General features: G+C 72.2%; 58 protein-coding genes and 1 pseudogene (1 of these 59 cut by a window edge). 41 read left to right on the top strand and 18 right to left on the bottom strand.

The window, feature by feature from the left end:
* The 6 genes from BSB02_RS13930 to BSB02_RS40555 all read left to right on the top strand — a co-directional run.
* Positions 1-588, top strand: the 3' portion of a protein-coding gene (locus BSB02_RS13930; RefSeq protein ID WP_084959208.1) for a glycosyl hydrolase family 28-related protein. Its footprint begins 1389 nt before the window's first position; 588 of the gene's 1977 nt are visible here — the last part of the coding sequence; the start codon falls outside the window, past its left edge; its stop codon occupies positions 586-588.
* Positions 589-753: 165 nt separating this feature from the next.
* On the top strand, positions 754-1674 hold the full coding sequence (locus tag BSB02_RS13925; RefSeq protein ID WP_084959207.1) for an ABC transporter ATP-binding protein: 921 nt from the start codon (positions 754-756) through the stop codon (positions 1672-1674).
* A 13-nt stretch (positions 1675-1687) separates the two neighbouring features.
* Complete coding sequence (locus BSB02_RS13920; RefSeq protein ID WP_084959206.1) at positions 1688-2479, top strand: ABC transporter permease subunit; 792 nt, start codon at positions 1688-1690, stop codon at positions 2477-2479.
* Positions 2476-4008 carry an alpha/beta hydrolase gene (locus tag BSB02_RS13915; protein ID WP_084959205.1) on the top strand — a complete coding sequence of 511 codons (1533 nt, stop codon included), beginning with the start codon at positions 2476-2478 and terminating at the stop codon, positions 4006-4008. Before BSB02_RS13920 ends, BSB02_RS13915 begins: the two co-directional genes overlap by 4 nt.
* 29 nt (positions 4009-4037) lie before the next feature.
* The gene (locus BSB02_RS13910) at positions 4038-4628 is read left to right on the top strand and encodes an LURP-one-related family protein (RefSeq protein ID WP_084959204.1); all 591 of its coding nucleotides are present in this window, start codon (positions 4038-4040) and stop codon (positions 4626-4628) included.
* Positions 4629-4677: 49 nt separating this feature from the next.
* Positions 4678-4824 carry a hypothetical protein gene (locus BSB02_RS40555; protein ID WP_158088625.1) on the top strand — a complete coding sequence of 49 codons (147 nt, stop codon included), beginning with the start codon at positions 4678-4680 and terminating at the stop codon, positions 4822-4824.
* On the opposite strand, the gene BSB02_RS13905 is transcribed toward BSB02_RS40555, so the two are convergent.
* Positions 4821-5201, bottom strand: a complete 381-nt coding sequence (locus tag BSB02_RS13905; protein WP_158088624.1) for a VOC family protein — start codon at positions 5199-5201, stop codon at positions 4821-4823. The two genes, BSB02_RS40555 and BSB02_RS13905, sit on opposite strands and share 4 nt — an antisense overlap.
* Positions 5202-5305: 104 nt before the next feature.
* On the opposite strand from BSB02_RS13905, the gene BSB02_RS13900 reads away from it, so the two are divergent.
* On the top strand, positions 5306-7153 hold the full coding sequence (locus BSB02_RS13900; protein ID WP_084959276.1) for a propionyl-CoA synthetase: 1848 nt from the start codon (positions 5306-5308) through the stop codon (positions 7151-7153).
* On the opposite strand, the gene BSB02_RS13895 is transcribed toward BSB02_RS13900, so the two are convergent.
* Both BSB02_RS13895 and BSB02_RS13890 read right to left on the bottom strand, forming a co-directional pair.
* Entirely contained in the window at positions 7150-8316 is a 1167-nt protein-coding gene (locus BSB02_RS13895; protein WP_084959203.1) for a hypothetical protein, read from the bottom strand. The genes BSB02_RS13900 and BSB02_RS13895 overlap by 4 nt on opposite strands.
* 94 nt (positions 8317-8410) lie before the next feature.
* Positions 8411-11152, bottom strand: a complete 2742-nt coding sequence (locus BSB02_RS13890) for a GNAT family N-acetyltransferase (RefSeq protein ID WP_084959202.1) — start codon at positions 11150-11152, stop codon at positions 8411-8413.
* A 176-nt stretch (positions 11153-11328) separates the two neighbouring features.
* Between BSB02_RS13890 and BSB02_RS13885 the strand changes: the two genes are divergently transcribed.
* The 11 genes from BSB02_RS13885 to BSB02_RS13845 all read left to right on the top strand — a co-directional run bounded on the left by BSB02_RS13885 (position 11329) and on the right by BSB02_RS13845 (position 17992).
* Positions 11329-11718: a hypothetical protein gene (locus BSB02_RS13885; protein WP_084959201.1), complete on the top strand. Its 390-nt coding sequence runs from the start codon at positions 11329-11331 to the stop codon at positions 11716-11718.
* A 144-nt stretch (positions 11719-11862) separates the two neighbouring features.
* On the top strand, positions 11863-12360 hold the full coding sequence (locus BSB02_RS13880; RefSeq protein ID WP_084959200.1) for a DUF1269 domain-containing protein: 498 nt from the start codon (positions 11863-11865) through the stop codon (positions 12358-12360).
* An 87-nt stretch (positions 12361-12447) separates the two neighbouring features.
* Positions 12448-13257 (top strand): Na+/H+ antiporter NhaC family protein, encoded by an 810-nt coding sequence (locus BSB02_RS13875; RefSeq protein ID WP_206184679.1) that lies wholly within the window; start codon positions 12448-12450, stop codon positions 13255-13257.
* Positions 13185-13472 carry a Na+/H+ antiporter NhaC family protein gene (locus BSB02_RS41400; RefSeq protein ID WP_206184678.1) on the top strand — a complete coding sequence of 96 codons (288 nt, stop codon included), beginning with the start codon at positions 13185-13187 and terminating at the stop codon, positions 13470-13472. The genes BSB02_RS13875 and BSB02_RS41400 overlap by 73 nt, the downstream gene beginning before the upstream one ends.
* Before the next feature lie 57 nt (positions 13473-13529).
* Positions 13530-14330 (top strand): amino acid permease, encoded by an 801-nt coding sequence (locus BSB02_RS42975; RefSeq protein WP_276206325.1) that lies wholly within the window; start codon positions 13530-13532, stop codon positions 14328-14330.
* Positions 14276-14854, top strand: coding sequence for an amino acid permease (locus BSB02_RS42970; protein WP_276206324.1), 579 nt, complete (start codon positions 14276-14278; stop codon positions 14852-14854). The genes BSB02_RS42975 and BSB02_RS42970 overlap by 55 nt, the downstream gene beginning before the upstream one ends.
* A gap of 22 nt (positions 14855-14876) precedes the next feature.
* Complete coding sequence (locus BSB02_RS13865) at positions 14877-15698, top strand: arginine deiminase (protein WP_084959199.1); 822 nt, start codon at positions 14877-14879, stop codon at positions 15696-15698.
* A gap of 77 nt (positions 15699-15775) precedes the next feature.
* Positions 15776-16156, top strand: coding sequence for a bacteriocin fulvocin C-related protein (locus BSB02_RS13860; RefSeq protein WP_084959198.1), 381 nt, complete (start codon positions 15776-15778; stop codon positions 16154-16156).
* Between the two features lie 34 nt (positions 16157-16190).
* Positions 16191-16850: a class I SAM-dependent methyltransferase gene (locus BSB02_RS13855; protein WP_084959197.1), complete on the top strand. Its 660-nt coding sequence runs from the start codon at positions 16191-16193 to the stop codon at positions 16848-16850.
* A 365-nt stretch (positions 16851-17215) separates the two neighbouring features.
* A complete protein-coding gene (locus BSB02_RS13850; RefSeq protein ID WP_084959196.1) occupies positions 17216-17461 on the top strand; it encodes a cupin domain-containing protein in 246 nt (81 codons plus the stop codon).
* A 9-nt stretch (positions 17462-17470) separates the two neighbouring features.
* Entirely contained in the window at positions 17471-17992 is a 522-nt protein-coding gene (locus BSB02_RS13845; RefSeq protein WP_084959195.1) for a DoxX family protein, read from the top strand.
* A gap of 344 nt (positions 17993-18336) precedes the next feature.
* Here the strand turns inward: BSB02_RS13845 and BSB02_RS13840 are convergent, their stop codons facing one another.
* A complete protein-coding gene (locus BSB02_RS13840) occupies positions 18337-18639 on the bottom strand; it encodes a 4a-hydroxytetrahydrobiopterin dehydratase (protein ID WP_084959194.1) in 303 nt (100 codons plus the stop codon).
* Between the two features lie 146 nt (positions 18640-18785).
* Positions 18786-20957: a glycoside hydrolase family 43 protein gene (locus tag BSB02_RS13835; RefSeq protein WP_084959193.1), complete on the bottom strand. Its 2172-nt coding sequence runs from the start codon at positions 20955-20957 to the stop codon at positions 18786-18788.
* Between the two features lie 57 nt (positions 20958-21014).
* On the opposite strand from BSB02_RS13835, the gene BSB02_RS13830 reads away from it, so the two are divergent.
* From BSB02_RS13830 to BSB02_RS13810, 5 genes are all read left to right on the top strand, one after another.
* Positions 21015-21197, top strand: a complete 183-nt coding sequence (locus BSB02_RS13830; RefSeq protein ID WP_084959192.1) for a hypothetical protein — start codon at positions 21015-21017, stop codon at positions 21195-21197.
* A gap of 326 nt (positions 21198-21523) precedes the next feature.
* The gene (locus BSB02_RS13825; RefSeq protein WP_084959191.1) at positions 21524-22381 is read left to right on the top strand and encodes an MBL fold metallo-hydrolase; all 858 of its coding nucleotides are present in this window, start codon (positions 21524-21526) and stop codon (positions 22379-22381) included.
* 563 nt (positions 22382-22944) lie between these two features.
* Positions 22945-23373, top strand: a complete 429-nt coding sequence (locus BSB02_RS13820; protein ID WP_084959190.1) for a DUF2243 domain-containing protein — start codon at positions 22945-22947, stop codon at positions 23371-23373.
* A gap of 113 nt (positions 23374-23486) precedes the next feature.
* Positions 23487-23900, top strand: coding sequence for a hypothetical protein (locus tag BSB02_RS13815; RefSeq protein ID WP_084959189.1), 414 nt, complete (start codon positions 23487-23489; stop codon positions 23898-23900).
* The gene (locus BSB02_RS13810; protein WP_084959188.1) at positions 23897-25078 is read left to right on the top strand and encodes a zinc-dependent alcohol dehydrogenase; all 1182 of its coding nucleotides are present in this window, start codon (positions 23897-23899) and stop codon (positions 25076-25078) included. Before BSB02_RS13815 ends, BSB02_RS13810 begins: the two co-directional genes overlap by 4 nt.
* Positions 25079-25382: 304 nt before the next feature.
* On the opposite strand, the gene BSB02_RS13805 is transcribed toward BSB02_RS13810, so the two are convergent.
* The 6 genes from BSB02_RS13805 to BSB02_RS13780 form a co-directional block, all read right to left on the bottom strand.
* Positions 25383-26960, bottom strand: coding sequence for a hypothetical protein (locus BSB02_RS13805; RefSeq protein WP_143590626.1), 1578 nt, complete (start codon positions 26958-26960; stop codon positions 25383-25385).
* 69 nt (positions 26961-27029) lie between these two features.
* The gene (locus BSB02_RS13800; protein WP_084959186.1) at positions 27030-28910 is read right to left on the bottom strand and encodes a family 20 glycosylhydrolase; all 1881 of its coding nucleotides are present in this window, start codon (positions 28908-28910) and stop codon (positions 27030-27032) included.
* Positions 28907-30109, bottom strand: a complete 1203-nt coding sequence (locus BSB02_RS13795) for an enolase C-terminal domain-like protein (protein ID WP_143590622.1) — start codon at positions 30107-30109, stop codon at positions 28907-28909. Before BSB02_RS13795 ends, BSB02_RS13800 begins: the two co-directional genes overlap by 4 nt.
* Complete coding sequence (locus tag BSB02_RS13790; protein ID WP_084959184.1) at positions 30106-31011, bottom strand: Gfo/Idh/MocA family oxidoreductase; 906 nt, start codon at positions 31009-31011, stop codon at positions 30106-30108. Before BSB02_RS13790 ends, BSB02_RS13795 begins: the two co-directional genes overlap by 4 nt.
* On the bottom strand, positions 31011-31829 hold the full coding sequence (locus BSB02_RS13785; RefSeq protein WP_084959183.1) for a carbohydrate ABC transporter permease: 819 nt from the start codon (positions 31827-31829) through the stop codon (positions 31011-31013). Before BSB02_RS13785 ends, BSB02_RS13790 begins: the two co-directional genes overlap by 1 nt.
* The gene (locus BSB02_RS13780) at positions 31829-32767 is read right to left on the bottom strand and encodes a carbohydrate ABC transporter permease (protein ID WP_084959182.1); all 939 of its coding nucleotides are present in this window, start codon (positions 32765-32767) and stop codon (positions 31829-31831) included. Before BSB02_RS13780 ends, BSB02_RS13785 begins: the two co-directional genes overlap by 1 nt.
* A gap of 211 nt (positions 32768-32978) precedes the next feature.
* Here BSB02_RS13780 and BSB02_RS13775 point away from each other — a divergent pair, with 211 nt between their 5' ends.
* From BSB02_RS13775 to BSB02_RS13735, 9 genes are read left to right on the top strand one after another with little or no spacing between them, the layout of a single operon-like run.
* Positions 32979-34250 carry an ABC transporter substrate-binding protein gene (locus BSB02_RS13775; RefSeq protein ID WP_158088623.1) on the top strand — a complete coding sequence of 424 codons (1272 nt, stop codon included), beginning with the start codon at positions 32979-32981 and terminating at the stop codon, positions 34248-34250.
* A gap of 14 nt (positions 34251-34264) precedes the next feature.
* The gene (locus BSB02_RS13770; protein WP_084959180.1) at positions 34265-35284 is read left to right on the top strand and encodes a Gfo/Idh/MocA family protein; all 1020 of its coding nucleotides are present in this window, start codon (positions 34265-34267) and stop codon (positions 35282-35284) included.
* An 8-nt stretch (positions 35285-35292) separates the two neighbouring features.
* Positions 35293-37524, top strand: coding sequence for a heparinase II/III family protein (locus BSB02_RS13765; RefSeq protein ID WP_158088622.1), 2232 nt, complete (start codon positions 35293-35295; stop codon positions 37522-37524).
* Complete coding sequence (locus BSB02_RS13760; RefSeq protein ID WP_084959178.1) at positions 37525-38739, top strand: DegT/DnrJ/EryC1/StrS family aminotransferase; 1215 nt, start codon at positions 37525-37527, stop codon at positions 38737-38739. It begins immediately after the preceding gene.
* On the top strand, positions 38736-39476 hold the full coding sequence (locus tag BSB02_RS13755; protein WP_084959177.1) for an amidohydrolase family protein: 741 nt from the start codon (positions 38736-38738) through the stop codon (positions 39474-39476). The genes BSB02_RS13760 and BSB02_RS13755 overlap by 4 nt, the downstream gene beginning before the upstream one ends.
* Complete coding sequence (locus BSB02_RS13750; RefSeq protein WP_084959176.1) at positions 39473-40276, top strand: amidohydrolase family protein; 804 nt, start codon at positions 39473-39475, stop codon at positions 40274-40276. The genes BSB02_RS13755 and BSB02_RS13750 overlap by 4 nt, the downstream gene beginning before the upstream one ends.
* On the top strand, positions 40273-41190 hold the full coding sequence (locus tag BSB02_RS13745) for a fumarylacetoacetate hydrolase family protein (protein WP_084959175.1): 918 nt from the start codon (positions 40273-40275) through the stop codon (positions 41188-41190). Before BSB02_RS13750 ends, BSB02_RS13745 begins: the two co-directional genes overlap by 4 nt.
* On the top strand, positions 41190-42431 hold the full coding sequence (locus BSB02_RS13740; RefSeq protein WP_084959174.1) for a DegT/DnrJ/EryC1/StrS family aminotransferase: 1242 nt from the start codon (positions 41190-41192) through the stop codon (positions 42429-42431). The genes BSB02_RS13745 and BSB02_RS13740 overlap by 1 nt, the downstream gene beginning before the upstream one ends.
* A 54-nt stretch (positions 42432-42485) precedes the next feature.
* Complete coding sequence (locus BSB02_RS13735) at positions 42486-43784, top strand: transcriptional regulator (RefSeq protein WP_143590620.1); 1299 nt, start codon at positions 42486-42488, stop codon at positions 43782-43784.
* Positions 43785-44239: 455 nt separating this feature from the next.
* On the opposite strand, the gene BSB02_RS13725 is transcribed toward BSB02_RS13735, so the two are convergent.
* A complete protein-coding gene (locus BSB02_RS13725) occupies positions 44240-45067 on the bottom strand; it encodes an alpha/beta fold hydrolase (RefSeq protein WP_084959172.1) in 828 nt (275 codons plus the stop codon).
* A gap of 172 nt (positions 45068-45239) precedes the next feature.
* On the opposite strand from BSB02_RS13725, the gene BSB02_RS42965 reads away from it, so the two are divergent.
* Positions 45240-46193, top strand: coding sequence for a LysR family transcriptional regulator (locus tag BSB02_RS42965; protein WP_084959171.1), 954 nt, complete (start codon positions 45240-45242; stop codon positions 46191-46193).
* A 46-nt stretch (positions 46194-46239) separates the two neighbouring features.
* Here BSB02_RS42965 and BSB02_RS13715 read toward each other — a convergent pair whose 3' ends face one another.
* Positions 46240-47157: an alpha/beta hydrolase family protein gene (locus BSB02_RS13715; protein ID WP_084959170.1), complete on the bottom strand. Its 918-nt coding sequence runs from the start codon at positions 47155-47157 to the stop codon at positions 46240-46242.
* A 182-nt stretch (positions 47158-47339) separates the two neighbouring features.
* Between BSB02_RS13715 and BSB02_RS13710 the strand changes: the two genes are divergently transcribed.
* A complete protein-coding gene (locus BSB02_RS13710) occupies positions 47340-47930 on the top strand; it encodes a TetR/AcrR family transcriptional regulator (protein ID WP_084959169.1) in 591 nt (196 codons plus the stop codon).
* A gap of 35 nt (positions 47931-47965) precedes the next feature.
* On the opposite strand, the gene BSB02_RS13705 is transcribed toward BSB02_RS13710, so the two are convergent.
* The 3 genes from BSB02_RS13705 to BSB02_RS13695 form a co-directional block, all read right to left on the bottom strand.
* Entirely contained in the window at positions 47966-48208 is a 243-nt protein-coding gene (locus BSB02_RS13705) for a hypothetical protein (RefSeq protein WP_084959168.1), read from the bottom strand.
* Positions 48209-48377: 169 nt separating this feature from the next.
* Positions 48378-49238 carry an NmrA family NAD(P)-binding protein gene (locus tag BSB02_RS13700; RefSeq protein WP_084959167.1) on the bottom strand — a complete coding sequence of 287 codons (861 nt, stop codon included), beginning with the start codon at positions 49236-49238 and terminating at the stop codon, positions 48378-48380.
* Between the two features lie 91 nt (positions 49239-49329).
* Complete coding sequence (locus tag BSB02_RS13695; protein WP_084959166.1) at positions 49330-50541, bottom strand: PP2C family protein-serine/threonine phosphatase; 1212 nt, start codon at positions 50539-50541, stop codon at positions 49330-49332.
* A 134-nt stretch (positions 50542-50675) separates the two neighbouring features.
* On the opposite strand from BSB02_RS13695, the pseudogene BSB02_RS13690 reads away from it, so the two are divergent.
* The 4 genes and pseudogenes from BSB02_RS13690 to BSB02_RS13675 all read left to right on the top strand — a co-directional run.
* Positions 50676-50849 (top strand): annotated as a pseudogene (locus BSB02_RS13690) (LysR family transcriptional regulator); the annotation flags it as partial.
* A gap of 55 nt (positions 50850-50904) precedes the next feature.
* Positions 50905-51450: a LysR family substrate-binding domain-containing protein gene (locus tag BSB02_RS13685; RefSeq protein ID WP_084959165.1), complete on the top strand. Its 546-nt coding sequence runs from the start codon at positions 50905-50907 to the stop codon at positions 51448-51450.
* A 138-nt stretch (positions 51451-51588) separates the two neighbouring features.
* The gene (locus BSB02_RS13680; RefSeq protein WP_084959164.1) at positions 51589-52917 is read left to right on the top strand and encodes a DUF5994 family protein; all 1329 of its coding nucleotides are present in this window, start codon (positions 51589-51591) and stop codon (positions 52915-52917) included.
* A gap of 158 nt (positions 52918-53075) precedes the next feature.
* Positions 53076-53282, top strand: a complete 207-nt coding sequence (locus BSB02_RS13675) for a cold-shock protein (protein ID WP_084959163.1) — start codon at positions 53076-53078, stop codon at positions 53280-53282.
* Positions 53283-53351: 69 nt separating this feature from the next.
* Here the strand turns inward: BSB02_RS13675 and BSB02_RS13670 are convergent, their stop codons facing one another.
* Positions 53352-53612, bottom strand: coding sequence for a hypothetical protein (locus BSB02_RS13670; RefSeq protein WP_084959162.1), 261 nt, complete (start codon positions 53610-53612; stop codon positions 53352-53354).
* A gap of 77 nt (positions 53613-53689) precedes the next feature.
* On the opposite strand from BSB02_RS13670, the gene BSB02_RS13665 reads away from it, so the two are divergent.
* On the top strand, positions 53690-53938 hold the full coding sequence (locus tag BSB02_RS13665; protein ID WP_143590618.1) for a hypothetical protein: 249 nt from the start codon (positions 53690-53692) through the stop codon (positions 53936-53938).
* Positions 53939-54134: 196 nt separating this feature from the next.
* Here BSB02_RS13665 and BSB02_RS13660 read toward each other — a convergent pair whose 3' ends face one another.
* On the bottom strand, positions 54135-54347 hold the full coding sequence (locus BSB02_RS13660) for a hypothetical protein (RefSeq protein ID WP_206184677.1): 213 nt from the start codon (positions 54345-54347) through the stop codon (positions 54135-54137).
* Between the two features lie 3 nt (positions 54348-54350).
* Between BSB02_RS13660 and BSB02_RS13655 the strand changes: the two genes are divergently transcribed.
* Entirely contained in the window at positions 54351-54659 is a 309-nt protein-coding gene (locus BSB02_RS13655; RefSeq protein WP_084959160.1) for a GNAT family N-acetyltransferase, read from the top strand.
* Between the two features lie 269 nt (positions 54660-54928).
* Positions 54929-55345 (top strand): phosphoketolase family protein (locus BSB02_RS13650; RefSeq protein WP_476756184.1); only part of this gene is annotated, 417 nt, incomplete at its 3' end.

Genomic DNA, 55345 nt, shown 5'->3' with positions numbered 1-55345 from the left:
GACAACACCGTCTCGGGCAACCTCGTCGCCGACCCGGTGCGCGAGGGCAGCGGCCTGCACGCCGGCGCGCGCTTCGGCGCCGAGCCGTTCGCCGGCGAGCTGCTGTTCCGGGACAACACCGTGGTCCGGGCCGGGACGTTCGAGCTGAACTGGAAGATCGGGCTGGGCGCGATCTGGTTCTACGCGCTCGACCGCAGCATCGAGGCCGACGTCCAGGTCGTGGGCGACCACTACCTCGACAACACCTACAACGCGATCATGCTGGTGAGCGAGTGGTCGGTGAAGGACCTGTACTCCATCCCGCACGTGGCGTTCAGGGACATCCGCGTCGACGGCACCGGCACCTCGGTGGTCAGCGCCCGCGTGAAGGGGTCGGCGTCGTTCGAGAACGTGGACGCCCGCAACGTGGGGGCGGTCGGCGTCAACAACTGCGGCTCCTTCGGCTTCCCGCCCACGGGCTCGGAGTTCACGCTCCTCGACCGCGGCGGCAACGACGGCGGCTGGCTCGCCCCGTGGATGCTGCCGAACACCGTCACCTGCGACGACCGCCCGCCGGTCGTCACCCCGCCGCCGCCCTCGCCGTGGTGAGGCGCCGCTGAGGGGGCGCTGAGGGGGCGCTGACGGCCTGACGCGGTGCGAGTCGCCGCGTCAGGCCGTCGTGTTAATTGGGTCACAACCGCAGTGAAAGTCTGATTTGTCACCTTTGGTGCTCGTTGCGCACCCCGCCAGGGAGCGCCGCACCAGGGAGAGCAGATGATACAGACACAGCGGCTGACCAAACGGTTCCGCAAGACCGTGGCGGTGGACGACCTGTCCATCGCCGTCGAGCCGGGAAGGGTCACCGGGTTCCTCGGGCCCAACGGCTCGGGCAAGTCCACGACCATGCGCATGATCATGGGCTTGGACCGCCCGACGCGCGGCTCGGTCACGGTGAACGGCAAGCCGTACCGCAAGCTGCGCCATCCGCTGCGCGAGATCGGCGCGCTCTTGGACGCCGACGCCGTCCACCCCGGCCGGTCCGCCTTCCACCACCTGCTGTGGATGGCCCAGGCCAACGGCATCCCGCGCGCCCGGGTGGAGGAGGTCCTCGGCCTGGTGGGCCTGTCGGCCGTGGCCGGTAAGCGCGTCGGCGCCTTCTCCCTCGGGATGAGGCAGCGCCTGGGCATCGCTGGCGCCATGCTCGGCGATCCGGGGATCCTCATGCTCGACGAGCCGATGAACGGGCTGGACCCCGAGGGGATCCTGTGGGTCCGCACGCTCATGAAGTCGCTCGCCGCGCAGGGGCGGGTCGTGTTCGCCTCCAGCCACCTCATGAACGAGATGCAGGGCACCGCCGACCACGTCGTCGTGATCGGCCAGGGACGGCTCATCGCCGACGCGTCCCTGAAGGACTTCGTCGCCGCCAACTCCCTGCGGACGGTTCGGCTGCGCACCCCGCACGCGACCACGCTCGCTCCCGCCCTGGAGGAGGCGGGAGCCCAGGTGAGCGCGGAGCCGGACGGCTCGCTCACGGTGAGCGGACTGCCCTCCGACCGCGTCGGCGACCTCGCCCTGGCGGCGGGGGCGGCCCTCCACGAGCTCTGGACGCGGACCGACTCGCTGGAGGCCGTGTTCATGAAGCTGACCCACGACAGCGTCGAGTACCAGGCGAGCCCGGCCCCTGCCGGCGCGTGACAAGGAGACGTCAATGACAACACAGGCACAACCGGCGATCGCCGCTCGCCCGGACTCCGCGAGATTCACCTTCGGCGACGCCGTCCGCGCGGAGTGGACCAAGTTCCGCTCCGTCCGATCCTTCCGCTGGTGTCTCGCGATCTTCGCGCTGATCTCCGTCCTGACCAGCGCCGGCTTCGCCGTGGCGGCGGCCATGTCGCTCTATGGCGCAGAAACGGCCACCATGGGCGAGCTGGTGAGCACGACCCAGCTGGGGATGGGGCTCGCCGAGCTCGTCATCCTGGTGCTGGGCATCCTGACGATCACCGGCGAGTACCGCTCGGGCACCATCCGCACGTCGCTGATGAGCGTCCCGCGACGGTGGCACCTGCTCCTGGCCAAGGCACTCGTGCTCGCCGCGGCGGTCGCCGTGGCCTCGCAGGTCGCGGCCTGGGCCGCGTTCGGGATCCAGTACGCCTCCAGCGAGACGATCGGGGACCTCGGCCCCGAGATGCTGCGGGTGCTGTTCGGGTACGCCCCCTACCTGGCCGTGCTGGCGGTCTTCGGGATGGCCATCGGCGCGGTGGTACGGCACGCGGCGGGCGCAATCCTCGCCGGTATCGGCGTCGTCTACGTGCTGCCGTTCCTCGCCGGCCTCGTCCCGCACATCGGTGAGTGGGCCGACGAGGTCCTGCCCTACCCGAGCGGGACCGAACTCATCACGATGACCTCGGATGACGCGTGGGTCTGGTTCGGCGTGTGCTGCGCCTGGACCGTCGTGGTGCTCGCGCTCGCGATCCATCTGACGCACAGGAGGGACGCATGACGCCGTCCCGACGCGGCCACGCACCGTCCTGGGCCCGGCGCGCGCTGGCCGCCGGAGGCGTGCTGCTGGGCCTGCTCGCCGCCGGTTGCGCCGCCGGCGGGCACACCGACAGCAGACCTTCGTCCGTCCCCGCCGACGCCGGGGCGCTCCGTCCCTTCTACGAGCAGAAGATCACCTGGAAGGCCTGCGATGACGGCTTCGAGTGCGGCCGCATCCGGGTGCCGCTCGACTACGCCGACCCGGGCGGCGAAACGATCACCGTGGCGGTCAACCGCAAGCGCGCCGCCGACCAGAGCCGGCGGATCGGCTCCCTGCTGCTCAACCCGGGCGGGCCTGGCGGCTCGGGACTGGACCTCGCCCAAGATTCCGGCTCGATCCTCACCGAGCGGCTGCGTGCCCGGTTCGACGTCGTGGGCTTCGACCCGCGCGGCGTCGGAAGGAGCGCGGCGATCAGCTGCCGGTCCTCGACCGGTGGAAACGTCTACGTGCCCACCGCGAGCAACCCGCGCGCGAGCGCGGAGCCCACGGCGAGCGACTACGTGAAGCACTTCAAGGAGTTCGCCACCCACTGCCGGGCGGGTTCGGGCAGGCTGCTCGGTCATGTCTCCACCGCGGAGGTCGCCAGGGACATGGACATCCTGCGCGGGGTGCTCGGCGACGCCAAGCTGCACTATCTCGGCTACTCCTACGGCACCTTCCTCGGCGCCTCCTACGCAGAGCAGTTCCCCGGCAGGGTCGGCCGGCTGGTCCTGGACAGCGCCGTCGATCCCCGCGAGTGGCCGACGGGCGGGCTCCGCGCGCAGGCGGTGGGACGGGAACTGGCGCTGGACTCCTTCGTCGCCGACTGCGCGAAGCGCCCCGACTGCCCGCTGGGCACCGAGCCGAAGGCGGCCAAGCGCAGCCTGGCCGAGCTGCTCGAGCGCCTCGACCGCACGCCGCTGCCCGGAGACGGCGCGGACAGGCTCGACAAGCGGACGGCCATCGCCGTCATCGGCGCAGCCCTGTACGACAAGAAGTCCTGGCCCGCGATGCGGACCGGCTTCAAGGAGGCCATGGCCGGCGACGGTGCGGCTCTGCTCGACCTGGGCGGATCAGGGGACGGTGAGAGCAACTTCGCCGAGGCCTTCACGGCGAACTTCTGCCTGGACGGGCCGCCCCGCGTGACCACGGTCGCGCAGGCCCAGGCGCTGCAGCCGGAGCTGGGCAAGGTGGCGCCCATCTTCGGAGAGGAGACCGCCTGGTTCGATCTGCAGTGCGCGTACTGGCCGGTCAAGCCGGTCGGCAAACCGCATACGATCACCGCGCCGGGGGCCGCCCCGATCCTGGTCGTCGGTGTGACCAAGGATCCGGCCACGCCGTACCGGTGGGCGCAGGGGCTGGCGGGCCAGCTTTCCTCCGGGGTGCTGCTCGCCTACGACGGCGACGGCCACGGCGCCTACGGCATGGACGGCAGCGCGTGCGTCAACGACGCGGTCGACACCTACCTCATCGACGGCCGCCCGCCCGCGGACGGCAAGCGGTGCCGGTGACCCCGGCCCCAGATCAAGGAAAGAAACCTATGAACACCCTCAATTCGATCTTCCGAGTACGCCAGCGGATCACACCCATGGTCAACCGCTACGCCGTCCACGCCGTGCAGGCAGACGGCAAGGAGGGGCCGCTCGTCGCCGTCGCCCGGCACAAGCGGATGGCGTTGAAGGAACAGGTCCGCTTCTACGCCGATGAGGACCGCCGGACGCCGCTGTTCTCCTTCAAGGCCCGTCAGCTCGTCGACCTTGGCGCCGCCTACGACGTCCTCGACCGGTCCGGCGTGCCCATCGGGTCGTTCCGCAAGGACTTCGCCCGCTTGCTGCTGCGTTCCACCCGGCATCTCGACCAGCCCGCCCTCGAAGGCATGGTCGGGTCCGAACGCGGCATGAGCGTGGCGATCGTCCGCCGGCTGTGGGACCTGATGCCGGTGGTGGACGCGATCCCGTTCTTCATCCCGTACCACTTCGACTTCCACGCTCCCGACGGCAGCCGGGTGCTGGCGTTGACGAAGAAGATGCGCGTGCGCGACTCGTACGTGCTGGAGATCTTCGATCGGCGGCTCGACTGGCGTCTGGCCGTCGCCCAGGCCGTCGCGCTGGACGCCCTGCAGTCCCGCTGAGCACCGGCCGGGGTCCGCCTCGACACCCTGGGCTCCCGCATGCCCGCCTATGTGGGGCCGGGTCCGCTCCGCGCCCGACCCCACCTGCTGCAGCTTCGAGGTCAGCGTCGGGGAGAACGCCATGGAGTTCACGCCGCAGGAGGTGGCCGCCCTCGTCCGCGACGTGCTGGACCGGGCGTCGCGCGCCCCCTCCTAGGCGCCCTGCGGATGCCGCCGGTACAGCAGGCAGAACTCGTTGCCCTCCGGATCGGCCAGCACGACGAACCCCTCGTCACCACGCTGGCCGACGTCCACCCGCGTGGCGCCCAGCCCGATCAGCCGCTCGACCTCGGCGTCCACGTCGCCGCCGTCGGGGACATAGAGGTCGGGATGGTTGCGGTTCTTGCCGCGCTTCGGCGCGTCGGCCGGCTGGAGCCAGACCGTCAGCGAGTTCCTCGGCGCGTCCGCGGGCGGCCACAGGTGCGGCCCCTCGCCGTCGTGCTCGATCTCATAACCCAGCACCGCCGCCCAGAACGCGGCCATCTTCCTGCTGTCGTGCACATCGAGCGTCCACTGCGCGAACCGGCTCGTCACGCCGCCACCCCTTCGCCTGCCTGATCCAGCTTCGGACGGGGTACCGGGTACCCCAGGAGGCGCGGGTCTACCGTACGGCGGCGGCCGGGGAGAGGATGGGCACCATGGCCGGCTATGAGCAGACCTACAGGCGCAGCCTGGAAGACCCCGAGGGCTTCTGGGGCGAGGCGGCGCGGGCGATCGCGTGGGACGTGGAGCCCAAGACGGTGTTCGAGGACGGGCGGTGGTTTCCCGACGGGCGGCTCAACACCTGCTTCAACGCCCTCGACCGGCACGTGGCGGACGGCCGCGGCGACCAGCCCGCGCTGATCTACGACAGCCCGGTCACCGGGACGCTGCGCCGGTTCACCTACGAGGAACTGCGCGGCGAGGTCGCCCGGACGGCGGGCATGCTGCAGAGCCTGGGCGTGACCGAGGGCGACACGGTCGTGATCTACATGCCCATGGTGCCAGAAGCGGTCATCGGGATGCTGGCCTGCGCCCGCATCGGCGCGGTGCACTCGGTGGTGTTCGGCGGGTTCGCCGCCCCCGAGCTCGCGGCCAGGATCGACCACGCCGAGCCGAAGGTGATCCTCAGCGCCTCCTGCGGGCTGGAGCCGGGGCGGATCGTCGAGTACAAGCCGCTGCTGGACGCCGCGCTCGACCGGGCCTCGCACCGGCCGGACGCCTGCGTGATCCTGCAACGCCCGCAGGCCGAGGCGCAGCTGCGGGACGGGGAGCTGGACTGGGCGCAGACGGCGGCCAAGGCGGAGGAGACCGGCTGCGTGCCGGTGGCCGCGACGGACCCGCTCTACATCCTCTACACCTCCGGCACCACCGGGGCGCCCAAGGGCATCGTCCGCGACAACGGCGGCCACGCCGTCGCCCTGCGGTGGTCGATGGGCGCCGTCTACGACACCCATCCCGGCGAGGTGTTCTGGGCCGCCTCGGACGTGGGCTGGGTGGTCGGCCACTCCTACATCGTCTACGGGCCCCTGCTGGCCGGATGCACGACCGTCCTGTACGAGGGCAAGCCGGTCGGCACGCCGGACGCGGGCGCGTTCTGGCGCGTGGCCGCCGACCACAAGGTCAAGACCCTGTTCACCGCGCCCACCGCCATCCGCGCGATCAAGAAGGAGGACCCGTCGGGACGGCTCCTGCGGGACCTGCCGGACCTGCGCTACCTCTTCCTCGCCGGGGAACGGCTGGACCCCGACACCTACCACTGGGCCACGGACCTGCTGGGCGTCCCCGTGATCGACCACTGGTGGCAGACCGAGACCGGCTGGCCCGTCGCCGCCAACTGCATGGGCATCGAGCCGCTTCAGCCCAAGCCGGGCTCCCCGACGGTGCCCGTGCCCGGCTACGACGTGCGCATCCTGGACGAGCAGGGCCGCGAGTGCCCGCCCGGCGTCGACGGGGCGATCGTGGTACGGCTGCCGCTGCCGCCCGGCACGCTGCCCACCCTGTACCGGGACCACGACCGGTTCGTGCAGTCCTACCTGGCCCGCTATCCCGGCCACTACCTGACGGGCGACGGCGGCCACGTCGACGAGGACGGCTACCTGTTCGTCATGGGGCGCACGGACGACGTGATCAACGTGGCCGGACACCGGCTGTCCACGGGGGCGATGGAGGAGGTCCTGGCCACCCACCCCGACGTGGCCGAGTGTGCGGTGATCGGCGTGACGGACCAGCTCAAGGGCCAGGTACCGGTGGGGTACGTGGTGCTCAAGAGCGGCGTCGAGCGCGCCGAGCCCGACGTCGAGGCGGAGCTGGTGGCGCTCGTCCGCGACCAGATCGGCCCCGTGGCGGCGTTCAAGCGCGTCAGGGTGGTCTCCCGCCTGCCCAAGACCAGGTCGGGCAAGATCCTGCGGGCCACGATGCGCGCCATCGCCGACGGCAGGCAGTACCGGGTGCCCTCGACGATCGAGGATCCGGCCGCGCTGGAGGAGATCGAGCGCCTCGGCTAGGAGCCGCCGCGGGCGAGCGTCAGGTACACGGCGCGCACCGCGAGCACCCTCTCCAGCTCGCGGATCACCGGCGGGAAGAACTGCTTGCGGTAGTTCGGATCGACCATGGCCGAGAAGGCGAAGTACATGCTGGAGAAGCCGGCCAGCAGCAGTGACACGCGCACCAGCTCGGCCGGTACGGCCGGCACGAGGGCGGACGGCTGCGGCGGCGCGCCGATCCACTCCTGCATCGTGTGCGGGTCGATGAGGACGAGGCCCAGCGTCACGAAGAACGCGAACATGCCGACGCCGACCACGACCGCCTGGACGAGCTGCCTGCTGGCGAGCAGGAACAGCAGGTTCAGGTTCTGCAGGCGCGACAGCGGGGCGGCCCGCCATCCGGCGCGGCAGGCCGCGGAGCCTTCGAGCGGGGTGCCCCGGCACGCGGTGATCACGGCCTCGGCCGACAGGCCGTCCTCGATCTGCGCGATCTCCTCACGCAGCCGGGCGCCGGACGCGAACACCGTCACGATGGCGAAGATGGCGATCACGAGAGCCTCGCGCTGCCAGGTCAGCCGTCCGGCCAGCTGCCACAGCTCGCCGGTGAAGAAGAAGAACAAGGTGAGGAAGAGCAGCATGGGCATGCTGCGGGCCTGTAGCTGGAAGCCGTTCCTTAGGTCGCCGAGGGCGTGGAGCAGCGCCCGGCCGGCCAGCGGCACCAGCCCGAAGGCCGTGCACAGGTAGGCCAGGGCGAAGCCCGCGCCGAGCAGGACCACCGTGGTCCAGACCAGGAGACCCTGCGGGAGGTGGCGCGTCTCGATCGCCGTTCTCAAGCCCTCGACGATGGGCCGCGTGCTGGAGCCGTACAGGCAGACACAGGCCACGGCCGTCAGGCGCGCGAGAGGGGACCGGAGCCGGCCGCCGATCCAGTGGCGCAACGGGACGGCCGCGGCGGCGACCATGCAGATCACCAGGACCTCGGGCAAGTCGGCGGGGATCCAGTGGACGATGCCGAGGAGACCCAGCACGGGGGCCATCCTGGTCACGGTGTCGCCGCGCCCGGGCGCGCGCCGCAGCCTGGGCAGCCCCTGGCGCACGAACCACCGCTCGGCCTCCGCCAGCCGGCGGCCGGGCTGAGGCTGCGCGCGCACCGCCGTCGCGGCCGGTGTCCGCGTGGACGTCATCCGGTCACCTCCCGAGGAGCTGGAGTCCCCACTATGGGAAGCGCCCATTGACGCACGCTTGCAGCGCGCTGGCGAGCCGGCGCCCGCGACGTCGCTAGGAGACCGGCTCCCGGGTGAGGAAGGCCAGCTGCGCCCGCTTGGCCGGCAGGTACACCTCCGGCAGGTCGACCTCGGGCAGCACCACCACCGGCCCGAGCTCGGCGCCCATCCTGACCAGACGGCTGATCGCCTTGTCGTTGCCGGCGTCGGGCTCGGCCACGATGCGCCGCCGTCCCAGCGTGCCGAACGCGAAGGAGACGAGCACCGACAGCAGCGCGCCGGTGAAGCCCGGCCGCGCCTCGCCCTCGGCCGGGCCGATCAGCACGTGGGCGCCGATGTCGCCGGGCTCGGGGTCGTAGCACTCGCTGACCCGGTCGGCCTGCGGCTCGTAGGTCTGGAACAGCGCGAGCGGCGTGTCGTCCCGGACGGCCAGGTAGGCGTGGTGCGTGGTGAGCGAGTCGAGGTGCTCGTAGGTCCGCAGCACCTCCTCACGGCTGAAGCCGCTCATGCCCCAGAACCGGGCCCGCTCCTGCGTCACCCAGCCGTGGAGCACGTCGACGTCGGCGGCCGGGTCGACGCGCAGGAGGCGCACGGTGCCGAAGCCCTCGACGTGCTGCTCGTGGACGGGAGCGCGGCCCGCCGCCGTCCAGGCGCGTGCGGTCATGGGGGTGGTCCTCCTCGGGGTGGGGCTCGGGGTGGGGTTCGGGGTGGGGAAGGACTCGGTGGCCAGCCGGTCCCAGTCGGTGATCACGGGCACGAGCTCCCCGTTCAGCCACAACGGGAGCTGGTCGCGGTGGTGGGGCGACCCCGGCACGCCCGAGGCGCCGAACGGGACGACCCACCGGCTGTCCTCGCGCCGGGCCAGGTCCCACACGTAGCGGGCCGCCGGCCCTCGCGCGGCGAGGTCGGTGACGCCGGGCACGCTGGAGGTGCACAGCACGCAGTCGTGGTCGCCGGACAGCGCCGGCGGCCGCTCGCGAGCGTCCTGGCCGTACGGCAGGGCGCGCCATGCGGCGAGCCGGTGGGTCTGCCCCCACGTCATGCCGGGGTTGCCGGTCGCGGCCACCTCCTCGAGCGCCTCCCGCACCGCGCGGGCGGCGTCGAGCCCGGGCAGCGGGCCCGCGGTCAGGTCCTCCCGCAGCAGGTGCTCCAGCGCGTAGGCGACGCGGGAGGCCAGGTTCAGCCAGGGCAGGAACAGCGCGGGATAGGCCGGGGGCCGGCTGAGCGCGGCCAGCGCGGGGTGCGCCGCGAGCCGCCGGACGACCGCGCCGCGCACAGCCGCGAACGCCCCCGCGTCGGCGCTTCCGGCCGCCATGCGCCGATCCCAGGCCAGCAGCCGGTCGCGCAGCCGGGCGGCGGGCGGGCTGAGGCCGTCCAAGCGCGAGAGGTGGTCCAGGAGGGGCGCGGCGGAGGACAGGTGGTCGTCCGTGTGGATCGCCGCCATGTCCGCGGCCGACCAGGCGTTCCGGCTCTCCAGCAGGCGCCGGATGCGGGCGGCGCGGTGCGGCGCGGCGAACTCCACGCCCAGCGGCGCGGCCAGGCCGCGGTCGTTGGCCATGACGGCGAGCCCGTCGCGGACCTCGCCGCGGGGCGGGCGGTGCCAGCCGCGCCACTCGTGGCCGGCCTCCCACGCCGGTACGGCGCGCACGCGGTTGTCGTCGTGACGCACGGGGACGGCGCCCGCGACCCGGTGCAGCAGGCCGCCCTCGACGTCGGCGGCCAGGACGACGTTGAGGGGCTCGGCCCAGGCGTCCAGCGCCCGGTCCACGTCGGCGACGCGGCGGGCCGCCAGCAGCGCGGGCAGCGCGCCGAAGCCCAGGTCCTCGCGGACGCGCGGCGGGTAGCGCAGGCTGATGCCCTCGCCCTCGCCCTCGGCCGGCCCGCCGAGGAAGATGATCACGGGGCCGCGTTCGGTCTCGACGACCTCCACCTCGACGGGCTCGTCCCCGGCCACCTCGACGGTCTCGGTGTGCCGGTGGGCGGGCCGCCACCCTCCGGGCCCGAGCGCCTCCACCCCCTCCCCGGTACGGCGCAGCCGTTCCCGGTAGAGGTCCTGGTAGTCGGCCATGGCGTTGGTGATGGCCCACGCCACCGTGCCGGTGTGGCCGAAGTGGGCGATGCCGGGGATGCCGGGAATCGCCAGGCCGACGACGTCGTACTCCGGGCAGGCCAGGTGGATCTGCTGGTAGACGCCCGGGTCCTCGATGAAGCGGTGCGGATCCCCCGCGATCAGGGGCAGGCCGGTCGCGGTGCGAACGCCGGCCAGCAGCCAGCCGTTGCTGCCCGAGGTGCCCGGCCCGTCCGTGGCGAACAGCCCGACGGCCTCCGGCCCCAGGTGGCGGATGACCTCCTCCCGCCACAGCTTGGCCGGGAAGCCCGCGAACAGGATGTGCGCCGAGAGCCAGATCCCCATCGGGGTCCACGGCTCCCAGCGCCCCGGCTCCAGGCCCACGGCCGCGAACTCGGGGGCGCGGCGGGCGCCCTCCGCCAGCCCGTCGTTGACGCCGTCGGCGTAGGCCGCGACCCAGGCGGCGGTGTCCGGATCCCCGCGCCGGAGCGCGGCGAAGCAGCGCCGGGCGGTGTCGTCGAGCCGGGCCTGGCGGGCGAAGACGTCCCAGCCCGCGGCCTCGGCGCCGAGGAAGGCGGCGGACGTGCCCCGGGCGCGGTGCCGTTCGATCTCCAACTGCCAGGCCCGGTCCACGGCGGTGACGCGCCCCTGCGCGAAGGCGAGCTCCAGGGCGTTGTCCGCCTTCACGTGCGGAATGCCCCAGGCGTCCCGGCCGACGACGATGGTCACGGATCCCCCGTTCCTGAACAGTAAGGTAAGCCTATCCTAATGATCCCGCGAGTGAAGGTCCTTGGGCATCCGGTTTGCAATGGTTACGCCCTGCCTGCCGGGTACGACGGACGGCATTGCGGGGTTCATGGGGGAAGCGGATTCTCATCACGGGGGCCGGCACCGGATTCGGGTGCATGGCCTCGCTCGACCTCGCGGCGAGGGGCCACGAGGTGATCGCCGCGGTCCACGGCCATCAGGTCGCCGAGATGGAGCGGGAGGCCGCCCACGGCGTCCCGTCCGGCGGCGAGTGCGGCATCCTGTTCGCCGGCGTCGGCGCTTCCCTGAGCCGCCGGTTCGAGTTCGTCCAGGAAGAGTGGGTCAACAGCGGCATCTTCATCGGCCGGGACGGCGAGCGGGACCCGCTGTGCGGCGCCAACGAGGGCACGGGCACGTTCACGATCCCGCAGCGGCCCGTCCGGCGTCGGCTCACCGGCCTGCCGTCCTTCGTCACCACCCGCGGCGGCGAGTACTTCTTCACGCCCGGGCTCGGCGCCCTGCGCTGGCTGGCCGAGCTGCCGGGATGAGCGCCGTGACCGGGCGAAGGCGCGCCGCCGTTTGCGAATGATTTACAAATGCCAGGTTGAGGCCGGGGTTCGTGGCGGAACGAGGGTGAAGTTCTGGGAGGCGGGAAACGGCCTGGCTCTCACCATCGAAACGGGGGATGCTCCATGAGCACGCTGATCGCCGTCGCCTACCCTGGCGTGGACACCGCCATGAGAGTCCGCGACCGCCTCATGGAGCTCCAGCGCCAGAACCTGATCACGCTGGCCGACGCGGTCGTCGCGGAGAAGAAGGCCGACGACAAGATCAAGCTCCACCAGCTGCACAGCACCGTCGGCGCCGGCGCGACCATGGGCAGCCTCTGGGGCGGGCTGATCGGCCTGATCTTCCTCTCGCCTCTGCTGGGCATGGCGGTGGGCGCCGCGGCGGGAGCCGCCATGGGCGCGGCGACCGACGTCGGCGTCGACGACGCCTTCATGAAGGACCTCGGCCGGCGGCTGCAGACGGGTGGCGCGGCCCTGTTCCTGCTGGTCACGCGGAGCACGCCGGACAAGGTGATCGCCGAGGTCGCGCCGTACGGCGGCGAGATCATGCAGACCTCGCTCAGCGAGGATGCGGAGCTCCAGCTGCGCGAGGCGCTCGAGGTGGCCCAAGCCGCGCGCTAGGCGCGCTCGGGATCGTCCGATGCGCCGGCAGCCGTCGGTGGGCTGCGGGCGCCAGGCTCTCCGAGCTCCCCCGGTGAGGGTTGATCCATGGCTGGCGGACAGGTCCGGCACCCGCGCGAGCCGTCGCTGGGGGACGCCATCTGGCCGCTGGTGGCCCTGGTGGTGCTCATCGGCGGCTCGCTGGCGCTGTTCGGGCTCGACGCGCTGGACGGCCCGATCCAGATCGCGCTGGTCCTGTGCGCGATGATCGCGGGGCTGGTCGTGCTGAAGAACGGCCACCGGTGGGAGGACCTGCAGGCCAGCGGGCAGCGCGCGCTGTCGTCGATCACCACCGCCCTGTTCATCCTGCCGGCGGTCGGCGCGCTGATCGGCACCTGGAACATGCCGGGCACCATCCCGACCCTCGTCTACTACGGGATCCAGGTGCTCTCGCCCGGCTGGTACTACGCCGCGACCGCGCTGATCTGCGCGGTCATCGCCATGTCGATCGGCAGCTCCTGGACCACGGTCGAGCTGAGGTCGCTGGGCGACATCTTCTGGATCACGCCGCTCAACCTGCTGCCGCTGCTGCTGCTCGTGGTGCTGTCGGCCCGCAAGGTGCCGGCCACCCTGGCGCTGATCGCCTCGGCGCTGTTCGCCGGTCTGGTCGGGATGTTCACCCAGCCCGCGGTGACCTTCGGCACGATCCTGGAGGAGTTCGGCCTGATCAACCGGCTCATCGAGCCGATGGTGCGCGGCCAGGGGGACGGGACGGCTGTTCCTGACCGTGTTCGCCAGCGCGTTTCGGCCTCAACGTCGTCGCCGGCGACCAGTACATCGCGCTGGTGCTGCCCGCCCGGGTCTTCCGCGCCGAGTTCGCCAGACGCGGGCTGGCGCCGACGAACCTGTCCCGGCTGACGGCCGACAGCGGCACGGTCACCTCGCCGCTGGTGCCGTGGAACTCCTGCGGCGCGTTCATGGGCGCGGTGCTGGGCGTCTCCACGCTGGCCTACCTGCCGTTCTGCTTGTTCAACATCTTCAGCCCGCTGCTGAGCGTGCTGTACGGGTTCACCGGATTCAAGGTCGAACGGACGGTCACCGTACCTCCCGGCAGTCAGGAGGCTCAGCCTTGAGCACCGAAACCAAGATCTCCTCGGCCGCTGGCGCTGACCGCGATGGTGGTCGGCTCCATGGTCGGGGCCGGCGTGTTCTCGCTGCCGCGCAACTTCGCCCAGGCCACCGGCGTGTTCGGGGCGCTCGTCGCCTGGCTGATCGCGGGCGTGGGCATGCTCATGCTGGCGTTCGTCTTCCAGACGCTGGCCGTACGCAAGCCGGACCTGAACGCGGGCGTCTACGCCTACGCCAAGGCCGGGTTCGGCGAGTTCCCCGGCTTCTTCTCCGCCTTCGGCTACTGGGCCAGCGCCTGCGTGGGCAATGTGTCGTACTGGGTGCTGATCAAGTCGACGCTCGGCGCGGTCGTCCCGGGCTTCGGCGAGGGCAACACGCTCCTGACGGTGGCCGTCTCGGCGATCGGGGTCTGGGCCTTCCACTTCATGATCATGCGAGGGGTGCGCGAGGCGACGGCGATCAACAAGATCGTGACGGTCGCGAAGCTGGTGCCGATCGTGCTGTTCGTGGTGATCATGATCGTGGCGCCGCGCGGCGAGGTGTTCGCGGCCAACCTCTGGGGCGGCGAGGGCGCGGGACCGCTGTTCGACCAGGTGAGGGCCACCATGCTGGTGACGGTCTTCGTCTTCCTCGGCGTGGAGGGGGCCAGCGTCTACTCCCGCTACGCGCGCAGGCGTGAGGATGTGGGGCGGGCGACGGTGCTCGGCTTCCTGAGCGTGCTGGCGCTGTTCGCCTCGGTGTCGGTGCTCCCGTACGGCGTGCTGCCCCGCGCCGACCTGGCGCAGGTGCGCCAGCCGTCCATGGCGGGGTGCTGGAGTCGGTGGTCGGGCCGTGGGGCGCGGTGTTCATCAGCGCCGGGCTGATCGTCTCGGTGCTGGGCGCCTACCTGGCCTGGACGCTGATGGCGGCCGAGGTGCTGTTCGGGGCGGCCAGGGACGAGGACATGCCGCGTTTCCTGCGGCGGGAGAACGCCCACGGCGCGCCCGCGGCGGCGCTGGTGCTGACCAGCGCGCTCATCACGCTCGTGCTGGCCGTCACGCTGTTCTCCGACGACGCCTTCTCCTTCACGCTCAAGCTGACGAGCGCGCTGTCGCTGATCCCGTACCTGCTGGCCGCCGGGTACGCGCTGAAGCTGGGCGGCCGTGCCAAGGACGTGGCGGTCGCCGCGCTCGCGGCCGTCTACACCGCCTTCCTGATCTTCGCGGCCGGGCTGGAGTTCGTGCTGCTGTCGTGCATCGTCTACGCGCCCGGCACCGTGCTGTTCGCCATCACCCGCCGCGAACGCGGCAGGCGCGTCTTCTCACCCGCCGAGCTGCTGTTCGCCGTGGTCTGCGCGGGCGCCGTCCTCGGCGTCATCGGGCTGTCCACCGGCTTCATCACCATCTAGTCGCTAGTCGAGAGGAACCGGCATGTCCTTCGGAGTGCATTCCGAGGTCGGCACCTTGCGCAAGGTCATCGTGCACCGGCCCGAGCTGAGCATGAAGCGGCTCACGCCGGCCAACAACGACCGGCTGCTGTTCGACGACATCCTCTGGGTCGAACAGGCGCAGCGCGAGCACGACGCCTTCGTCGCGATGATGCGCGAGCGCGGCATCGAGGTCTACCACCACCGGCAGCTGCTCGCCGAGGCGCTCGACGCGAGCTTCGAGTCCAAGCAGCACGCCATCGAACGCGCCGTCACCCACCTGACCGTCGCGATCGGCATGTCCGAGCGCACCAACGCGCGCACCATCGAGCACATCGCGCTGTCGCTGTTCGCCGCCGGGGCCGCCGAGCGCGTCATCGCCGTCCACATCCCCAGGCAACGCTCCTCCATGCACCTCGACACCGTCTTCACCTTCCGGGACGTCGACAAGGCCACCGCCTACCCGCCCTTCCTGGAGACGGCCACGACCTACTCGCTGCGTCCCGGCGACAAGCCGGGCACGCTGGAGGTGCGGCGCGACGCGAGCTTCGTCGGCGCGCTGGAGGACTCGCTCGGGCTGTCCCGGCTGGAGGTCATCCCAACCGGCGGCGACGACTACCAGCAGGCCCGCGAGCAGTGGGACTCGGGCAACAACTTCTTCGCCCTCGAACCCGGCGTCGTGGTCGGCTACCACAAGAACCAGTTCACCAACCGCAAGCTACGCGCGCACGGCGTCGAGGTCATCGAGATCGAGGGCTTCGAGCTGGGCAAGGGCCGCGGCGGGGCGCACTGCATGACCTGCCCCATCGAGCGCGACGCGGCGTAATCGGGGAGCGGGTTCGTTCCTCACCTGGGATAGTCGAAGGAGGTCCCTTTCGTTCCGGTTCGTTCCGGCAGGAGATCATGGACGAAGAGCAGCACCCCCCGGCAGGCGGTGAGGACCGTCTCCCTGAGACCTATGACGAGTTCAGCGCCCATCCCATGGCCCGCAGGCGCGAGATCTACGCTCGGCTGCCGGCGCGGACGCGCAGCCGCTTATGGCTGGAGCAGCTGTCTCGGTACCGCGCCACGCACACCGACCTGACGGCGGCGCAGCGGCGCGTCCTCGACGAGGTCGAAGCGCTCATGCGCGACGAGGAGACCTTCGCGCCGGGCGGCGGACCGAGCCCGGAGGTCGACCGGATCAGCCGGGCCGCCATCGCCGCCCTCGGCAAGGACGAGGCCCGCAGGCTCCTGGCCACGCTCGGGCCCGAGGAACCCGGGGGAGCATGCGGGATCGGATGACGGCGCCGAGCTCACGTGGGCTACCTTGTCCGGCATGATCGCCGAAGGCTGGCTGGCCGACACCCGGGCGTCCTACGACACCGTCGCGGAGAGCTACGCGGACCAGGTGCGCGACCTGCTCGATCAAACACCCTACGAACGCGCGTTCCTGGCGCTGTTCGCCGACCTGGTGCGGGCCACCGGCCCGGGGCCGGTGGCCGACGTGGGGTGCGGGTCCGGGAGAATCACGGCCCACCTGCGGGAGCTGGGCGTGGACGCGTTCGGGATCGACCTGTCGCCCGCGATGATCGAGGTGGCTCGGCGCGAGCACCCCGGCCTGCGGTTCGAGGTCGGCTCCATGACGGACCTCGACCTCGCCGACGCCTCGATGGCCGGCCTGGTCGCCTGGTACTCGCTGATCCACGTTCCCGACGAGGAGATCGGCCGGGTCCTCACGCACTTCCGGCGGGTGCTGCGGCCCGGCGGCCCCCTGCTCCTCGGCTTCCACGTCGGCGACGAGTCCCGGTTGATCACCCAGGGCTACGGTGGCCACCCGATGCAGGTCTACGTCCATCGCCGCCGGCCCGACCAGGCGGCCGCCTGGCTCGACGACGCCGGCTTCACGGTCGAGGCGCAGATGACCTTGAGCTCGGCCGAGAGCAAGCTCGGGGGAGTTCTCATGGCGCGCCGGCGGCCCGATGCCCGGCAGGGATGACAGCTCTTTCGGCGACAGGCCCGCCGTGGGTTCGGCCGGACTGAACTCACGAAGGCGGCGAGCAGATCGGCGGGCCCGGCCCTCCCGGTAACAGCCGACGCTTCGTGAACAGGTCGCTGAGCCGGGCGGCGCGTCGCCCTCGCCGGCGCGGTCGCGGTCGGGCTGTCAGCTTCCCGGGCCGTCGTGGAGGTTCCACGGCAGCGCCCTGAACTCCGACTCGCACGGGTTGCCTCGGCGAGGAGGAACGTGCCGGTGGTCAGGTCGGCGATCGAGGAGCACAGGGTGTGCCACCGCTTGACGGCCGGCCGGCTGCACCGGCGCGCGGGCCGCGAATACGGGTGCGTCCTCTACGGGCAGCTGCGCGCGTGCAGCTGGAGTTCGAGACCGTCGACCTCGGCCCGGGCGACTCGATCGTCTTCGACTCCATGACCCCGCACCGCGTGTCCGACATCGGCGACGGCGAGGCCAAGGCGGTATGGGCGGTCGCCGGCCGAGGCAGCGTCAACGAGCCCGTCGACCTGCCCAGCTGGACCGCGCGGAAGGCGGACGCGGCCGTGGGCGTCACCGGACACCATCGGGACATCCTTCATGATGGCTGGTCAAAGGGGTAGGAGCCGGTCATGAAGGTGACAGCAGAAGACATCGGGGTGCTGCTGCTCCGGGTGCCCGCGGGGATGCTCCTCATGGGGCACGGCGCGCAGAAGCTGTTCGGCTGGTTCGGCGGGGGCGGCCCCGAGGGGACCGGCGAGATGATGACCGCGCTCGGCTACCCGAACGGCAGGCTCATGGGCATGGCCGCCGGGCTGGGCGAGCTCGGCTCGGGCGCCGGCATCGCGCTGGGCGCGGCGACGCCGCTGTCCTCGGCCGGCCTCATCGCCACCATGACCAACGCGATCGTCTCGGCCCACCTTCCCAAGGGGTTGTGGACCCAGCACGGCGGCTTCGAGTACCCGCTCGTGCTGGGTGCCGGCGCGGCCGCCCTGGCCGTGCACGGGCCGGGCAAGCTGTCGGTCGACGCCATACTCGGGCTCGAACGCAAGGGACTCGGCTGGGGGCTGGTCGCGGTCACCCTCGGGCTCGGCGCCGCGGCGGCCGTGCTCTCGCTCCGCCGCCAGGGCCAGGACAAAGCACGAGGCGGCTGAGGAGGCCGGCAGCCGCTGAGCGGCCCCGTGGACCGCGACCGCCGGATGCGTCCAGGCTCTCCAGGCGGAGCGTCACTGTCGGGCACGATCCGCCGGCACGCCGTCACGGGGCTCCCGCAGCACGAAGGCGGCCAGGTCGTTTTAGCAGCCTGTCGACCCGCACGCCCGTGTGGACCGCCTCGAGCGTCAGCATGCGCCGGTCCAGGCGTGATGCGACACGTCCCGCAGCTCTGGGGCCGGCCCGCACAGCCGCCGGGACGTGATGGCCACCCTCCGGGCCTGCCGGCCGCTTATCGCCGACATGTTCGACAATGGTACGGCCAAGCGCGCCGGCCAAGGCCGCGTCAGCCGCGGTCACGGGCCCCGCCGGCGAGGACCTGGTCGATGTGCGCGGCGAGCTCGACGTCCCGCGGCGTCACCCCGCCCGCGCTGTGGGTCGACAGCCGGAAGCGGATGCCGTCCTCCGTGCGCTGGATCTGAGGATGGTGGCCCAGCGCGTCGGCCTCGTTGCTCACCGCCTCGCTCAGCCAGCCGTAGCTGTCCGGGGTGATCGGCACGTCCTTGACCAGGGCGTCGCCGTCCCGGCGCCAGCCCCCCAGGGCCGCCAGAGCGGTGTCGATCTCCTCGTCGGTCAGGCGCTCGGTCATGGTGCCCCCTGGGTCGTCGTCTTCGCTGACCGGCTACCACCGATGAGCCGGTTCACACGCGCGGCCGGGCTTTCGCTCGCCGCGCGGACCGGCGGCCGTCCGTCACGGAGCCGCCGGCCCGCCGTGGGTGCCCGGCGAGGGGTCGATCACCTGCCCTGGTAGACGCGCACGTAGTCGAACTCGGCGTCGACGGCCGGCTGCGCGCCTCCGTGCGCCACCAGCCCGATGCGTGGCGCGGTGTCCTTCGGGAACGTCCACACGCCGCCCCACGTCCACGTCTTGCCGTCGCGGCTGGAGCCGGCGCGGAACTCGTGCTCGCCGTCGGCCGGGTCGACGCGGTGGGCCAGCCGGAGCCAGGTGGTCTTGGCGGGCGGGCCGACGATGTTCCCGCCGTAGGACAGGCGGCCGGCGAACGGGAGCTCCCTGCCGTACTCCACCTGCCGGGTGTTCCAGATGGCCACCTGGCTGAGGCGGGCGAAGTCGTCGTCGGAGACGTAGGCGACCAGGCCGGCCTGCTGGTAGTTGCGTACCGCGTCCTCGCCCAGGTCGAGGGTCACCTTCGTCTCGACGATGTAGTCGCCCTCCGGCGGGGTGCGCAGCAGCACGCTCGCGGTGTTGGCCGTGCCCACCAGGTCGGAGCCCTGGACCGGCCAGCGCAGCACGCCGTCGGCGACGCGGGCGGCGGCGTCCTCGCGCACCCACTGCCAGCCGCTGCCCCGGCCGTCGAACTCGTCGCCGTCCAGCAACCGGCCGGGACGAGGCACCGGCGCCGGGCGGGTGACCGGGGTGTACAGCCGCGCCACGCTCACGTTGTCGAAGTCGGCCTGGCCGTCGGCGACCAGCCCGAACGCACCCGACAGCGGCACCGGCGAGTCGAGCCGCACCATGGCCTCGGGACTGCCGATCCGGTCGGCCGAGCCGGCCTGGGCGGTGATCGTCCGGCCCTCGACCGTGACGGCCAGGTTGCGCCAGGTCGCCGCGCCGCCCGGCAGCGCGGCCGTACGGCGTGCCCCGCCGGCGCTCACGACCAGCTCGTCGCCGGACACCACAGCGGTCGCCCGGCCGATCCGCAGCCCTCCCGAGCGGCCGGTCGCCACCCGCAGGTCGGTCTCGGCGCGCACGTCCCCGCCGACACCGCGGCGGGCGGTGAGCGTCGCCTGGCCGCCGGCGGCGCTGTGCCGTACATATCCGTCTTGTACGGCCCAGCCGTCCACGCCGCGCCATCCCGGCAAGCCCGGATCGGTGAAACGCTCGTCCACGAACCCGCGCGTGACCGGTGTCTGCTTCGACCGCTCCGACGGTCCGGCCCCGGCGCGCACCACCGGCCAGCCGTCGATCCAGTCCAGCCGGTCCAGCAGCATGGGCCGCTCGTTGATGCCGTAAGGCTCGTCCAGGAACGGGTCCGATCGGTCGATGCCGTGGTAGAGCATCCAGTCCTGCCCGGACAGGTCCGTCAGCTGCGAGTGGTGGCCGACGCCGATCCAGCGGTTGCCGTTCTGGTCCAGGACCGGGGTGCCGCCGGCGCGGGAGGCGAGCAGCGGCTGCCCCTCCCGGTCGACGAACGGTCCGCGCGGGCTGGTGGCCCGCCCGGCCAGCACCGAGTAGCCGGTGGTGGGGCCCGCGCAGCAGTTGGCGGAGGAGGCCAGCAGGTAGTAGAACCCGTCGCGCCGCACGACGTAGGCGCCCTCGAACTTGTTGTCGATCGCGACCTGCGTGGGCTGCCCCACGGTCTTCAGCCCGTCAGGGGTGAGCTCGGTGACCCACACCCCTCCGAAGAATCCCCCGAAGTAGAGATATTTCCGCCCGTCGACGTCCGTGAACTGCGCCGGGTCGATCGTGTTCCAGTACGAGTCCCCGGCCGGCCGCGGCGGTACCACGGGAGCGGGCTGGTGGGTCCACGGTCCCGTCGGCGACGGCGCCGTGGCGACCCCGATCGAGAAGTCCCACGGGTGCGGCGTGCCGGCGGTGTTGGTGACGGTGAAGTACATGACGTACCGCCCGTCGAGGTAGCGGACGTCCGGAGCCCACAGCATGGTCTCCGGCGCGGCGTAGGGCGGCAGGTTGTCCTCGCCGAAGGCGTCCCCGACGTACTCCCAGCTCACCAGGTCGCCGGAGCGGGCGATGGGCAGCCGATGGTGCTTGCCCTCGCCCTCACGCAGCGGGTCGGACGTGCCGTAGGAGTACCAGTAGCCGTCGAGCCCCCGGATGACCGCCGGGTCGGCGAAGGTGTCGGCGAAGGAGGCCGACACCGGGTTGGCGTAGAAGGAAGGAGCGGAGAATAAGGACAGGACGAGCGAAGCGACCGCTGCGATGCGCATGTGTCAGCCTTTCGAGCCGCTGGGGAAGTGCCGTCGATGACGTAGTGCTGCGTCAGCGTGGACAGGATCAGTACCGGCACGGTCAGCGTGGTGAGCGTGGTCAGGTTGCCGGGCCGGACCGGCGGGGGAGAAGGCGGCCCCGGCCGGTCGAGCGGCTTGGCCACCTCGTCCGGAGACGGCGCCACCTGGCGGGCGGCGTTCGTGGTGACGGTGCACGTCGTGAGGACCGCCCGCCGCTGAGTGGCCCCTCCCGGCTCGCCGCTCCGCCGTAACCGGTGAGAACGGGAGGTCCTGGGCCGAGGCCGGGCACCCGTCGCCGGGTGATGTCGTCCAGTGGCATCCCATCACACTCCTGACCCAATGGTTATCCCGTTTTACATCGTTGTATCTAGCGTTGTAAACAACGCCGGCCGAGTTCAGTGCAGCGTCGTTCATCGCAGCGTCGCCGGTGGTCTCGCGCATGCCGCCGGGGTCGCCAGGAATGCCGCAGCCTGCCGTGGGTAGCGGCCCGACACGGCGCCGCAGCGGGCTGAAGACCCTATACGAACCACTCCCGAGGAGGGGCCATGCCCTCTCCGGACAGCGTGTTGTTCATCGGCAACGCCACCACGCTCATCCGGTGCAACGGCTTCACGTTGCTCACCGACCCGAACTTCCTCCACCGCGGCCAGCGCGCCTACCTGGGGTACGGCTTGACCTCACGCCGCCGCACCGATCCGGCGCTCGAGATCGGCGAGCTGCCGGCACTGGACGCCGTCGTGCTGTCCCACCTGCACGGCGACCACTGGGACCGGGTGGCGCGCAGAGGGCTCGACCGGGACACGCCGATCGTCACCACGCCGCAGGCGGCGCGCAGGCTGCGGCGGCAGGGCTTCGGCGCGGCGACCGGCCTGGAGGTGTGGCATGACACCGCGCTGCGCCGCCGCGGCGGCGGCACGGTGCAGATCACCGCCCTGCCGGCGCGCCACGCGCCCGGTCCCGCGCAGTGGCTGCTGCCGCCCGTCATGGGGAGCATGCTCGAGTTCCGCGATCTCCACGACCGGGTCGCCCTGCGCCTGCTCATCAGCGGCGACACCCTGATGGACCATCGCCTTCTGGCCAGCATCCCGATCCGGTTCCCCGACATCGACGTGGCCGTCGTCCACCTGGGCGGCACCAAGCTGCTCGGCATGCTCCTGGTGACCATGACGGGGGAGCAGGGCGCCCGCTGGGTGCACCTGATGAACCCGCGGACGGTGCTGCCGGTCCACTACGACGACTACACGGTGTTCACCTCGCCGCTGGAGGACTTCCAGCGGCACGCCGAGGAGGCCGGGGTGGCCGACCGCGTCCACTGCCTCGCCCGCGGCGAGAGCCGGCCCCTGCCCGTACGGCCGGCGAGCCCTACCACGCCGGGCCGTCCAAGGAGAGCGGACGACGCCTGAGACCCTCGATGGCCTCATCCCCGTCGAGTGGAGGGTCCTCCGCATGACCGGAGGCTTTCGGCTTAGGCAGGCGCGTTCCATGCCTGTTGCCGGTAACACGCCGATGCTGCTGCTCAAGGGGTACGGCTGGCTGCCCGATCTACAGCGCCGCGGCGTGGGACCTGCGCGAGGGAGCTGCCACTACGCGCCCGGGCTCGGCAGCCGACGTGGTGGCCACCCACGTGGACGCCGACGGCAGCGGCTGGACCGCACACCGCGGCCGTGGAACTGCTCGACGTGATCCGGCCGACCGTGGCGGTGTGCTGGTTTGGCAGCCGGCCCTTGGCGTCGGAGGCGCCGCGCCTTGCTCGGCCTTCTCGCCGAGCGTCATCGCCACGGCTCCCACCGTGCCGGCGACCAACCCCTGCCACAGCGCTCGTCCCATCATGCCCGCCGCCTACCCCCTTCCGGCGCCATCGCGGGCAGCGGACGTTCACAAGACGACAGCTCACAAGACGACAACGGTTCACCTGCCACGGGGGCACGCTGCGAGGCGATCGTCTCGTCTGGGGTAGCGGCCCCCCATGGCTTCCACTCGTGTCGCCGGGCTGATGCTCGGCCTGGGGATCGGCGGGTTCGCCGACGGGATCGTGCTGCACCAGCTCCTCGGCTGGCACCACATGCTCACCGGCTGGTATCCCCACGACGACCGGCTCAACATGATCGGTGATGGCCTGTTCCACCTGGGGTGCCTCGTCCTGGTCTGCCTGGGGATCGCGGCGCTCGCGCGGATCGGCCCGGTCTCGGGCCGGGAGCTCACCGGGTGGATCATCACTGGATGGGGCGTCTTCAACGTGGTCGAGGGCATCATCGATCGCCAGCTCCTCGGCGTGCACCACGTCCGTCACGGCCCCGATCAGCTGCTGTGGGATCTGGGTTTCCTCGGCTTCGGCGCGGCGCTCATCGTCGCGGGGCTCGTCCTGGCCAGGCGCGTCGCACCTTCGCGTGTGTAGCCGGTGACCGACCGGTTCGTGCGGATGGCCGCCGTACCGTCGCCCGCCGTCCGGCGTGTTTGGGCCGTGCCGCTGGGGCAGAGGCGGGGTTCGACCACTGGAAGGGGTCCGCCATGAGGCTCAAGCGAGATCTGGCGGTGGCCGCCTTGGCAGCGGGCGGTACGGCTGTCGCGGTCCGGTACGGCCGGGCACGCCGGCGACGAGCCGCACGGCGGGGCGCGGCATGGTACGTCGTCACCGTCGAGGCCGATCCGGCGGAGCTGAGCGGCACGGGCCGTCCCGACGCCTTGGCCGGCCTGTCCGAGCGGCACGAGGTGCGGATCAGCGCCGCACCCGGCGGCCGGGGCTGCGAGATCGCCGTGCGCGACGCCGACGGGGCGGCCCGGCGGCGGCTGCGGGAGATCAAGCAGCTGCTGGAGACCGGCGAGGTGCTGCGCGTGGACGACCAGCCCGAGGGGCACCGCACCCCGGTGGGCCGGGTGGCGCTGCCGGTGGCGCGCACGTTGATGAGAAGGGGCGCGCGATGAAGGCGCTGTGCTGGGCGGGGATCAACGAGGTGGCGGTTGAGGAGGTCCCCGACCCGACCATCCTCAACCGGCAGGATGCGATCGTCCGCGTCACCGCCAGCTCGGTCTGCGGCTCGGATCTGCACCTCCTCGACGGATACGTGCCGACCATGATGGCCGGGGACGTCATCGGCCACGAGTTCCTCGGCGAGGTGGCCGAGGTGGGGCCGGACGTGCGGGAACGGCGGGTCGGCGAGCGGGTGACGGTCTGCTCGATCATCGGCTGCGGCCGCTGCCGCTACTGCCGCTCCCAGATGTGGTCGCTGTGCGACAACACCAACCCCGATCCGGGGTTCCTGGAGGCGCTCAACGGCCACGCCACCGCGGGAATCTTCGGGTACTCGCACGCGATGGGCGGGTTCGCCGGCAGCCACGCCGAGTACGTGCGCGTGCCGTACGCCGACGTCAACGCCTTCCCCGTGCCCGACGCGGTGCCCGATGCCGGCGCCGTCTTCGCCTCCGACGCCGTGCCCACCGGCTGGATGGGCGCCGACATGGGCGGGGTCGGGCCCGGCGACGTGGTGGCGGTGTGGGGTTGCGGCGGTGTGGGGCAGATGGCCGCCAAGGCCGCCTATCTGATGGGCGCCGAACGTGTCATCGCCATCGACCGCTTCCCGGAACGCCTGGCCATGGCCGCCGGCCGGGTGGGCGCCGAGCCGCTGAACTACGAGGAAACCGACGTGCTGGAGGCGCTCAAGGAGGCCACCGGCGGGCGGGGACCGGACGTGTGCATCGAGGCCGTGGGCATGGAGAGTCACGGGACCGGCGGGCAGTACGCCTATGACCGGGTCAAGCAGGCCCTGCGCCTGCAGACCGACCGCGGGCTGTCGCTGCGCCAGGCGATCCAGGCGTGCCGCAAGGGCGGCACGGTGGCGGTGCTGGGGGTCTTCCTCGGCTTCGTCGACAAGTTCCCCATGGGCGCGCTCATGAACAAGGGCCTGACGCTGCGCAGCGGCCAGCAGCACGGGCACCGGTACATCCCCATGATCCTGGACCGGATGGCCAAGGGCGAGATCGACGCTTCGTTCCTGCTGACCCATCCGATGCCGCTGGAGGAGGGCGCGAAGGGATACGAGCTGTTCAAGCACAAGCTGGACGGCTGCGTGCGCGCCGTCTTCCAGCCGGCCAGGACCACGTGAGCGCCCGTCTGGATGGCGGGCTGGGCGAGCTGCGGTGGAGCGCCGGGCTGGCCGTGATCCGGCCAGCCCGGCCCCGCGGCAGGCCCCAGACGGCTCGGCAGCCGCCTGTGCAGCGTCACCGCGTCGTTGACCGAGTAGACGAGTCGTACGGCGGGCTGGTGGTGCAGGGGTTCCGGTCTTGTGGAGCGCGAGTTCGGAGCCATCACAAGCGTCCCTCCGTTGCGAACGCTTCCTCAGGCCCCTCTGGCACATACAGCGCTCTCTAACCCCATACCGGGCGAATCCGCCGGTGCCGCCGGGCGACTCACGGGGATACGCGGGTAGCCCAGTTCAACCACGCCGAGGCGTACATGGTCACCGAGCCGGGCACCGGGTTGGTGTCCCGGAGCATCTGGTGAACCGTGCCGACCAACGCGGTGCGGTCTTCGGCGAACGGCGCGAGCCCGAGCCAGCCCGCCACGATCTGGCGGTAACCGGTCGTCACCCCGGACCCGTCGACCCAGTTGCTGGTCACGGGCCTGCCGTCCTGCGTCTTGAGCACCTTGCGGGTCAGCGTGTTCGCCAGCATGCGCATGTCCGGGGTGTTGAACAGCACCCCGGCCAGGTGCGCGGTGATCGCCATGGTCATCTCGATGTGCCCGTGCGAGATGTCCTCACCGCGCGTGCCCGCGCCGATGGCCGGCATGTTCTCCGAGATTCCGCTCTCCCGCGTCCAGCCGCGGTAGCAGTCGCCGCCGGTCCAGTAGTAGGTCCACGAGCCGGTGCCGTCGGGAAGGCGCTTGATGTCGTCGCGGAAGTTGCGCACCAGTGCCTCGGCCCTGGCCCGGGGTTCCGGGTCCTGGCCGGCCATCGCGAGCTCCAGCCACCCGCGCGCCATGCTGGTCGAGTAGTTGTGCGGCAGGTCCGAGCCGTCGAGGTTCACCGGGTCGCCCTTGTGGTAGCCGTAGAGCGCGCCACCGGCGGGGGTCGTGCGGACCTCGTCGTCGTGGATGTGGAGCGCCGCGGCGGCGGCCTGGTAGTACTCGGCGGCCCGCGCCCGCATCGACCTGCTCCGGCGCAGCCGCGGAGAGCGGGCCACCAGCCGGGCGTACTTGGCGATGGGGTAGGCGATCTGGCCGGTGTGGACGGAGGAGTGGAAGAACGGCGCGGCCATCGTCGCCGACAGCGGCATCGGGTTCGGGCCGGGAGCGGGGGAGGGCCGCAGGTCCTTCGCGGTGAGCCCGACGTCGTTGATGCTGAAGCCGTCCCACAGCCTGCGCACCACGTAGTCGGGGCTGCCCGGATCCATCGACAGGTTGTCGTGCGTCTCCTCGCACGGGTCGCCCGGCTTGTTGAAGCTGGGCAGCGGATGCCTGGCGTAGATCTTGAACGTGCCGGGGTTGGTGCCCTCGCTCACCGTGACCTCGATGAGCTTGGAGTACGCCCGTGGCGAGCGCAGCCGCAGGATCTCGGTGCCGGAGGCGTCCTTGAGGAACAGCTCGCCGCACGAGTACGGGTGCCCCAGCCGCCAGCCCGGCAGGGAACGGCCCTTCCAGTCGGTCACGCCGCGCACGTGGTCCCGGTTGGCGAGCACGCTGTCGATGTGGTCGGCGGCCTTGTCCAGGTAGTAGGCGTCGCCGTTCGCCTCGTACATCAGCAGGTAGGACTGCAGCACGTAGGACTCGCCCCAGCCGAGCTGGCCGAAGCTCTCGTTGGTCTCGTTCTTCAGTCCGTCGCCGTTGTTGAAGCCGAGGTCGAGCGCGTCGAACGCGGCACGCGAGGTGTAGTCGGCGGTGTCGGCCAGCGCCGGGGCGCGGGAGGTGCCGAACACCGATAAGCCGGCCAGCCCGACACCGCCGAGCACCGCGCCGCGCAGGACCTGCCGCCGGTCTAATCCCCTCATCTCCATCGCTTCCTCCTTGTCGTGTTCACAGCGGTCGTGTTCGCAGGGTCGTGTCCGCAGGGGTCGTGTTCACAGCGCGTCCAGCAGCGCGCGCAGCCGGTGCAGCGGCTCGGCCGCCTTCACGGCGGCTACGTGGTCGGCCGCGGCGGGCACGTAGTGGGTGCGCAGCTCGCGGGCGAACGCCTCCCGCCACGCCAGCCACTCGGCCACCAGAGCCGAGCATCGGCCCGCCACCTCGGCGCGCGCCCAGGCCAGCGCCGGGGACTTCGCCTCGGCGGCGTGGATGTGGAAGGCCGCGGCGCGAGCGGCCTCGGCGGTGCGGGCCTCGATGTCGGCGTGTTCGGCCAGCAGCGCCCACAGGGTGCCGCCTTCCCGTGCCGTGAACGCGCGTCGTGCCGCCGCCCAGTGGTGCGGCTCGGCGCTGTCCAGCAGGCGGAGGAGGCGCGGCATCCCGTCGAGCGCGGCGTCCAGCTCGGATTCGCCGAGGTCGGCGTTCCAGTAGAGCAGGCCGGACGCCGCGAAGCCGGGCTCGGCGGTGGCGAGCGGTTCGCAGGGCGCGGTGACCGCGCTGTAGGCCGACCACGCGGTGGTGACCACGCCCAGCGCGCCGGCGGCTCGGGCCTGCCGGGCCCACTGCGTGATGTTGCCGATGCGCCGATGCCACCGGGGCGCGCAGACGTCCTCGCCGTCGGCGCCGCGCGCGGCGGCGGCGCCCAGCACGGGCACCCCGAGCGCGGTGAGCCCGCGCAGCCAGGCCAGCGAGCGGGATCCGTGGTCGTACTTGACCGCGCGCAGCACGTCCTGCTCGTGTTCGGGCAGGGATTCCAGGTCGTGCAGCACGCCGTTGGCCGGGAACCCCGGCAGCGCCTCGGGGTCGTCGCGCAACGCCGCCGGGGCGACCATGCTCGGCGGCGCGCCCCACCGGATGTGCCCCGTGTGCTCGGTGTGCTCCCAGTACTCCCACTGCATGAGGACGGTCCCGGCCGGCAGGAGGTCCACGACGGACAGGTCGCGTTGCCCGTGCAGCACGTCGTCCCACACCACCGGCGTGCGCCCGGCCTCGGCCACGATCCGCGCCACCCGGGCCACGTAGTCCGCCCACAGCCGGGCCTTGCCGTGCTCGGCGGCGTAGGCCCGGCAGCGGGGGCAGCGGCCCAGCGACCACGGCTCGTCGCCGCCGATGTGCACCAGCCTCGCGTCCGGGTGCGCGGCGATCAGCTCCGCCAGCCGCGCGCCGACGAGCTCCAGCGATCCGGGCAGGGCCGGGCACAGGTCGGCGTGCCGGTCGTCCTCGGCCAGCGCCCGGTGGCGTTCGTGGGCGAGGACGTGCTCGTTGTGGCCCAGGCACTGCACCAGCGGGATCACGTCGATGTCGTGCTCCCGGGCGGCGTCGAGCAGTTCCCGCAGCTGCTCGCGGGTGAGCGCCTGCGCGCCGGCCAGCCCGAGGCCCGCGCTGTAGGGGAACTTGTCCTCGTACTCGACGAGCACGGCGTTGACGCGGCACCGCGAAAGTTCGGCCAGCAGGCCGGTCAGGTAGGCCGGCGCGGGCATCGGGCCCTTGAGGTCGAGGTGGACGGCACGGACGGCGAGGTCGGCGAAGTCGACCACGCGCCCGCAGCCGAGACCCCGCTCGGCGAGGACGGTGGCCGCGTAGCCGAGGGCACGGAGGCCGGCGGCGGCCAGCTCGATCCGGTCCGGCGCGACCCGCACCGCGAAGCCGTCCGGCCGGCGCGGCGGGTGGAGCCGCCCGGCCTCGGGCTCCGGCGCGACCACGATCCGCGGCTCGTGCCCGGCCAGGCGCAGGGGGAGCCCGGTGGCCCGCGCCACGATGCGGCCCGCGCGCTGGGCGCCGGGCGAGCAGTGCACGGCCGCGCCCGGCGGTGCGTGGAAGCGGCCCGGCTCGGGGTAGGAGGCGCGGGGCCGGGGGACCGGGAAACGTAACAGGGTCATCTGATCCCTTTCCGCGGTAGCGCGCTCAGGCTCAGCTCGCCGTCGCGGACCGCCAGCAGGCCCGCCCGGCCGGTGTTGGCCTCGGGGGCGTACTGCCTGCTGTTGCATTCCAGCGTCGGCACCGAGCAGTCCAGATAGGACGCGAACGCGGCCGAGTGCAGCAGCGCGTCGCCGGTGCAGGTGAGGTCCTGCATGGCGGTGAAGAGCCCGTGCCGGCGGGCCCAGCAGTACGCCAGCAGGCTCAGCGTGTGACCGCGGGCCGTCTTCAACGCCAGGCCCGGCCAGCCGCGCGACCGCAGGCTCGCGAAGCCGGCCAGGCCGGTGACCGATTCGTCGGCGAGCACGGGCAGCATTCGCGCCAGCCCGCTCATGTCCGCCGTGGAGTCCCGCGGCACCGGTTGCTCCATGTACCGCACCGCCCGGTGGGCGGCGGGGGAGAGGCGGGCGAGCGCGTGCAGCAGCTCGGCCGCCGCCTCCGGCGAGGAGTAGGCCTCGTTGGGGTCGAGCGACAACCACACGCTTCGCCCGCCGGCCGTGGCGACCCGGTACACGTCGGCGATCCGGCGTGCGTCGGCCACCGGGTCCCGGCCCGCCACCTTCACCTTGAAGCAGCGCACGCCCTCGGCCGCCATCCAGTCCGTGAGCGGCCGGCCGCCCTCGCCGGGGGTGAGCGGATCGCCGACGCCCACCACGTGTTGCACGGGCAGAGCGGGCCGGGGCACGGCGCGCAGGAAGTCCGCCGGGTAGCGGCCGCGGAACTCCGGGCCGAGATAGTCGCCGAGGTCGCCGGCCAGGTGCTCGGCGGTGTAGTTCTCGTAGGCGCGGCCGCCGAGCGCGTTCGCCCAGGCGTCGTGCAGCGCCGCGTCCAGCGGAGCGGCGCAGACGATCTCGGTCAGCGTGGTGAGGTCGCCGGTCAGCTCGACGCCGAGCCGCAGCGGGTCGGCCGCCGTCAGGCCGGTCGCGTCCCTGGCGAACCGCTCGGCCGTCTGCCGCATGGCGGCGTCGCCGCCGGGCTCGCCGGTCCACGGGTAGGACAGCAGCACCGAACCCCGCCCGCGCGCCGGCCGGCCGGCCGGGCCGAGAACCGTCACCTCCACCAGGGCCTCGGTGAGGCCGGTGATCGGGCCGGAGCTGAGCATGAGCGTCGTGGTGAACGGCACCGGGCGGAACGACACCACGGTGTCCAGGACCCTCATCATGCGGTGCCCCGCCGGGCCGCCCGGTACCGGGCGGCGAACCCGGCGCCGTCGTAGCGCACCGTGTCCAGCGCCGGTTCGTCCAGCGCCACCCAGCGCCCGCCGTCCCTTTCCGACATCAGCGCGGCGAGCGCGGCCAGTTCCGGTTCGACCAGCTCCGGCAGCGGCGGCAGGGGCGCCTCGCCCGCGAGGCCGGGCAGCACGGCGGCGAGGAAGCTCGCATAGAGGCCGCCGGGCGCCGCGGTGAGATGGGTCACCGACGATCCGGTGAGAACGGTGGCGTGGAACGGGTGCCGCTCCGCCGTCTCGCCGACCGACACCATGCCGGTGCGCCCGTCGGACCAGCGCAGCTCCACCCGCTGCTGGCCGTACCCGCCGAGGTGCCTGGCGGCGACCACGCCGGGGCCGAGCAGCCCGTGCAGCATCGAGTAGGCGTGGATCCCGTAGTCGAACGGATCGCCGGAGCAGCCGGTGAGCGCGAAGTGCGGCCGCTCGCCGCCGGCCGCGAAGCCGGCGACCTCCGCGCACCAGCGAAGCGACGAGCCGCCGGTGACGCGCAGCCCGCCCCGCTCCCACTCCAGCAGCGTGCGGATCGTCGCGGTGTCGCCGCCGAACGGCTTGTCGACCAGCAGGGCCACCCCGGCCTCCGCGAACGGCGCCGCGCGTTCGACACGCGCGTCCCAGTCGCAGCCGTGCAGGAACGCCGCGTCCACCTCGGCGGCGAGTTCGGCGCAGGAGCCGAACACGTGGGGAATGCCGTGGCGGGCGGCGAACTCGTGCGCGTACCCGCGGTCCCACACGGTGCCGCCGTCGACCACCCCCACCACCTCGTGCCCGAGCGCGCGCACGATGGGCACGAACTCGCCGGGGTGCGAGGTGTCCAGGTCCACCAGCCCGATGCGCATCAGCCCTTGACCGAACCCTTCAGTCCCTCGACGAAGTGCCGTTGCATGGCGATGAAGAAGACCACCACCGGCAGCGCGGCCATCACCGTGCCGGCGGCCATGCTGCGCTGGTCGTCGCCGAACGTGCCGGCCAGGTAGGCCAGGCCGAGCGCGAGCGGGTACTTGTCCTCGCTGGACAGCACCACCAGCGGCCAGATGAAGTTGTTCCACACGTTGATGAAGCCGAAGATCGCCAGCGTGGCCAGCGTGGGCCGGACCTGCGGCAGCGCGACCCGCCAGAACGTCTGCCAGTGGCCCGCGCCGTCGATCCGGGCGGCGTCGAACAGCTCTCTGGGCAGCTGCTCGAACGCCTGGCGGGCGAGGAAGATCCCGAACGCCGACATCAGACCCGGCAGCACGACCCCGGCGAAGGTGTCGACCATGCCCAGCTGCGACACCACGAGGAACCGGGGGACCAGCATGACCTCGCCGGGCAGGAACATCGTGGAGACGATCAGGTAGAACACAAGCTGCCGGCCACGGAAGTCGTAGCAGGCCAGCGCGTATCCGGCGAAGGCCGAGATCAGCAGGTAGGCGGGCAGGGTGAGGATCTCCAGCAGCACGGAGTTCCACAGGTAGACCGGAAAGTCGATCTTCGTCCACGCCTCGGCGAACCAGTCGAGCACCGGGGGCAGCGGCACCGGCTGCGGCGGGAACTCGTGCAGCGGCTGCGTGGCCGGCTTGAGGCTGGAGGACAGCAGGATGAGGAACGGCAGCACGAACAGCGCCGCGATGAGCGACAGGACACCGTACAGGCCGATCCGGCGGGCCGGCCACATCAGGCGCTCACCATCCTTCCCCTGGTCGTGCGGTAGCTGACCACGGAGAACACCACGAGGATCGCCCACAGGACGATGCCCATGGCGTTGGCGTAGCCGACGTCGAACCGGCGGAAGGCCGAGTCGTAGATGTAGTAGCCGAGCGTCATCGTGGCGTCCTGCGGCCCGCCCTGGGTCATGACGAACACCGAGGTGAACACCTGCATCGCGTCCATCGCGCCGAGCACGAGCACCACGGCCACGTACGGCCGCAGCAGCGGGGTGGTGATGCTGGCCAGCCGCTGCCAGGCGTTCGCGCCGTCCACTTCGGCCGCCTCATAAAGGTCGCGCGGGATGGACTGCAGCCCGGCCAGGTAGATCACCATGTAGTACCCCATGGACTTCCAGCTCTCCACGAGCACCAGCGCGGGCAGCGCCCAGCCCGGTTCGAGCAGGTACTGGACGGGCTCATCGAGCAGGCCGAGCGAGGTGAGCAGCCAGTTCAGCACGCCGCGCTGGTGGAAGACGTAGTTCCAGGCGATCGCCACGACCACCATCGAGGTGACCACCGGCAGGTAGTACATGACGCGGAACGCCTTGATCCCGCGCAGCGGCATGTTCACCAGCACCGCGAGCAGCAGCGGCACGCACACCAGGATCGGCAGCATGAGCACCAGGAACAGCCCGGAGTTGCCCAGCGCCTTCCAGAACCGGGGGTCCTGCATCATCTGCCCGAAGTTGGCCAGGCCCACCCATTGCGGCGCGCTCACCACGTCGTAGGAGAAGAACGCCAGCTGGACGGCGGTGACCGCCGGCCACAGGAAGAACACCGCGAGCAGCACGAGCGCCGGGGCGAGGAAGAGGAACGGGACGGTCAGCGGGCGCCGTCTTCGCCGTCCCGCCGGCGCGGCAGGGGTCCCGGTGGACGCCGCCTGTCGTGGCAGGCCTGTCGTGACCATTCACCACACCCTTCTGTGTCGGGTTCTGTGCCGGGGGCTCGTGCTCGACCGCTGGTTGCTCTTGACACCCACACCGCTCGCTATAACCTTGGTCCGGAACAGCCTTTAAGGACCGTAGAAATTAAGGCGAAGCTAGCCCCCCAGTCAGCAGGGTGTCAACCACCCCACCGATCCCCGGAGGCCATCGGTGTCAGTCCGCAGAAGAATCAGAGTGCTCGCCGCCTGCGCGGCGCTCGCCGTCGGCGTGACGGCCTGCGTCCCCGGCACGTCGAAGGACGACACGGCGAGCGGCGGCAGCGGCCCGGTCAACCTGACGTTCTGGACCATCAACCTGAAGAAGAACTTCGGCGACTACGTCCAGGGCCTGATCGACGGCTACCGCAAGGACCACCCCGACGTCACCCTGACGTGGGTCGACGTGCCGGGCAACGACGTGGTGCCGAAGCTGCTGTCCGCGGTCGCCAGCGGCGACGTGCCGGACGTGGTCAACCTGACCAACCTGAACCTCGAGCAGTTCGTGCCCGCGCTGGCCGACCTGACCCCCTACGTCACCCCGGAGCAGCGCAAGGGCTACCAGCCGACGCTGCTCGCGCCGCTGGAGCGCGACGGCAAGCTCGTCGGCCTGCCCTGGTACAACGGCGGCTCCCCGGTGTCGATCATCAACACCGAGCTGGTCAAGAAGGCCGGCCTCGACCCGGCCGACCCGCCGGAGAACTTCACTGAGGCGATGGAATGGGGCAAGCGCGTGCACGCCGCCGACTCCGCCACCTACGGCATGAACGGCATCCCCAACGACATCATCCTGGAGATGGAGGGCGTGCCGCTGCTGACGCCCGACAAGAAGAAGGCCGGGTTCAACACCCCGCAGGCGCAGGCCGTACTCAAGCAGTGGGCGCAGGGCATGAAGGACGGCGCGATCGCCCCCGGCGCCACCGTCAAGGACGAGCGCCAGTACCCGCAGACGCTGGCCAACCGGCAGGTCGCCTTCGCGGCGCTGAGCTTCCCCGCGGTCCTGGTGGGCCTGCAGAAGAACAACCCCGACGTGTACGCCAAGATGGCCGTCGGCCCCGGCGCGCTCGGCGCGGCCGGGACCTACGTCGTGCCGGACCAGCAGACCTTCGTGGTGCCCGCGAAGAGCAAGAACGTCAAGGCCGCGGCCGAGTTCGCGCTCTACCTCACCAACGCCGCGAACCAGACCGCGTTCTGCAAGCTCGCCCCCATCTATCCCTCGACGGTGGAGTCGCTGAAGGATCCGCTGTTCAGCCAGCCCAAGGACGACAGCCTCATCGACAAGGCGCGCGCGCAGATCGCCAAGCAGCTGCCCAAGACCACGCTGTCGTCGATGGGCACCGGTAAGGACGAGGAGCTGCGCGAGCGGCTGCGGGAGCAGATCCGGGCCTTCATGTCCGGCACGAAGACGGCGCAGCAGGCGCTCGCCGACGCCGAGCGCGAGTGGAACGACCTGCTCGCCGCCACCAACTAAGGAGTCATCGAACCATGGACGCAGTGCGGGTGGGCATCGTCGGCGCGGGCATCATGGGCCGGGCGCACGCCGAAGCCGTCGCCGGCCACCACGCGGCGGTGCTCACGGCCGTGTCGAGCCGTACCGAGGCCGGCGCCGCGGCGCTCGCCGAGCAGACGGGCGCCCGGGTGCACCTCGACCACGAGGCACTCGTGAGCGACCCCGAGGTCGACCTGGTGGTGGTCGCCACCCCCGACCACCACCACGCCGACGTGGTCGTCGCCGCCGCCGAGGCCGGCAAGCACGTCCTGGTGGAAAAGCCGTTCACCACCTCCGTCGCCGACGCCGAGCGCGCGCTCGCCGCGGTCCGGCGTGCCGGGGTCAAGGGCATGACGCTGTTCAACCACCGGTGGGTGCCGGCCTACGCGCAGGCCAAGAGCCGGATCGAGGCCGGTGACCTCGGCGCGCCGGTGCTCGGGTACGCCCGCAAGAACGACACCATCTACGTGCCGACCGAGATGCTGCCGTGGGCGGCGGGCACCACCCCCGCGTGGTTCCTGTCCAGCCACGACATCGACCTGATGTGCTGGCTGTTCGACGACACGATCGTCGAGGTCTACGCCAACGCGGTGTCCGGGGTGCTGCGCGGCAGGGGCATCGACACCCCGGACGCCATACAGGCGCAGGCGCGGTTCGCCCGCGGCGGGATCGCCACCTTCGAGGCCTGCTGGACCTACCCCAACACCTTCCCCACCATGACCGACTCGTTCGTCGAGGTGATCGGCACGGACGGGGTGATCCACCTCGACCGCAAGCGCGAGCAGATCGAGATCGCCACGCAGAAGGACTTCACCTACCCCCGCAACCTGCTGCTGCGCACCGTGCACGGCCGTGCGGCGGGCGCGGCGCGCGACGCCGTCTGGCACATGATCGACTGCGTGGCGCACGACCGGGAGCCGCTGATCACGCTGGAGAGCTCGCTGCACGTGACCGCCGTGCTGGAGGCCGTGCACGCCTCGATCGACAGCGGCCGGCCGGTGCCGGTGGGCTCATGACCGGACCCATGACCGGACCTATGACCGGCTTCGTGGAGAAGCCGCCGCACGTGGACACCCGCCGCATGCGGCACATCCCCGACGCCGACCTGCTCGCCGCCTTCGGCGCCCCGAGCATCGCCGCGCTGCGTGACCACCTGGCCGGGCGGGACGTCGCCCCGGCGATGGACCCGCTGCGGTGGGCCCGCCGGGCCGGGCCGCAGGCCAGGGCGGCGACTCTCGCCCAGGCCGAGAAGCTGCTGGGCAAGCCGGTGGACTTCCTCGACCCGGCACACGGCAGGTCCGGCCTCTACGGCTTCCACTACCTCCACTGGGCACAGCCGCTCACCCGCGCCTACGCCCTGACCGGCGACGAGCGTTACCTCGCCGAGTTCGCCGCCATCGTGGACGCCTGGTACGCCTCCCGCGACTCGGTGAAGGGCGAGTGGCCCGGGCTGGACGTCGTCTGGTACACCCTGGGCGTCGCGGGCCGGGCACAGGTCTTCATGGAGGCGCTGCACGTCTTCGGCACGGCCATGCCGGAGGCGAGCTGGGCGCGCATGCTCAAGACGGTGCTCGGCGGCGCGCGCTGGCTGGCCGAGGAGCACACCGCGTTCCGGCACGGCAACTGGCAGCTGGCCGGGTGCTCGGTCCTGGCCCAGATCGCGGCGTTCCTGCCCGAGGCGGCCGAGTCGGCCGGGTGGGCGCGGCTGGCGCACCGGCGGCTGCTCGAACACCTGGAGCTGGACGTGTACGCCGACGGCGGCCACTACGAGCGGGCGCCGTCCTACCACACGATGTGCCTGGGCGCGCTGCAGTTCGCGGCGATCGCGGGAGAGCAGCGGCTCGGCTGGGACCTGGTCGCGCACCCCCGGTTCGCCGCCATGCACGACTGGCTGCTGTCGATCACCTCGCCCGGGGGCTGGGTGCCGCCGTTCAACGACTCGCATCTCGTCCGCAGCGCCGAGCTGCTGCTGCGCGGCCACTACCTGCTGGAGCGGCCGCACTACAAGGACGCGGCGGTGCGCGGGCTGCCCGCCGGGCGGATCGCCGAGGTGCTGTCCTGGCTGCCGCCCCGGCCCGGCCGCGGCGACCCGGTCGAGGAGTTCGAGCGGGCGCCGAGCGCGGCCGCCCCCGAGCGGTCGGCCTGGCTGGCGCACAGCAAGTTCGCCGTGCAGCGGGCCGCTGAGGGCGGGTTGTTCGCCGTGGTGAACTGCGGGCCGCTGATCGAACACGAGCTGGAGACCCACAGCCACCGCACGGTGCTGGACTTCGTGCTCGCCGCCTTCGGCAGGCCGCTGGCCTGGGAGGCGGGCGGCCCGGACAGCTACGACGACCCGGCCTACCAGAGCTGGTACCGGGCGGGGCGGGCGCACAACACGGTGCTGCTGCCCGGCCGCGAGATGGCCGACGAGCACGACGCCCGGGTCGAGCACGTGCTGATGTCACCGGTGGCCGACGTGCTGGCCGCCACGCACGACGGGCTGGGCGTACGGCACCGCCGCCAGGTGGTGCTGGTCAAGCCGGACGCCGGGACGCCGGGCTACTGGGTGATCACCGACGAGGTGGCCGAGGAGTTCGAGTGGACCCTGAACGGCCTGTCGCCCTGGCGGGAGACGCCGGGCGGGTACCGTTCGTCGTCGGCTCCCGGCCTGGTCGTGCTGAGCCCGTCGACGCCGGTCAAGGCCCGCTTCACGGAGGGCGCCACCACGGTGCCCACCACGGCCGGCGCCGAAGCCGGCACCCTGCACGGGCTCAGCCTCACCTACCGTCCCGGCACGGTCACCCACGTCCTGGTTCCCTACGCGGCCGAGCCACCGGAGCTGACCGTCGAGCCGGGCCCAGTCGAAGCGGGCGCAGTCGAACCGGGCACAGTCGTGCGGAGCGGCCGGTCCACGGTCACGCTGGGCGACGGCTGCCTGGTGCGCGCCGACGGCGGCGCGATCTCCTCGGCCGTGCTGTGGAGCGGCACACGCATCGAGTACGGCGGCCGCGAGGTGCTGGCCGCCGTCACCGGTGAGCTTCGGTCGGCGGTGCTCACCCGCGCGGACGGCCGCACCAGCGCGGAACTCACGTGCGCTAGCCGTACGGGCGTGCGATTGGCGGCGGAACCGGGCTCGGTGGTCCGGCTCAACGACGTCGTGCTTCCCCTGACCACGGCGGACGGATGGGCGCACGTGGTGCTGCCCGCCGCGGGCACGTGGTCGGTCCACATCGAGTCGGTCCACATCGAGTCGGTTGACATCGAAAGGAACAGCTGAATGCCCACCAGCAACCCGGTCCGGGCCAGGCCGTGGCCGTCGTGGCCGCGGCACGACGCCGCCGAAGCCGAGGCGCTGCGCCGCGTCGTCGAATCCGGCGAGTGGAACGGGGTCGACGCGCCCGCGGTGCTCGCCTTCGAGCGGGCCTACGCCGAATTCCTCGGCGCCGAGCACGTCGTCACCTGCACCAACGGCACGGTGAGCCTGGAGATCGCCATGGCGGCGCTGGGCATCGGCAGCGGCGACGAGGTGATCGTGCCGCCCTATACGTTCCTGGCCACCGCCTCGGCGGTGCTGAAGGTCAACGCGCTGCCGGTGTTCGCCGACATCGACCCCGACACCTACTGCATCGACCCGGACGCCGTCGAGGCCGCGATCGGCCCGAACACCACAGCGGTGATCGCCGTGCACTTCGCCGGCCACCCGGCCGACCTGGACCGCCTGCGCGACATCTGCTCGCGGCACGGGCTCGCCCTCATCGAGGACAGCGCCCACGCGCACGGCGCCTCCTGGAAGGGGCAGGCCGTCGGCACGTTCGGCGAGTTCGGCTCCTGGTCGTTCCAGGGCTCGAAGAACCTCACCGGCGGCGAGGGCGGCGCGCTCAGCACCGGCGACGCGCGACTCGCCGCGACCGCACGCGAGCTGCGCAACTGCGGCCGCCGCCCCGGGTTCGGCTGGTACGACCACTTCTCCCTCGGCGGCAACTGGCGGCTCACGGCGTTCCAGGCGGCGGTGCTGTCGGCCGGGCTGGCGCGCCTGCCGGAGCAGATCGCCCGCCGCGAGGCGTGCGCCGAGCTGCTGGACCGGGAACTGGCCGAGCTGCCGGGCATCGTACCGCTGGCCCGCGATCCCCGCACGACCGCGCACGCCCACCACCTGTACGCCTTCAGGTACCGGGCCGAGGAGTTCGGCGGCCCGCCGCTCCCGGAGTTCTGTCAGGCGTTGCAGGAGCACGGCATCCCGGCCACGCCGGGCTACCCGCGCCCGCTGCCGCGCCAGCCGTTGTTCGCCGAGCGGAACTTCGACGTGGCGGCCACCGGGTGGCGGCCGGAGCACGTGCCGACCCGGTACGCCGAGCTGGACCTGCCGGTGTGCGAGCGGGCATGCGCGGAGACCGTGTGGCTGCCGCACAACCTGCTGCTGGCCGAGCCGGAGGAGATGTGGGACGTGGTGACCGCGGTGGCGCTGGTGCGGAAGGCGAAGCGGACCGCATGAGACGAACCGAACTGCTGGACGTCAACGCCATGATCGGCCGGCTGCCCGCCGAGGACGTCGGCGACGGCGGCGTCGCCGAGCTGCGCAGGACCATGGAACGGCTGCGCATCGGCAGCGCGCTGGTCGCGCATTCCGCGGCGTGGCGGCACGACCCCGCCGAGGGCAACCGGCTGCTCCTGGAGGAGATCGCCGGCGACGAGCGGCTCCTGCCGTGCTGGGTCGGGCTGCCCGACACCTGCGGCGAGGTCGGACCCGGCTTCGTGGCGAACGCGGTCGCGAGCGGGGTGCGGGCGATCCGGCTGTATCCGCACGACCACGGCTTCCAGCTGGCCGGACCGGACGTCGCGCCCCTGCTGGAGGAGATGGCCGAGGCCGGTCTGCCGCTGCTGCTGGACATGGATCAGACGTCCTGGCCCGAGATCGAGCAGGTGGCGAGCGCACGCCCCGAGCTGCACGTGGTGGTGTGCCGGGTCGGGTACCGCAAGCTGCGCGAGCTGGCCGGGGTGCTCGGCCGCAACGCCAACGTGCACGTCGACCTGTCCTACCTGGGCAGCCACCTCGGCCTGGAGTGGCTGGTCGAACGGTTCGGGACGCGCAGCGTGCTGTTCGGCACGGGGATGCCGCTACGCGATCCGGCCGACGCGGTCACCCGGCTGCTGTGGTCGGAACTGGACGACGAGGCCGTGCGCGCGGTCGGCGCCGGATCGGCACGCGAGCTGCTGCGGGGCGCCGCATGACGGCCGATGCCCTGACGGGGCCGGTGCTGGAGCGCGCGCCGCTGCGGGGCGTGGACGTGATCGACGCGCATGCCCACCTCGGCCCCTACAGCCGCTTCTACACACCCGACCCGAGTGCCGCGGCCATGGTGCGGGTGATGGACCGCTGCGGCGTACGGCGTGCCGTACTCTCCTCGACCCACGGCATCGAGCTGGACGCGCGGCGCGGCAACGAGGCGGCCGCGGCGGCCGTGCGCGAGTTCCCCGACCGGCTCAGCGCCTACATCGTGCTGAACCCCCACCAGGACCCGGAAGGCGAGCTGGCCAGGTGGGCGGGGGCGCCCGGCATGATCGGCGTCAAGCTGCACCCGGACCTGCACCGCTACCCGCTCAACGGGCCGCGGTACCGGGTGGCGTGGGAGTGGGCGCAGCAGACCGGCGCCCCCGTGCTCACCCACACCTGGACGGGATCCGACGTGGACGATCCGGCGCTGCTGGGTGAGGTCTTCGAGCGCTATCCCGATGTGAAGGTGCTGGCCGGGCACGCGGGCGCGGTGGCGGAGGGCTTCCCGAAGGTCATCGACCTGGCCGCCCGCTTCCCCAACCTGTACCTGGAGATCTGCGGATCGTTCTTCACCGGCCGCTGGCTCGCGCGGATGGTCGGCGAGCTCGGCGCGCACCGCGTGATCTACGGCTCGGACTTCCCCTTCATCGATCTTCGCTACTCCATCGGCCGGGTGCTCTTCGCCGAGCTCTCCCTGGCCGATCGGCGCACCGTGCTCGGCGGCGCCTACCAAGCCCTGTTGAAGGAGCAGCTGTGAGGCTTTGCTACATCCACCTCGCCGGCGAGCAGCGCCTGGCCATCGGCTGCCCGGACGGCGCCGGATACCGCGTGGTGCCGGTCGAGCTGGTCGACCCGTCGGCGCCGCGGGACGCGCTGGACCTGCTGGAGCGGGCCGACCGCGCCGAGCTGGCGGCCAAGGCCGCGGAGCTGGCGGCGGCGCGCGCCGAGGGGACCTTCGCCGAGGAGGAGGTCACCTTCGCCCCGGCGGTGCGGGGCATGTCGAAGATCGTCTGCCTCGCGCTGAACTACCGCGCCCACGCCGAGGAGGGCGGGTTCACGCCGCCGGAACGGCCGGTGATCTTCCTCAAGGGCCCGAACACACTGGCCGGGCACGGCGCGGAGATCAGCGTGCCGCCCGCGACCCGGCGGATCGACCACGAGGGCGAGCTCGTGGTGGTGGTCGGGCGCCGGATCAGGAACCTGGGCGCCGGCGAGGACTGGCGGACGGCGGTCGCCGGCTACTCGGTCATGAACGACCTGACCGCGCGGGACTTCCAGCTCGCCGACATCGAGGCCCGCCATCCGTGGGACCTCAGCAAGAGCATCGACGGCTACGGCCCGGTCGGCCCGTGGCTGGTCAGCCCGGACGAGGTGCCCGACCCGCAGGACCTGGAGCTGGAGGTGCGGGTGGACGGCGAGATCCGGCAACGCTCCAGCACCAGCAAGATGATCTTCGGCATGGGCGAGCTGCTGCGGCGGCTGTCCGCGCTGATGACCCTGGAACGCGGCGACGTGATCGCCACCGGCACGCCCGACGGCATCGGGCCGGTGCCCGACGGCGGCACGGTCGAGGTGCGCATCGGCACCGTCGGCACGCTGCGCAACCGGGTGCGGTTCGAGCACGGTTTCGAGCACGGTTTCGAGCACGGTTTCGAGCACGGGGAGAGCTGATGTCCACGCTCGCGCTGCACGGCGGCACACCCGTGCGTACGGCTCCGCTGCCCGGCCCGACCGAGCCAGCCGGCCGTACCATCGGCCCGGAGGAGGCGGCGGCCGTGCGCAGGGTGCTGGACAGCGCCCACCTGTGCGCCAGCGGGGGCACCGAGGTGCCGGCGCTGGAACGGGAGTTCGCCGCCTACCACGGGGTCAGGCACGCGGTGGCGTGCAGTTCCGGTACGGCGGCGCTGCACCTGGCGGTGGGCGCGGTGGACCCCGCGCCGGGCGATGAGATCATCACCACGCCGATCACCGACTTCGGTACGGTGATCCCGATCCTGGCGCAGAACGCGGTCCCCGTGTTCGCCGACGTCGACCCGCGCACCGGCCTGCTGGACCCGGCCTCGGTCGAGGCGAACGTCTCCGAGCGGACCCGCGCGATCATCGCGGTGCACCTGATGGGCGCTCCGGCGCCGATCGCCGAGCTGGCCGAGCTCGCCCGGGCGCACGACCTGGTGCTGATCGAGGACTGCGCCCAGGCGTACCTCACCGAGCTCCCCGGCGGCGCGCTCGCCGGCACCGCCGGGCACGTCGGGTGTTTCAGCCTGCAGCAGTACAAGCACATCACCAGCGGCGACGGCGGGTTGGCGATCACCGGCGACGAACGGCTGGCGACGGCGATGCGGCTGTTCGCCGACAAGGGTTGGCCCCGGCACACCGGGCGGCGCACGCACCTGTCGCTGGGCATGAACTACCGGATGACCGAGCTGCAGGCCGCGGTGGCGCGGGCGCAGCTGCCCAAGCTGGCCGGCGTGGTCAGCCGGCGTCGGGCGACGGCCAAACGGCTCGCCGAACGGCTGGCCGGGCTGCCCGGCCTGACCGTGCCCGCCGACCTCGACAGTCATGCCGTGTGGCTGTTCCCGGTGGTGCTCGACCCGGCTCTGCCGTCCAATGAGGAGTGGGCGAAAGCGCTGGCCGCCGAGGGCGTCCCGGTCTCCGCGGGTTACCTGAGCATGCCGGCCTACCGTTATCCGGTGCTGGCCGAACGCAATCTCTATGGCGGTTCGGCATTTCCGCTCACCGCGCCGCCCGCGCGAAAAGAGTGGCATTATCCGGAAGGATTGTGCCCGAACGCGGAGCGGCTCATCGGGCGGACGTGGCTGGTGGTGTCGTGGAATGAGGCCTACACCGATTCCGACGCCGACGACATCGCCGAGGCGTTCGCCAAGGTGCACGCCGAGTTCGTGTCAACGTGACGCCGGAGGGATAGACTGGGCGGCCGATCAGGGGTAGGAGGAGTGCGAGAATCGTTGGCGACTCTCAGCGATGCAGCCACGCCGCGCCGGCCGGTGGTGGGGGTCGTCGCGCCCGACGACCTGATCGAGCGCATCTTGGAGGTCGGCGCGGGAATGGCGGCCGCCGGAGTGCTGGATTTCGAGTTGGCCGGCATTTCCTACGCCGATGAGCTGGAGATTCCCCGGGCGTTGCAGAGGGTCCAAAGCGACCTGGACGCATGCCTTTTCGCCGGGCCGCTGCCGCACGATCTGGCGCAGGAATCGGGCGTGCTCGACGTGCCGGCCACCTCCATACCGCTGTCCGGTTCCGCCCTGTTCGGGACGTTGCTGCGGGCGAAGCTCGAACTCGGCGTCGACGTGGGCCGGGTGAGCATCGACTCGGTTCCCGAGCGGGAGGTGCGGGAGGCCTACTCCGACGTCCGGCTGCCCAGCGACGGGGTGCGTGTCTACGAGTACCGCGACCCGGGTTCGCCCGCCGAGTTCCTCGACTTCCACCGCGAGCAATGGCGCAGCGGCACGACGACGCTGGCGCTGACCAGCGTCCGCACCGTGGCGCAACGCCTCGAGAGCGAGAGCGTCCCGGTCCTGCTGATGCGCCCGACCACCGCGACGATTCGGCTGGCGGTGCGCACGGCGGCGCTGCTCGGCATCGGCAGCCGCCTCGAGGAGGCGCAGATCGTCGTGGGCATCGTGAAGCTGCCCGCCGACACCCCGGCGGGACCGGGCCGCAACGAGCTGCGGCTGGCGGTGCACACGGTGCTGCTCAAGGAAGCCCGGCGGATGGGGGCGACCGTGCTGCCCGACGGCGAGGACGGCTTCTACGTGATCGCGACCTACGGGTCCCTGGTGACGGCGACCAACGACCTCACCGAACAGCCGTTCGTCCGGCGGGTGCGGGAGGAACTGGGCCTGGCGATCGAGATCGGGATCGGGCTGGGCAGTACGGCACAGGCGGCCGAAGCCGACGCGCGCAAGGCGCTGACCCGTCCCGGCGCCTCGCTGCCGAGGAGCGCGCTGCTGCGATCGGGCAGGCCGGACGCCCGCCAGGTGCTGCGGGAGGACAAGCGGGCGAAGGCGCTGGTGACGCTGGAGAAGCTGGCGCGGGCGGCCGGCGCGGGCGGCGACGCACCGCTGGTGGTCGACGCGGGCACGGTGGCGGAGCTGCTGGACATGACGCCGCGGGCCGCGCGCCGTGTGCTGCTGAACCTCATCGAACAGGGCCTGGCCTGGCAGCTGCCGCCGGCGCGGTCGACCGGTCCCGGCAGGCCCCGGCAGACCTACCGGTTGCTGGTCGAACAGCTGCACGCCAGTTGACCAGGACGCCGGCCTGGGGGAGGGGCATTCAGCCTGCAGTGCTCTCGGGTCAGTGCTCTCCGGTCAGTGCTCTCCGGTCAGCGCCGGGACGCCTGGACCCGTCAGTTCGCCGGCGTCGATCCCCGCGTCGGTCGCGATCAAGCGCAGCCCACGTGCGCGTTTCTTGCCCCCGCCGAGCGCCACGCCGGTGCGGAGCTGGTGACGCAGCGCGGTGGCGACGTGCGCGACCGGACAGCTCCGGCTGAGGCCGAGCGGGCCCCGGACACAGTGACGGCGTGGCCCACCGCTCGGCGGGGAGGGCCTCCAGGTCCCGGATCAGTGCCTCGCGTTCGGCGTGGACCACGGTCCAGATGTCGTTCACGTCTGCCCCCGCTGGTGGGACCGAGCTGTCGTGTGCAGGCTTCCGTACCCGGAGCTTGACGAGAGAACGTTCGCGGGCCGGGCCGTACGGGATCTCAGCGCAGGACGGCCCGCAACCGGGCGGCGAAACGGCCGGGGTGGTCGGCGAAGCCGGTGTGGTCGCCGGGGAAGATGACGGGCTCGAGGCCCAGCGCCGCGGCCAGCGCCCGGGAGGTCCGGTCGCACAGCTGCCCGGCGGAGTCCTCGCCGATGCCGACCACGACGTCGACCGGCGAAGCCCGGAGCAGGTCCAGGTCGGGGCGCCACCGGGTGGTGGCCCGCATCTCGTGGGCGAACCAGCGGCGTTCGTCGGCCACCGCCTGCGGGTCGCGGTCACCGCCGAACATCGCCTCCAGCGCCTCCTCGGGCACGTCGATGCCGGCCTGCGCCATGACCTTCGCCCAGGCCCCGGCCACGTCGCCGGCGAGATAGGCGGCGACGAGGTCGTCGGTCGCGGCGTGGAGCCGCTCGCGGTCCGGCAGCAGCTCGATCAGCGGCGGTTCGTGGGCGACGACCGCGCGGACCTGCTCGGGGCGGGCCTGCGCCAGCGCCAGCGCGGTGACCGCGCCGCCGCTGGAGCCCAGGACCGTGGCCGGTCCGGCCTCCAGACGGGTCAGCAGCAGGGACAGGTCCTCCGCGCGCAGCTCCGGCGTGGAATCCTGGTCCGGGTCGTCGAGCGGGCTGCGGTTGATGCCGCGCGGGTCGGTGGTGAGCACGGTGTGGTCGGCGGCCAGCAGGTCGGCCAGCGGCTCGAAGGAGGTGGCGTCCATCGGGGCGCCGACGAGCGCCACGAGCGGCCCCTGGCCGCGCACCTCGTAGTACAGGCGTCCGCCCGGGATCTCGATGACGTGGCCGGCGGCGGGAACGGTCGATGCCTGGGTCATGGGAACAGTCCTCCTGGTCACGGGGTCGGGGGTCCAGCCGGCGATGCGGCCATGGTGCCCCCCTCCACGGCGGAACTCGTGAGGCGATCCTGATCGATCCCCCCGCATGCGGTCCAACACTTGTTCGAGCTCCACTTACGCGCCTGCTGTGTTAACCGGGTAGAACGGAGCCGTGTCCGACAACGTGGAGATCCGGCTGCTGCGCAACTTCGTGGCCGTGGCGGAGGAGCTGCATTTCAGCCGCGCCGCCCAACGGCTCTTCCTGGCGCAGCAGGTCCTCAGCCGCGACATCCGGCGCCTGGAGGACCGGCTGGGTGTGCGGTTGCTGGAGCGATCCACCCGCCGCGTCACGCTCACCTCCGCGGGCAGCCTGCTGCTGGGCCGGGCACGGGAGATCCTGGCGCTTTACGACTCGACCGTGCTGGATCTGCACGGCGGGCCACGATCGCTGACCGTCGACGTCGTCGGCTCCGGCCTGACCCCCGCGCTGGTGCTGACGGCGGCACGGGCGCGGGCTCCAGGCGTGGAGTTCTTCGCCCGCTTCCACACCGGCACCGAGGCGGCCGCGCCGCTGGTGCTGTCCGGACGCCTGGATGTCACCTTCGGCCGCAGTCCAGGGCCGCTCGACGGGGTGCACGACCGCGTCGTCCGGTATGAGCCCATCGCCGTCCTGCTGCCCGAGCATCACGCGCTGGCCCGCCTGGACGTCGTGCCCCTGGAATCGCTGCGCGGCACCGGGGTGTGCATCCGCGCCGGCAACCACGCGACGCCCGGGTGGGAGCACGCGGTGCTCCAGCTGCTGGCCCCCTTCGGGGTGGACCCGGCCGCGGCGCATCCGCACGTCCAGGGCGTCGACGAGCTCGGCCGGCACATCCGCGACCGCAACGCCCCCATCCTCACCCTGACGACCCAGCCGGCCGTCCCCGGAGCCGTCCTGCGCCCGCTCACCGACCCGGTCGCCCTGTTTCCCTGGACGATGATGTGGCACGCCGGTCTCGATCACCCCGGCCTGCGCGCCCTCCACGAGGCGGTGGACGACCTGACCGCCACGCACGACTGGCTCTCGGCGCCGGACCACGCCTGGCTCCCCGAACCCGAGGCGAGCCGGCCAGCCGGGTCGAGATGACCGCGGACCACCGAGCCCGGCCGCCCCGGCTCACCGGCGGGCCCGCCTACTTGTTCTGCAGCTTCCCCAGCGGGTGGGGATCCTCCTCCAGCGCGGAGCGCGCCGCCTGCCAGGCGGTGTCCCCGGGGTAGAGGGCGCTGCGCAGGTAAGCCCAGGTGAGCCGCTGGATCAGCGCGACGCGCTCGGGACTCTCGTCCGTCGTCTCCGCGACCTCGTACCCCGCGATGCCGCCGAGGGAGTGCTCGGCCTCGAACAGCGTGAGCAGGCTCTTGCTCCCCGGGCTGAGGAAGTAGGGGTCGGTGAACCAGTCCGGCCCCCGGGTGGACAGCGCGGACTGGTCCCGGTCCCCGGCGACGATGAGAGCCGGCGTGGTCATGCGGTCGAAGGACGGCTTCATGAAGGGAAAGTTCTCGGCCGCGAAGGGAGTCAGGTCGTCGCCCCGGCCGGGCATGGCGAGCAGGACGCCCGCCTTGACTCGCGGGTCGGACAAGTCCTCCCCGGGAACGCCGTCGGCGCCGAGCACTCGCGCGCCCAGCAGCGTGCCGGCTGTCTGAGCTCCCCAGGAGTGGCCTGCCACGGCGATGCGGCCGCGGTCGAGGCGCCCCCTGAGGCCCGGCACGGAAGCCTCCAAGGCGTCGAGCTCGTCGATGACGCGCTTGAGATCCTCGACGCGGAAGCGCCAGATCCGCGGTGTGCGGGGGTCGTCGGCGGGCAGGCCGAGCGTCCTTGAGTCGAGGTGGGTGGGCTGCACGACCACGAAGCCGTGGGCGGCCCAGAAGTCCGCCAGCGGGGCGTAGCCGTTCATCGACCAGCCGAAGCCGTGCGAGAAGACGATGACGGGCAGGTCGCCGCCGGTCGCGGGCGCGGATACGCGGACCTGGAGGTCCTCGCCGCGGTCCGGGGCGGGCAGGACGACCGGCTTCGCGGACATGACCGTCGTGGGCGCGATGGTGGAGCTGGACATGGCTGTGCCCTTCGTTTGGTTCCTTGGCGGGGCGGTGTGCCGGGCCCGAGAAGCGTGCCGGTACCGCGTGGCCTGGTCGTCGGGTCCCTGGTCTGGCATCATGAGAAAACGGGACGTTGTCCCGATTAAAGATACGGGACCTTGTCCCGTTTAGCAATCTCGTGGCGGAGGGAAACGGCGGGATGAACGAGAGCGACCGGAGGGCGGGGCAGGCGGCCCGGCCCAAGCGAGCCGATGCCCGGCGCAACGAGAAGACCCTGCTCGACGCGGCCGCCGCGATCTTCGTGACCTCAGGCGTGGATGCCCCGATTCGCGACATCGCGGCCAAGGCCGGTGTCGGGACGGCCACGATCTACCGCCACTTCCCGACCCGGGCGGACCTGATCATCGCCGTCTACCGGCACCAGATCGAGGCCTGCGCCGAGGCCGGCCCGGCCCTGCTGGAGTCCAGCGCGACCCCCTACGCCGCGCTCGAGCAATGGATCGGCCTCTTCGCCGACTTCCTGGTCACCAAGCACGGGCTCGCCGCCGTGCTCCAGCCCGGCACTCCCGGCTTCGACGCGCTGCACGCCTACTTCCTCGACCGCCTCCTGCCCGTCTGCGGCCGGCTGCTCGAAGCCGCGGCCGCCTCGGGCGAGATACGCTCCGGCCTGCAGCCCTACGAGCTCATGCGCGGCGTCGGGAACCTCTGCATCGGCGCGGACAGCGACCCCCGCTACGACGCGCGCCGCATGGTCGGGCTCCTCATCGCGGGGCTGCGCCAACCGCGCTGACCCTGGGCCGAGCTTCCGGCCGCGGCCGTGTTCGGCTACTCCTGCTTGTGGACCGTCACAGCCTGGATCCCCGGCAGAAGGACCGTGTGGACGGGGGATTCGTGTCTCGCCGCGGCGGACCCGTGCGCGTACTCGTCGAGGACGACGACCTGCCGAGTGCGGTCCAGCTCGACGACGACTCCCTTGAGCGACTGGCCACCGGCCAGGTGGACCGTCACCCGCTGCTGACCGCCTTCCAGGCCGGACAGCAGATCCGTCCATGCGTCCGCGGCCGTCATGAGGCCTCCTTGTGGAGCATCAGCCACTCGGCCACGGTCATGTCTCCTCTGGAACGCGGGCACGGCACGGTGTCCACGCCTCCCGCGGGAAGCGGCGGACCGCGAAGCGGAGGGGCGGACGCCGTCTCCCCTCCATTGTCGCAGACCAAGGTGCCTTTCCCGCCCGATCTCAGGGCTGGACGACGGTTTCCCCGATGAGCTGGGACAGCGAGCACGCCGGGCGGCCGATGAGGCGGGGAAGGTCGTCGCCGACCTGCGAGGCGGGGCCGTCCCGTCCGGAGCGCCGCCGGTGGTCGTCCCACTCGGCGAGGGCGCCGCTGTGCCAGAGGTCGAGCCCGCTGGCGGCATAGGCCCGTTCCGATGCGGGGGGCGGGCTGTCGACATAGGTGACCCTGGTCGCCAGGACCTTGGTCAGCTGGTCGGCGATGTCCTGGTACGACAGCGCCTCCGGGCCGGTGAGGACGTAGGCGTTGCCCGCGTGACCGGGCTGGGCGAGCACCGCGTGGGCGGCGGCGGCCACGTCCCGCGCGTCGACCATGCTGACCCTGACCTGGCCCATCGACGCGCGGAAGCGGCCTCGGGCGTCGACCGAGACGAGGATGGCGGCCAGGCAGTCCTGCATGCAGGAGTTGGGGCGCAGGATGACGAACGGCACCCCGGACTCCGCCAGCGCGACGTCGCTCAGGCCGTGGCCCCTCATGAGCACGCCCGGCGAGGCCGGATCCGCGCCCATCATCGAGCAGCGGACGAACAGCCTCACCTGCGCGCGCATCGCCGCGGCCACGGCGTGTCGCGTCCAGGCCACCGTGTCCGGCGAGGGCGGGGTCGCCATCAGGACCCGGTCCGCGCCGCGCATGGCCCGGCCCAGGCTGTCACCGTCCGCCAGGTCGCCGACGACGGTCTCCACGCCTGGGAGCTGGAGGTGAGCTCCGGCGTGGCGCGCCAGGACCCTCACGCTCTGCCCGGAGCGGGCCAGGACGCGGACCGCTTCGGCGCCGAGCCGGCTGCGCGCGCCGATGACCAGGATCATGCGATTCCCTTCGGGTACGCGCCCAGCTCAGCACATCTGCGCGCGGACGGAAACCCCCGAGTCGGACTCGTCTCATCAGGCGCCGTGACAATCATCCGGATGCCGGCACCCGTACGGCGAGCAGGGCGACGTCGTCGTCCTCGTTGGGAGCCACCAGCTCGTCGCAGAACGTCTGGATGTCCGCCAGGGCCAGCGCCGCCGCCTGCCTGCGCAGCCTGATCATGCTGCGGTCGATCGGCTCCGTGCGGCGCTCGATCAGCCCGTCGGTGTAGAGCAGGACGGTCGAGCGCGGGGGCAACGCCTCGACGGCGTCGTGACGGGGGAGGGTGGCGTCGAAGCCGAGAAGCGGAGCGTGGCCGCCCTCCAGGAAGTGGGTACGGCCGTCCGCGCCCACGAGCAACGGCGCGGGATGGCCGGCATTGGTCCACCGAAGACGCCAGGGGCCGGACGGCGGGCCCTCGACCCGGGCCAGGACCATGGTGGTGAAGAACCCGCCGCCCAGCCCGGCGAGGGCCAGGTCCAGGCGGGCCACGATCCGCGCCGGCGATTCGCGCCGGTCGAAGGCGAGCGCGCGGAGCATGTTGCGCACCTCGCCCATCTGCGCGGCGGCGTCGATGTCGTGACCGGCGACGTCTCCGATCACCAGGGCGGGCACCCGGTCGGGGAGCCGGAAGACGTCGTACCAGTCTCCCCCGACGCGGGAGGACTCGCGGGCCGGCAGGTACCGGGCGGCCACCTCCAGCGGGCCGAGGTCGGGCAGCCTGGGCAGCAACGCCTGCTGAAGCCGGTAGGCCATCTCGTGCTGCAAGCCGTACAGGCGCGCGTTGTCGACGGCGAGCGCGGCCCGATGCGCCAGGTCCTCCACGATCGGCAGGTCGTCGTCGGTCAGCGCCTCGCCGGGATCGAAGCGGGCCAGCGTCAGCGCCCCCAGCACCTGGCCTCGCACGCGCAAGGGGGCCACGATCGCCGAGTCGGCGCCGAGAAGCCGGCGGAGCTGGACAAGCGCCTCCTGCACCGAACCGTCGGCCTGGCCGCCCCCGGCCGAGCGGCCGATCAGCATCGGGCCGGAGCCGCGGAGCGTCCGCAGGAGCGGCGCCTCCACCTCCCTCGGCAACGGGCCCAGCTTCTCGGACAGGTGGCCGGCATGCTCTTCCAGGCCCCGGCGGGCCACGCTCACGCGCCGCACGTGCCCGCCCTCCACGCCGCCTTCCACCACGTCGACCGCGCACCAGTCCGCCAGCCTGGGCACCAGGAGCCGGGCCAGCCGCTGCAGCGTGGTGTCGACGTCCAGGCTGCTGTTCATCGCCGTGGAGACCTCGGAGAGCAGTCCCAGGTACTCGAGCGCGTCCAGTTCCCACCCTCCTTAGCCACCGGTTCCATCTCACCACGTGCGGGCTTGTCTACGCTGGAACGAGCAGACCAAATGAAGGCGGCTTCATGGAGCTGCGGCAGATCCGGTATTTCGTCACGCTTGCCGAAGAACTCCACTTCGGGCGGGCCGCGCTGCGGGAGCACATCGTGCAGTCGGTGTTGAGCCAGCAGGTGCGAAGGCTGGAGCGGGAGCTGGGGGTCCGGCTGCTGGACCGCACCACCCATCGCGTGGCGTTGACCGAGGCGGGCCGGGTGTTCCTGGTCGAAGCGCGGCAGATCCTCGCCCACGTCGACCGTGCCGCCCAGGCTGCCCGCAGCGCCGCGTCGCAGGCCCCCGCGCTGCGGGCGGGCCTCGTTGACGCCGCCGGCGGTGGCCTCGGAGCTCGTCCGCCTCGACCGGCTGGGCGTGCTGGTGCCCGGCACGCACCCGTTCGCCGCCCAGGACGGCGTCCCGGTCATCGCGCTCGCCGGCGAACGTCTCCTGCTGGGCGAGGAGGACCGCGCTCCGGAGTTCAACCAGTTCGTCGTGGAGCTGTGCCGTTCGAAGGGCTTCGTCCCCGCCGTCTACGAGGGGACGGTGGAGAGCACGCGGGCCGCGGCCGACCTCGTCCTCCAGGGCCGATGCCTGCTGTGCCTTCCCTCCTCCGCCGCCGCCTCCAGCCGCCCGGGCACCGTCTGGAAGCCGCTGGTGGAGCCGGAGACCTGGTATCCGTGGTCGTTGCTGTGGCGGGCGGGCGACCGGTCACCGTACGTCGAGGCCGTCATCGAAGCCGCCAGGCACCTCGCCCGGCGGCTCGGCTGGCTGGAAACCGGCGGCGCCTTGGCGGACCGGCTCGGATGATCGGCCGGTGCGCTCCTGTCCGGCGCCCGCCGCGAGGCGTACGGTGGAGGGGACCGAGGACATTCCACAGGTCGGCAGTCAGCCGGCGATGCCCCGGACGAGCAGCCGGCTCCACGAGCCGGAGACGGGCGGCACGCCATGACGCCGAACTCGCCGGCACCATCCACTTCGGCAGGCGGTGCCGAGCTCCCGGGTGCCAGGCTGCTGCTGGAGCCGACGCTCACCCGCGAGGGCATGTTCGACGGCGCCTGGTGGCCCAGGTCCCGCGATCCGCAGCGCGAACTCCCGGCTCTCCTCGCCGCCCTCGACCCCCGCTTCGGCCCGGTCCTGCGGGTACGGCTCGATCCGGACGCCTGGGACGTCGTCCCCCACCACCTCGTGATGAAGGGCCGATTCCTCCGGATCAGCTACCTGCCCGGGACCGCGGGGACGATCAGGGTGATCCGCGGCGACCAGGACGGCCTGCTGCTCCTGGTGATCCCGCCGGACACGGCCGAATCCGTGGCCGAGGCCGCGATGGCCGCCGCGGCGTGCCCTGGAAGCAGCATGTTCGCCGCCGACATCCTGGCCCGCGGCGCGACCGCCCGGCCGGCGTCCGGCGCGGAACCCGCGCCGCCTCCCGTTCGAGGCTCCGCCGTACGCCCGTACGGCTCCGCCGACCTGGCGGCGACGCTGGCGCTGGTGAACGCCGACCGCCTTCCCGGCCAGCCGGCGTGCTCCCCCCGGATGCTCGGCGACGCGGTGACGGGGACGTCGGCCGGCAACCCCCTTCCCTGGGCGGAGCTCGATCCGCCGCACACCGATGTGCTGGTCGACAAGGCGGGCGCCGTGCTCGGCGCCGTGTCGTACGCGGTGCGCCCCCGAGACGATGCGGGGTTGATCCTCTGGTTGCACGCTCGTGAGGTCCCGGCCGTCGTCGAGATCCTGGTCGAGCACGCGCTGCGCCGCCTGAGGCGCAGATCCGCCGTGCACGCCTTCGCGTTCGCCTCGGCGCTGAACCCGACCCTGGCCGCCCTCCCGGCGGCACGCCGCCCGGTCACCTCCCTCGTCCTGGAGCAGGCGGGCTTCTCCAGCTCCGACTCGTGGCGCTACCTGCGCCGCGTGTCGGCCGGCATCCGCCCGGTGGCCGTGAGCTCACAGATCCAGGTCGCGCCGAGTTCGGTCCCTTCGGGCTGGTGGCTGACCATCCCCGGCCACGACCTCGCCGCCGAGGCCGTCGCCGCGACGCCGTCGGACGGCGTCGGCACCCTGTGGTGGTTCGGGCCCGACGCCGCCCACGCCGACCAGGAACTCGACCGGGCCCTGCTGGACCGGGCGCTCGCCCTGCTCTACGCGCACGGAGCGCACGAGGCCGTCCTCTACGCCGACGGCGAGGGCGCGTCCCTCTTCGACACGGCCGGATTCGCGTTGGTCGACCGGCTCTACACCTACACCCGAAACGACACCGCGGCCTCCCGGGTGTGCTAGGCTCACAGACGTTGTGGTAACCCATAGGGACTTTAGATGCACCTGAGGGCTGTGACCTCGGGTGCGTTTTTTGTTTGCCGGTCATCTCCGGATGGGCTCATCACCGACGAGGAATCCGCACAGGGCGGACTCCACTTCTGCCTGTCAAGGAGATCGACATGAGCACCGGAACCGTGAAGTGGTTCAACGCTGAAAAGGGCTTCGGCTTCATCGAGCAGGACGGCGGCGCCGGCGACGTCTTCGCGCACTACTCCAACATCGTCTCCCAGGGCGGTTACCGGGAGCTGCACGAGGGCCAGCGGGTGGCCTTCGACGTCACGCAGGGCCAGAAGGGCCTGCAGGCCGAGAACATCGTTCCCGCCTGACCTTTTGCCGCCCAGGCATCGGGCCCGCACCGTTCGCCGGTGCGGGCCTTCCTGATGGAACCGGGCCTGTCAGCCGGGCCGGCGGAGCGCACGGCGCACGGCCAGGCCGCCGAGGACCGCCGCCGCGAGCGCCAGGATTCCCGCCTCGGTCCACTGGAAGCGCCAGAACCTGGACGGCGGATGGCAGTACACCGCGTACCGGTATCCCTTGCCGAACAGGCACTGCTCCCACGCCTCGGCGTAGTGGTCGCTCACCTGGAACAGCGTGAACATCGTCACCGTCACGCCGGCCACGACCAGCGCCATCGCCGGCAGCGTGCGCCGGAACACCGCGCCGGCCAGCGTGCCCAGCGCGAACGCATACAGCCACCACGCCGACCATGTTGAACACGCCGATGTTGCCGAACGTGGAGTCGACCCCCGTCCTGAACACCGGCCGCCACAGGCTCACCATGAGCGAAAGCAGCAGCCCACCGGCCACGACCGCCCCGCCCAGGACCGCCAGCTTGACCGCCGGCCACCGCCACACGGGCACGGACTGGGTCCAGGCCAGGCGGTGGGTGCCGCGCTCGTACTCGCGGCCGAGCAGCGGCGCTCCCCAGAGCGCCCCGATCAACGCCGGCGCCACCAGCGGCATCCAGCCGAACACCGAGTAGACCGCGTCGTAGCGCTGCCCGAGCGCCGCCGCGAGGTCCCCGCACGCCACGGCGGCTCCCGGGCAGCCGGGCGGGGCGTGCTCGGCCACATACCGGCTCGCCTCGACCGCCGAGCCCAGCAGCAGCACGCCCAGCAGCGCCAGGAAGCCTGTGGTCACGAGGATCTGCGCCCGGTGCCGGCGCCAGGTCACCCAGATCACGCGCCCACCCCCGTCAGCCCCGGCAGTGCCGCCGACTCGGGGCTGCGCAGGTAGCCCATGACCGGCTCCTCCAGCCCGGGGCGCCGCGCCTGCCAGCGCGGATCGGGCGGGGGCGCGCCCCTGACCAGCATGCTGACCTGCCTGCCGGTACGGCTCGCGCCCACCACCCGCGTCCCCGCCGCCGAGGCCTCTTCCGGTCCGGTGAGCACGAGATGCTCGTCGAGCAGGTCCTCGATGCCGCCGCTGACCTGCAGCCGGCCCCCGTTCAGCCAGGAACTGCCTCATCTGCTCGGACCACGGGCCGCCTGCTGATCGCACGGGCCGGCGGGGAGGAAGGACAGGTCGTCGGCACCGGCGCGCTCAAGCCCGTCGACGCGACGACGGGGGAGATCAAGGCCCTGTACCGATCGCTGGGCTTTACGGAGATCCCCATCTTCGATCACACCGAAGCCGGCTTGTCCAACCTCGAACCTTTCATGATCTTCATGGGGCTGAGCCTCGGCCAGGCGACGCGCCTCTGATCTCCAACCCCTGCACGCCGCCAACGACGTCACGTGCCGCGTCGCCTTCCAGAGCCCCGGCGTGCGATTCGGGGAGGCGTGGAAGGCCACGCCCCCGCGTAACGGTGCAGGTCGGCACCGTTTTCCCTGACCGGCGCCCGGGCGGTCTCGATCATCGGCCGCGCCTTCCGGACCTCCCCCAAATGGGCGATCAGAGGTGGCGGACGGCCCGACGGGGTAGGGACCAAGGTCTCTGCAGGAACGAGGGACCGCGCGGAAGGCTCACAGGCATGGACGGCATGGACAGGATCGACGCCTACTGGCGCGCCGCCAACTACCTCTCCGTCGGGCAGATCTACCTGCTGGACAATCCCCTGCTCGCCGAGCCGCTGCGGCCCGAGTACATCAAGCCGCGGCTGCTGGGCCACTGGGGCACCACGCCGGGGCTGACCTTCTGCTTCGCCCACCTCAACCGGATCATCGCCGAGCGCGACCAGGACATGATCTACATCGCCGGGCCCGGGCACGGCGGCCCGGCGGCGGTGGCGCACGCCTGGCTGGAGGGCACCTATAGCGAGAAATATCCGGATATCTCCCAGGATGCGGTGGGCATGCGGCGGCTGTTCCGCCAGTTCTCCTTCCCCGGCGGCGTGCCCAGCCATGTGGCCCCCGAGACGCCCGGCTCCATCCACGAGGGCGGCGAGCTG

This window comes from Thermoactinospora rubra (assembly GCF_002093975.1).
Classification (GTDB): domain Bacteria; phylum Actinomycetota; class Actinomycetes; order Streptosporangiales; family Streptosporangiaceae; genus Nonomuraea; species Nonomuraea rubra_A.
This window is presented reverse-complemented; position numbering and strand designations above follow the sequence as displayed.

Excerpts from the sequence above, each read along its gene's own strand:
- BSB02_RS13925 (WP_084959207.1), top strand. The coding sequence starts at position 754 with ATGATACAGACACAGCGGCTGACCAAACGGTTCCGCAAGACCGTGGCG.
- BSB02_RS13920 (WP_084959206.1), top strand. The coding sequence starts at position 1,688 with ATGACAACACAGGCACAACCGGCGATCGCCGCTCGCCCGGACTCCGCG.
- BSB02_RS13915 (WP_084959205.1), top strand. The coding sequence starts at position 2,476 with ATGACGCCGTCCCGACGCGGCCACGCACCGTCCTGGGCCCGGCGCGCG.
- BSB02_RS13910 (WP_084959204.1), top strand. The coding sequence starts at position 4,038 with ATGAACACCCTCAATTCGATCTTCCGAGTACGCCAGCGGATCACACCC.
- BSB02_RS40555 (WP_158088625.1), top strand. The coding sequence starts at position 4,678 with ATGTGGGGCCGGGTCCGCTCCGCGCCCGACCCCACCTGCTGCAGCTTC.
- BSB02_RS13900 (WP_084959276.1), top strand. The coding sequence starts at position 5,306 with ATGGCCGGCTATGAGCAGACCTACAGGCGCAGCCTGGAAGACCCCGAG.
- BSB02_RS13895 (WP_084959203.1), bottom strand. The coding sequence starts at position 8,316 with ATGACGTCCACGCGGACACCGGCCGCGACGGCGGTGCGCGCGCAGCCT.
- BSB02_RS13885 (WP_084959201.1), top strand. The coding sequence starts at position 11,329 with ATGGCCTCGCTCGACCTCGCGGCGAGGGGCCACGAGGTGATCGCCGCG.
- BSB02_RS13880 (WP_084959200.1), top strand. The coding sequence starts at position 11,863 with ATGAGCACGCTGATCGCCGTCGCCTACCCTGGCGTGGACACCGCCATG.
- BSB02_RS13875 (WP_206184679.1), top strand. The coding sequence starts at position 12,448 with ATGGCTGGCGGACAGGTCCGGCACCCGCGCGAGCCGTCGCTGGGGGAC.
- BSB02_RS42975 (WP_276206325.1), top strand. The coding sequence starts at position 13,530 with ATGGTCGGGGCCGGCGTGTTCTCGCTGCCGCGCAACTTCGCCCAGGCC.
- BSB02_RS13865 (WP_084959199.1), top strand. The coding sequence starts at position 14,877 with ATGTCCTTCGGAGTGCATTCCGAGGTCGGCACCTTGCGCAAGGTCATC.
- BSB02_RS13860 (WP_084959198.1), top strand. The coding sequence starts at position 15,776 with ATGGACGAAGAGCAGCACCCCCCGGCAGGCGGTGAGGACCGTCTCCCT.
- BSB02_RS13855 (WP_084959197.1), top strand. The coding sequence starts at position 16,191 with ATGATCGCCGAAGGCTGGCTGGCCGACACCCGGGCGTCCTACGACACC.
- BSB02_RS13845 (WP_084959195.1), top strand. The coding sequence starts at position 17,471 with ATGAAGGTGACAGCAGAAGACATCGGGGTGCTGCTGCTCCGGGTGCCC.
- BSB02_RS13840 (WP_084959194.1), bottom strand. The coding sequence starts at position 18,639 with ATGACCGAGCGCCTGACCGACGAGGAGATCGACACCGCTCTGGCGGCC.
- BSB02_RS13835 (WP_084959193.1), bottom strand. The coding sequence starts at position 20,957 with ATGCGCATCGCAGCGGTCGCTTCGCTCGTCCTGTCCTTATTCTCCGCT.
- BSB02_RS13825 (WP_084959191.1), top strand. The coding sequence starts at position 21,524 with ATGCCCTCTCCGGACAGCGTGTTGTTCATCGGCAACGCCACCACGCTC.
- BSB02_RS13820 (WP_084959190.1), top strand. The coding sequence starts at position 22,945 with ATGGCTTCCACTCGTGTCGCCGGGCTGATGCTCGGCCTGGGGATCGGC.
- BSB02_RS13815 (WP_084959189.1), top strand. The coding sequence starts at position 23,487 with ATGAGGCTCAAGCGAGATCTGGCGGTGGCCGCCTTGGCAGCGGGCGGT.
- BSB02_RS13810 (WP_084959188.1), top strand. The coding sequence starts at position 23,897 with ATGAAGGCGCTGTGCTGGGCGGGGATCAACGAGGTGGCGGTTGAGGAG.
- BSB02_RS13805 (WP_143590626.1), bottom strand. The coding sequence starts at position 26,960 with ATGAGGGGATTAGACCGGCGGCAGGTCCTGCGCGGCGCGGTGCTCGGC.
- BSB02_RS13800 (WP_084959186.1), bottom strand. The coding sequence starts at position 28,910 with ATGACCCTGTTACGTTTCCCGGTCCCCCGGCCCCGCGCCTCCTACCCC.
- BSB02_RS13795 (WP_143590622.1), bottom strand. The coding sequence starts at position 30,109 with ATGATGAGGGTCCTGGACACCGTGGTGTCGTTCCGCCCGGTGCCGTTC.
- BSB02_RS13790 (WP_084959184.1), bottom strand. The coding sequence starts at position 31,011 with ATGCGCATCGGGCTGGTGGACCTGGACACCTCGCACCCCGGCGAGTTC.
- BSB02_RS13785 (WP_084959183.1), bottom strand. The coding sequence starts at position 31,829 with ATGTGGCCGGCCCGCCGGATCGGCCTGTACGGTGTCCTGTCGCTCATC.
- BSB02_RS13780 (WP_084959182.1), bottom strand. The coding sequence starts at position 32,767 with ATGGTCACGACAGGCCTGCCACGACAGGCGGCGTCCACCGGGACCCCT.
- BSB02_RS13770 (WP_084959180.1), top strand. The coding sequence starts at position 34,265 with ATGGACGCAGTGCGGGTGGGCATCGTCGGCGCGGGCATCATGGGCCGG.
- BSB02_RS13765 (WP_158088622.1), top strand. The coding sequence starts at position 35,293 with ATGACCGGACCTATGACCGGCTTCGTGGAGAAGCCGCCGCACGTGGAC.
- BSB02_RS13760 (WP_084959178.1), top strand. The coding sequence starts at position 37,525 with ATGCCCACCAGCAACCCGGTCCGGGCCAGGCCGTGGCCGTCGTGGCCG.
- BSB02_RS13755 (WP_084959177.1), top strand. The coding sequence starts at position 38,736 with ATGAGACGAACCGAACTGCTGGACGTCAACGCCATGATCGGCCGGCTG.
- BSB02_RS13750 (WP_084959176.1), top strand. The coding sequence starts at position 39,473 with ATGACGGCCGATGCCCTGACGGGGCCGGTGCTGGAGCGCGCGCCGCTG.
- BSB02_RS13740 (WP_084959174.1), top strand. The coding sequence starts at position 41,190 with ATGTCCACGCTCGCGCTGCACGGCGGCACACCCGTGCGTACGGCTCCG.
- BSB02_RS13725 (WP_084959172.1), bottom strand. The coding sequence starts at position 45,067 with ATGACCCAGGCATCGACCGTTCCCGCCGCCGGCCACGTCATCGAGATC.
- BSB02_RS13715 (WP_084959170.1), bottom strand. The coding sequence starts at position 47,157 with ATGTCCAGCTCCACCATCGCGCCCACGACGGTCATGTCCGCGAAGCCG.
- BSB02_RS13710 (WP_084959169.1), top strand. The coding sequence starts at position 47,340 with ATGAACGAGAGCGACCGGAGGGCGGGGCAGGCGGCCCGGCCCAAGCGA.
- BSB02_RS13705 (WP_084959168.1), bottom strand. The coding sequence starts at position 48,208 with ATGACGGCCGCGGACGCATGGACGGATCTGCTGTCCGGCCTGGAAGGC.
- BSB02_RS13700 (WP_084959167.1), bottom strand. The coding sequence starts at position 49,238 with ATGATCCTGGTCATCGGCGCGCGCAGCCGGCTCGGCGCCGAAGCGGTC.
- BSB02_RS13695 (WP_084959166.1), bottom strand. The coding sequence starts at position 50,541 with ATGAACAGCAGCCTGGACGTCGACACCACGCTGCAGCGGCTGGCCCGG.
- BSB02_RS13680 (WP_084959164.1), top strand. The coding sequence starts at position 51,589 with ATGACGCCGAACTCGCCGGCACCATCCACTTCGGCAGGCGGTGCCGAG.
- BSB02_RS13675 (WP_084959163.1), top strand. The coding sequence starts at position 53,076 with ATGAGCACCGGAACCGTGAAGTGGTTCAACGCTGAAAAGGGCTTCGGC.
- BSB02_RS13655 (WP_084959160.1), top strand. The coding sequence starts at position 54,351 with ATGCTCGTCGAGCAGGTCCTCGATGCCGCCGCTGACCTGCAGCCGGCC.